Here is a 56,042-nt window from a genome sequence, read left to right as displayed (position 1 = left end):
CGCTCGGCGCGCAGCGGGTAGCGGTCGACGCGGCCGCCGGCGAGGATCGCCTGCATCTCGTAGTTGGGCCAGGCGGGGTCGGGGATGAGCACCGCGTCGCCGGGCGACACCATCGCGCGGATCACGGCATCGATGGCATGAACGGCGCCGTGGCTGATGAGCACCTTCGAGGCGGGCACCTCGAACCCGTAGCGGCGCTCGAGCGAGGCGGCGGCCGCGCTGCGCAGCAGCGGCGTTCCCGCGGCCTGCACGTAGGAGCTGCCGCGCCGCGCCGACTCGACGGCCGCCTCGACGATGTGCGCCGGGGTGGCGAAGTCGGGCTCCCCGATCTCGAGTCGCACGATCGGTCGGGAGTCGACGAGCACGAGGTCGACGATCTCGCGGATTCCGGAGTGCGGAAGCACGCCGGTAGCGGCGGTGGGGTGCGGCATGACGGCCCTTCGAAGCGATGCGGGCCTGTCGGGCGCCGATCTCGTATGTTTATCGTTGACGTGATTGTATCGTCCGTTTGTAAACTGAAAATGGCAATCGGGTTTCCTTTCGAAAAGTTTTCGAGCGATTGCCCTATGAATGGAGAACTCATGTCGACACGCATCGGGGCCTGGTCGCTCCTCGGGTCTCCGGCGGTCGCGGCGGTGATGGCCTCGGCCGAGCCGGACTGGCTCGTGCTCGACGCGCAGCACGGCCGGTTCGACGACGCGGCCGTCGTCGACACCCTCTCGCTGCTTGCCGGCGCCCCGACGCGCCCGCGCACGGTCGTGCGGGTCGCGGCCGGAGCTCCGTGGCTGATCGGGCGCGCGCTCGACGCGGGTGCCGACGGCGTCATCGTGCCGATGGTGCAGAACGCGGAGCAGGCGGCACTCGCCGCCTCCGCCTGTCGCTACCCTCCGCTCGGCTCGCGATCGTGGGGCCCCCTTGACGGCGCCCACGGCCGCACCCCCGCATCGGCCACTCAGGCCAACGAGCGCACCGAGTGCGCCGTGATGGTCGAGACCGCCGAGGCGGTCGCGGGTGTCGATGAGATCGCCGCCACGCCGGGGGTCGACATGATCTTCGTCGGCCCATTCGACTTGGCGCTCTCGCTCGGCACCGACGTGCCGTCGCTGCTGCGCGACAACTCGCCCGAGAACCCGCTCGACCGGATCGTCGCCGCCTGCCGTGCTCACGGCGTCGCCGCCGGCGCGTTCGCGGGCTCCAACGAGCTCGCTGCCCAGCTCGCGGCCCGCGGGTTCGACACCCTCGCGGTCGCCGTCGACACGATGCTGCTGCACGACGCGGTGGCCGCGCAGCTCCAGGGCGCGCCGCGCTGAGCAAGGCCGTGACGCCCCGGCGATCCCGGCCGGGGCGACGGGTCAGCGCTCGGTCGGGGTGAGGCTCGGCTCGGCGCCGCCGATGACCGCGGCGGGCGTGCGGGTGCGCACGATCTCGCCGATGCCGAGGAAGGTCTCGATGCGCTGCAGCCCGCGGATCGGCCAAATGCGGTCGAGCAGCAGGCGCTGCAGGTGCGCGTGATCGCGGATGCGGAACCGCGCCATCAGGTCGTAGCTGCCGGTGACGACGACGAGCTCGGTGAGCTCGTCAACGGCGCGCAGCTCGCCGATGATCTTCTGCACATCCGCATCGGTGGCGAGGGTCATCGGAATGTAGACGACGCTCGGATATCCGAGGGCCGCCCAGTCGAGCACGGTGGTGTAGCCGGTGATCAGTCCGCTGCGCTCCAGGCGTGCAATGCGCTCGCCCACGGCGGGCGAGGACATGCCGACCTCGCGGGCGAGCTGGCGCTGCGAGACGCGCGGGTCGGCCACGAGGAGCTGCAGCAGGCGGCGATCCACCTCGTCGAAATCGACCAGGTTGGCGGTCGGCAGAACCTCCGAGGTCATCGACGACATCGGCGACTGCCGGTCGACGTTGCGATCACGAGGGGTCATCGTCAACTCTTTCTCACGATATCGAACGGGTGCCACGAGCTTAGGGCGACCGCGGGCATCACGCGTTTGCCTTCAGGTCGTGATCGGTGGCGTTGATGTTCTCCGCGCCGGTCTCGGTGAGCAGGAACACGTCCTCGACGCGCACGCCGACGCGACCGGGGAGGAAGATGCTCGGCTCGATCGTGAACAGCATCCCCGGCTGCAGCGGCGTGGTGTCCTCGGCCGAGAGGAACGGCTCCTCGTGCACGTCGAGGCCGATGCAGTGGCCCACCCGGTGCCGGAAGCCGTCACCGTATCCGGCCTCGTCGATCACGCGACGTGCCGCCTCGTGCACCTGGCCACCGGTCGCCCCGGGCACGGCCGCCTGACGGGCCGCCTCCTGCGCGGCCATCACGATCTCATGCACCGTCACGTACTCCGCCGAGGGCTCCCCGATGTGGACGGTGCGCCCGAAGTCGCTGCAGTAGCCGCGGGTGATCGCGCCGAAGTCGAAGCTGACGCCGGTGCCCTCCGCGAGTGCATCCGTGCTGACGCGCACCGAGGCGTCGCGGCTGAGGGCGGGGCCCATGCCCCAGACGCCGGTGTCGAAGGAGGCGCCGAGCGAGCCGTGCTGCCGCATCCGCAGGTCGACCTCGGAGGCCAGTTCGATCTCGGTGATGCCCGCCACGACGTGCGGCGCGACCTCGGCCAGCACGGTGTCGACGATGCTCGCCGAGGCGCGCATCAAGGCGATCTCCTGTTCGTCCTTGATCGCCCGGATGCCGGCGAGCACGTCGTCGGCGATCACCAGATCGGCGTCGGGCCGGTGGCGGCGCAGCTCGATGCTGACCTGGGCCCAGGTGCGTCCGGTCACGGCGATGCGCTCGCTGGCCCCGGCCTCGTGCGTGCAGCTCTCGCCCGAGGGCGCGCTCGGCACGGCGACGCGACGGGCCCGGAAGTGGTCGTAGGCGCGCTGGAAGACGGCACGGCCGTCGTCGGTCTCGACCGCGGTGACGACCTCGCCGTCGACGCCGTCCGGCAGGTCGAACTCCTGGAAGTGCCGGGTCAGCACGAACAGCGGATCCTCGCCGGGGGCGAAGAACGCGCCGGAGATCCAGTGGTTCGTGTAGGCGATCGAGCCGAAGCTGGGCGCCCGGCGCGGAACCCCGGTGTAGTACTCGAAGTCCGCCTGGTCGGCCGGCAGGAAGAGCACGTCGATGCCGCGTTCGTCGAGCCGCTCCGACAGCACGCGGCGGCGGCGGCCGAAGTCGAACGGGGCGGTGGCAAGGTCGGTCATGGGCGGCTCTCCGGGGTGTCGGGGCGAAGGGAAGCGAGGGCGGGAAGCACGGCGCGACCGAGCAGGTCGATGCCTTCGCGCTCGTCGATGCCGTGCGGCGTGCCGAACTCGATGCGGTCGACCCCGGCCTCGATGAGGCCGGCGGCCTGCGCGGCGATGTCGTCCGGGGTGCCGGAGAACGCGAAGCGGTCGAGCACGTCGCGCGGAATCCACGCCCCGGCGGACGCGGCGTCACCCTGCGCGAGCGACTCGCGGACGCGCTCGAGCATGCCCTCGGGCAGGTCGACCGTCGGGTCGTAGGCGGCGATCACGTCGACGTACATCGCCACCTGGGCGCGAGCGGCGGCGCGGGCACGGTCTCCGTCGCGGTCGACGACGGTGACGGCGCCGAGCACGATGCCGACGTCGCCGGGGCGCCGCCCCGCGCGCTCGAGGCCGGGCGCCAGGCGCTGCCTCGTCACCTCGACCATCGCGGGGTTGGCGCTGCCGCCGATCTTGATCTCGTCGGCGGTCTCACCGGCCAGCGCGGCACCGCGCTCGCCCCAGGAGCCGACGAGGACCGACAGCGGGGCATCCGGGATGGTGGTGTGCAGCCCGACCCCGGGTGCGAGCGAGAAGGTGCGGCCGGCAACGCCGGAGGTGTCGCCGGACCACAGGGCGCGGATCACGGCGATCGCCTCGCGCAGCGCGCCGAGAGGTCGCTCGGGGCGCACCCCGAGGTCGTCGAGCCAGGTGCCGCGGGCGATGCCGAGGTAGGCGCGTCCCTCCGTCCGGGCGTGCAGCGCCACCGCCATGCCGGTGAGCTCGACCGGGTGGATCAGGAACGGGTTCCAGCAGGCGCAGCCGAGCCGGATCCGGTTCGTCTGCTCCGCCATCTCGAGCAGAGCCACGATCGAGGGCTGGAACCACAGATCCGAGAAGACGCTGACCCCGTCGAAGCCGAGCTCCTCCGCGTGCGCGGCGAGCTCGCCGTAGCGCCCGGGAGCCTTGTCGGTCTGCAGACCGAGCGAGATCTGCACGCTCATGTCAGGTCGTCCGCGCGCAGGTCCACTCGACGGGTGCGCTCGATGCGCATGATGAGCCGCTCCTCCGGATCCGGGCAGGCGACCTCGTTGTCCCGTTCGAGCCAGTCGCCCGCCGGAAGGTCGCGCTGCTTGGCGGGGATCAGCGGAAGCGCGGCCTGCAGCGCGTAGAGGCAGAAGTGCCCGCCCTCGGGGATGCGCAGGCGGCTGCTCTCGGTCACCTCGCACCAGTCGCCGGGTCGCATGCCGCACACCGAGCGGCCCTCGATCCGGTCGACGACGACGCGGATGTCCCACAGGCTCATGTCGCTCTCGGGCGCCGTGCCCTCGTCGGGCGCGCTCACGCGGCGGCCTCTCGCACCAGCACCCCGCGTCGGATGACGTGCTCCATCGTGCGCAGCGCGGCGGGAGCGGCGCTCGGGTCTTCGCGGGTGATGACCAGGTCGGCGTCGAACCCGACCTCGACCCGGCCGACGCTCTCGCCGAGTCCGAGCCAGGTCGCCGGGTTCATCGTCGCGGCGCGCAGAACGCCCCAGGCATCCAGACCCGCGTCGTGCATGTGCTCGAGCTCGCGCACGACGGCGGTCGTGCCCTCGAAGGGCCAGAACGGCGGCATGTCGCTGCCGAGCATGATCTCGACACCCGCGTCGAGCGCGTGGCGGAACGATTCCCGGTGGCGGATGGCGGCCTGGGCCGAGCGCTCACGCATCCAGTCGGGCACCCCCAGCTCTTCGAAGAAGGCGTCGGCGTGAGTGACGACGAGCGTCGGCACGAGTGCGGTGCCGTGCGCGGCCATCGCGCGCGCCACGTCGGCGGTGAGCTGGTAGCCGTGCTCGACGCAGTCGAGACCGAGCTCGACGGCGAGTTCGATGATGGAGGCGGGGCCGGCATGGGCGGTGACCTTGCGGCCCCAGTCATGCGCGGTGCGGATGGCGGCCGCCATCTCCTCGCGGGTCAGCTGCGGCGTCGAGATGCCCTCGTGCTCGCCGGCGATGCCGCCCGAGATCATCAGCTTGATGAGGTCGGCACCCGCTGCGACCTGGCTGCGGACGCCGCGGGTGAAGCCGACCGGGCCGTCGCACTCGATCGTGTCATCGCTGCCGTGGCCGTGCCCGCCGGTGCAGGCGAGGGCGCGGCCGGCGGTGCGGATGCTCGGTCCGAGCACGTGCCCGGCGTCGATCGCGCGGCGCAGCGCGAAGTCGAGTCCACCCTTCTCGGCGACGCAGCGCACCGTGGTGACGCCGTTGCGGAGGGTACGGGCGGCGCCGTCCGCCATGTACAGCGCGAGCTCGCCGGGGCCCATCGCCTCGACCGCCTCGCCGGCGCTCCCGGGCAGCGAGAGGCTGAAGTGGGTGTGCATGTTGATCAGGCCGGGCATCACGAAGGCGCCGTCGAGGTCGCGCACCGGCAGGTCTGCGATCGCGGCCTGGCCGGTGAGCGCGGCGTCGTCGGCGATCTCGCTGATCACGCCGTCGCGGATGAGGATCGTCTGGTCGGCGGTCAGCCGCGACTCGGCGACGTCGACGACGGTCGCGCCGCGCAGCACCAGGTCGGCGCGGGTCGGATACGACACCGCGACGCTCATCGCGGCACCCCGCTGTCGCGCAGCGCCTCGGCGGCGACGAAGTGACCGGCCCCCAGGTCGATGAGCTCGGCGCCCTCCGGGTCCTCGCTGCGCGAGGTGATGCGCTCCGACGGGGAGGCATCCGGCAGTGTCGCCGTGCGGCCGAGTCGCGGGATCGCGCCCATCAGCGTGCGGGTGTACGGGTGCGCGGGCGATCCCCACACCGCGTTGGTCGGGCCGAGCTCGACGATCCGGCCGAAGTACATGACGGCGATGCGATCGGCGATCATGCGCAGGCCCGAAAGGTCGTGCGAGATCATCAGCACCCCCGCGCCGCCGGCGGTCGCCGTCGTCGAGATGAGCTGCGAGACCTGCGCCCGCGTGGAGGCGTCGAGGGCCGAGACCGGCTCGTCGGCGACCACCAGCCGCGGCTGCACGGCCAGCGCACGGGCGATCGCGATGCGCTGTCGCTGGCCGCCCGAGAACTGGTGCGGGTAGCGCGTCGCGCTCGAGGCGGGCATGTCGACGGTGGCGAGCAGATCGTCGATCAGCTCGCGGCTGGAGGTGCGGCCCCCGGCGACGATCGCCTCGGCGAGCTGGCGCTGGATGCTGCGCCGCGGGTTCAACGAGGAGTACGGGTCCTGGAAGATCATCTGCACGACGCGATCGGCCCGCGGGCGGGCGCGGCGGCCCAGCGGCGGCAGCTCGCGGCCGTCGAGCGAGACCGAGCCGGAGGTGAGACGGTGCAGACCGACGATCGCGCGACCGAGCGAGCTCTTGCCGCAGCCGGACTCGCCGACCAGTCCGACGACTTCGCCCGCGCCGACGGTGAGCGAGACCCCGTCGACGGCGCGCACGGTCGGGCGGCCCGGCACGTGGTACTCGAGGACGGCATCGCGCACGTCGAGACGATCGGTCATCGGAGGTCCTCTCCTTCGCTCGCGGCGGCGCCGAAGTCGGCGGCGGGAGGCAGCGCCTCGACGAGCATTCGCGTGTACGGGTCCTGAGGGTCCGCGAGGACATCCCGGCAGTCGCCGGACTCGACGACCTTGCCGTTGCGCATCACGACGAGGCGGTCGGCGAGCACGTTCATCACCGCCAGGTCGTGCGTGATGAACAGGATCGCGGCATCGGTCTCGCTTCGGAGGTCGCTCAGCAGTCGCAGGATCCCGGCCTGCACGGTCACGTCGAGTGCGGTCGTGATCTCGTCGGCGACGATGATCTCGGGCTCGCAGGCGAGCGCCGCGGCGATTGCGATCCGCTGTCGCATGCCGCCCGAGAAGCGGTGCGGGTAGGAGCGCAGGGCACGTTCCGGGTCGGGGATGCGCACCAGCTCGAGCAGCTCCAGCGCGCGGGCGCGGGCCTGCTTCTTGGTGACCGAGCGGTGCACGAGCTGGTGCTCGGTGAGCTGGCGCTCGATCGTGAGCATGGGGTGCAGCGAGGTCATCGGGTCCTGGAAGACCATCGCCACCCGGTTGCCGCGCAGCCGCTGCAGCTGGGAGGCGCTCATGGCGAGCGTGTCCTCGCCGTCGACCAGCACCTCGCCGGTCGCCGTCGCGCCGTGCGGCAGGAACCCGAGGGTGGTGAGCGCGGTGAGCGTCTTGCCGCTGCCGCTCTCGCCGGCGAGTCCGAGGATCTCGCCCGTCGAGACCGTCAGATCGACGCCGTCGACGAGCTGTCGCCCGCCGAGCGTGATGTGCAGGTCGCGGATGTCCAGAAGAGTGCTCACGGTCACAGCTCCGCGTTCGTGACGGCCCGGTTCGAGCGGGGATCGAGGGCGTCGCGCAGGGCGTCGCCGAGGAAGTTGAAGGCGAGCACGACCGTGAAGATCGCCAAGCCCGGGAACAGGGCGACCCAGTAGTTGTAGAACGCCCGCGAGCCGTCGGCGACCATCGAGCCCCACTCCGGCGTCGGGGGAACCGCGCCGAGGCCGAGGAAGCTGAGGCCCGAGAGCAGCAGGATCGCGTTGCCGAGTTCGAGGGTGGCGACGACCAGGATCGGCCCGAGCACGTTCGGGGCGACGTCGCGCAGCAGGATACGGGCGGGCGAGGCGCCGAGCAGTCGCGCGGCGGCGATGTAGTTCTGGTCGCGGATGCCGAGCACGAGGGATCGGGTGACACGCGCGTAGGCGGGCCAGGACACCACGACGATCGCGGCGACCGCGTTGAGCAGCGACGGGCCGAGCGCGGCCGAGACGGCCATGGCGAGCACGATCGCGGGGAACGAGAAGAACAGGTCGACGATGCGCATCAGGAATCCGTCGAGCCAGCCGCCGACGTAGCCCGCCACGGCGCCGATGGTGGAGCCGATCGCGAGCGAGATCGCGACCAGGATGACCGCGACGGGGAGCGAGATGCGAGCTCCGGCGATCACTCGCGACAGGATGTCGCGGCCGACGCCATCGGTGCCGAACAGGTGCTCCGCCGAGGGAGCCTGGTAGCGCTCGAAGTCCTGCGCGAGCGCGTCGAACGGAGCGATCCACGGTCCGAAGATCACGATGACCGCCCAGAAGGCGATGACCACCATGCCGATGACGGCGAGCGGCCGACGCCAGGCGCGCGGCAGCGAGAGTCGGGGCCGCCACCAGGCGCGGCGGGCCTGATCGACGACGTCGCCGGGCGAGAGCTCGGGGGACGGGGGTGCGGGGTGAGTGCTCATGCGCGGCGGATCCTCGGGTCGACCGTGCCGTACAGCACGTCAATGACGAAGTTCACGATGATGTAGATCAACGCGACGAAGATGGTGACGCCGACGATGGCGTCGAGGTCGAGCGTCGTCGCCGAGCGGTAGGCGTAGGAGCCGATGCCCGGCCAGGCGAAGATCTGCTCGACGAGGACGGTGCCGGCCAGCAGCGAGGCGAAGGCGGTGCCGAGGATCGTCAGCACCGGCACGAGCGCGCCGCGCAGCACGTGGCCGAAGATGACCTGGCGGCGCGGAAGGCCCTTCGCCTCGGCGGCACGCACGTACTCCTGACTGAGCACGTCGAGCACGGAGGCGCGGGTGAAGCGCGTGAACAGCCCGACCATCGGAGCGGCGAGCACGACCGCCGGCAGGATCAAGTGGGTCATGGCCTGACCGGCGAGCGCGACGTCGCCGGCCGCGAGCGCGTCGAAGGTGTAGAAGCCGGTGATGGTGGGCGGCGGGACCTGGCCCGCATCCAGGCGCCCGGAGCTCGGGAGCCAGCGCAGGCTGGTCGCGAAGATGGAGGTCGCGATGAGCGCGAGCCAGAAGAGGGGGACCGAGACGCCGCCGAGGCTGACCGCGCGCAGCGTGTTGTCGATCCAGGTGTTGCTGCGCATCGCGGAGAGGATGCCGAGGCTGCCGCCGACGAGCACGGCGATGATGGTGGCGGTGAGGGCGAGCTCCGCGGAGGCGGGGCCGAACTGGGCGAGGTCGTCCAGCACCGCGTGACCGGTCTGCTGGGACGTGCCGAGGTCGCCCTGGAACATGTTGCCGACGTAGATGAGGAACTGCTGCCACAGCGGCTTGTCGAGGCCGAGTTCGGCGCGCAGACTCGCCACGAGCTCCGCGTTGGCCGCGGCCTGCTCGCCGAGTCGAGCGGTGAGCGGATCGCCGGGAAGAACGGCGGTCAAGAGGAACGCGACGACAACGGTGCCGATCACGAGGAAGACGCTCGCGCCGAGGCGCCGCGCGGTGAAGGCGAGCATGGCGCCTCCTCCCTTCGTCTGTGGCGGTGCAGCGGGGGCCGGGGAGACCGTGCCAGACGGACTCCCCGACCCCCGCGCCCAGGGGTGGTTACTTGCCGATCGCGGCGATGTCCAGGAGGAACACCGGGTCGAACGGAACGGCCCCGACGGCGGCGGTCGCAACGACCGACGCGGCAGGCTGGAACAACGGAATGATGACACCTTCCGCGTTCATCAGCTCCTGGTACTCGATGAACAGGCTCTCGCGAGTGTCAGCATCGGTGGTCGTCTCGATCTCCTCCATGAGGGTCTCGAGCTCCGAGTTGCTGCCTTCGCTCCAGCCGGCGCGAAGACCGACGATGCCGCCCGGGCCGAAGACCAGGTAGTCAGCCGAGTCCGGGTAGTCCGGGCTCCAGAGCCAGAGGCCCATCTCCTCGGTGCCGGCGCGGTAGTTCTCCAGGGTGGTCGAGACCGGGCCGGGGGCCAGGTTCACGGTGATGCCGACCTCGGCGAGCTGCGCGGCGACACGCTCGGCGACGGGGCCGAAGCTGATGCCGGAGACGGCGATGTCGCTCGGGTACTCGAGCGAGACGGTGACGTCGCCACCGAGGCGCTCGACGGCAGCGCTGGCGCGCTCCACGTCGCGCTCGACGGCCGACTCCGCGCCGAGGGCGCCGAGGTAGGTGTTCGGCACGACACCGTAGGCAAGGGCGGCGTCCTCACCGGCGAGCTCCAGCAGAGCGTCGCGGTCGAGTCCGTACCAGACGGCCTCGCGGAAGTCATCGCTCGAGGTGAGCTCCGAGATCTCCGAGTTCGCGTTGGCGAACAGGAAGAAGAACGTCGGCGAGCTCGAGGTCGAGACGATCAGGTCGGAGTTGCCTTCGATCGCGGAGAGCTGGTCGCTTCCGAGGTCGAGCGCGAGGTGAGCGGTTCCGGACTGGATGTCCATCAGCTGCGCCTCCGCGGCGGCGTTGCGCACCACGACGCGGTCGTAGGCGGGAGCCTCACCCCAGTACTCGGGGTTGGCGACCAGCACGACCTCGGTCGTCACGTCGAAGGACTCGATCGTGTACGGACCGCTTCCGGCCGAGGCCGAGTCGAGGTAGGCCTGCGCGGTGTCGGTGTCGACGGCGTCCTCGGCATCCGAGCCGCCGTTCTCGATGACGACGGCGCTGTTCACGATGCCGAGCGTGGCGCTCGTCAGGATCGCGGGCACCGCGGTGTTCGAGGCCTCCGAGGTCACGACGACGGTGCTCTCATCCGGCGCCTCGACGCTCAGGCCGGTCATCAGAAACGAGCCGTTGCCCTGGACGTTCTTGGCGCGGTTCAGCGAGAACACGACGTCGGCCGAGGTCAGCGGGGTGCCGTCCGAGAAGGTGACGCCGTCACGCAGCGTGAACGTGTAGACGGTCGCGTCGTCGTTCACCTCGTAGGACTCGGCGAGACTCGGCTGCGGGGTGGTGGAGTCGCCGTCCTCGAAGGTCAGCAGGCTGTCGTAGACCGCGTGCAGCACGATGTTGCCGGTGGTCTCGAACATGCGGGCGGGATCGGCGGTGACCAAGTCGAAGGACTTGTCGACCACCAGGGTCTCGGGCTGTGCGCTCGTGTCGTCGGACGACGTGCTGGCGCAGCCCGTGGCGACCAGCGCGACGGCGGCGACAAGCGCGCCGGCGCCGATCAGGCGGGAGCGGAACGAATTCACGGGGTGGATCCTTTCGTGTGCTGGATAGGGGTGGTGCAGGTTCAGGCGGCAGGAGCTGCCGGGGGCAGAACGTCTTCGTGGTTGTGCACGACGAGCCAGCGGCCGTCGCGACGCTCCCAGACACCGGTGTTGCGCACGCGCTCCGGCGGCGTCGACGGGTCCTCGAAGACGACCTCGAAGGTGTGCCGGCAGAGTGCGTAGTCGCCGGCGACGGTGATGAGCGGCTCGGAGGTGTCGATGCGGCTCACCCGCGTGGTCTCGGTGGGCACGGGTCGCGTGTCGCGGAGGGCGTCGAGACCGTCGCGACCGATCACGAGCGGCTCGTGCTCGGTGTCCCACAGAGTGACGTCGGGTGCGATGTGGCTGTTCGAGCGCTCGCGGTCGCCGCTGAGGTAGCAGTCGTACATGTCCTTCACGGCCGCCCAGATGGCGGCGGCGTCGGCCTCAGGGTCATGATGCATGGGAAATGGTCAACTCTCGTCAAGGGACTTGGTATCCGAACGATAGCCCGATCATCGCTTATGAAAAGTCAAAACCTGTTTCGGGAATGTAAACGTTCGCTAAGAACCCCTTTTCTCTTTACAATTGTGCAACGCTTCGACCTAACGCCGCCGGCCTGTGGCGACCCCGGCTCGGGCCACGCGGTCGCCGGTGCGTGGCTAGGCTCGACGCATGGACACGAGTGACATCGAAGGCGACCTGACCGAGGTTCTTTTCACCGAGGAAGAGATCCACGCCAAGATCGCCGAACTGAGTCGTCGGATCGAACTCGACTATGCGGGTAAGAAGCCGCTGCTGATCGGCGTGCTGAAGGGCGCCGTCATGGTCATGGCCGACCTCGCGCGCGAACTCAAGATCGACGTCGAGATGGACTGGATGGCCGTCAGCTCCTACGGCAACAGCACCGAGTCGAGTGGCGTCGTCCGCATCGTCAAAGACCTCGACACCGACCTCGCGGGTCGCGACGTGCTCATCGTCGAGGACATCGTCGACTCGGGCCTCACCCTCTCTTGGCTGCGGGCGAACCTCGAGAGCCGCAACCCGGCCTCGCTCGAGATCCTCGCGCTGCTGCGCAAGCCCGAGGCGGCCAAGGTCGAGATCGACGCCAAGTACGTCGGTTTCGAGATCCCGAACGCGTTCGTCATCGGCTACGGGCTCGACTTCGCCGAGCGCTACCGCAACCTCCGCGCGATCGGCGTGCTCGCCCCGCACGTGTACTCCTGACTGGGGTCAGCTTCCGGCGAACATCCAGCGCCCGCCCCGAAAGCGCGCGATAGCCTGACAGTCTGTATTCCTCGAAAGGGAGGCGACGGGCTTCGCCCGCTACACCATGGACCTCAAGCGCTTCTTTCGCGGGCCGATCATCTACATCCTCTTGGGGATCGGCGCGATCGCACTGGCCTTCTCCCTGCTCGGAAACACCGGCTTTCAGCAGATCACGACCCAGGAGGGCATGAAGCTCCTCCAGGGCTCGACGGTCGATGAGGTCAAGATCGTCGACGGCGAGCAGCGCGTCGACCTGACTCTCAGCACCGACTTCGACGGCAACGGCACCCTCGTGCAGTTCTATTACGTCGAGGCGCGCGCCGATGAGGTCGTCGCGGCGGTCAACGACCTGAGCGGCGCCGAGTACACCGACGAGGTTCCGCAGACCAACGTCTTCCTCAGCGCACTCGGCTTCATCCTCCCGTTCCTGCTCATCGGTCTGCTGTTCTGGTTCCTGTGGTCGGGCATGCAGGGCGGCGGCAACCGCGTCATGCAGTTCGGCAAGTCGAAGGCGAAGCTCGTCTCCAAGGAGACGCCGCAGGTCACCTTCGCCGACGTCGCCGGCGCCGAGGAGGCCGTGGAGGAGCTGCACGAGATCAAGGACTTCCTGCAGGACCCGTCGAAGTTCCAGGCGGTCGGCGCGCGCATCCCCAAGGGCGTGCTGCTCTACGGCCCTCCCGGAACCGGAAAGACCCTGCTCGCTCGCGCCGTCGCCGGTGAGGCGGGCGTGCCGTTCTACTCGATCTCGGGATCCGACTTCGTCGAGATGTTCGTCGGCGTCGGCGCGAGCCGCGTGCGCGACCTGTTCGAGCAGGCCAAGCAGAACAGCCCGGCGATCATCTTCGTCGACGAGATCGATGCCGTCGGTCGCCACCGCGGCGCCGGCATGGGCGGCGGCCACGACGAGCGCGAGCAGACCCTCAACCAGCTGCTGGTCGAGATGGACGGCTTCGACCCGAAGACCAACGTCATCCTGATCGCGGCGACCAACCGTCCCGACATCCTCGACCCGGCGCTGCTGCGCCCGGGCCGCTTCGACCGCCAGATCGGCGTCGACGCTCCCGACCTCAAGGGCCGCGAGAAGATCCTCACCGTCCACGCCGCCGGCAAGCCGATGGCGCAGGGCGTCGACCTCGAGGTGCTCGCGCGCAAGACCCCCGGCTTCACCGGTGCCGACCTCGCGAACGTGCTCAACGAGGCGGCCCTGCTGACCGCGCGCAGCAACGCGCAGCTGATCGACAACCGGGCGCTGGATGAGGCGGTCGACCGCGTGATGGCCGGTCCGCAGCGTCGCACCCGCGTCATGAAGGACAAGGAGAAGCTGATCACGGCGTATCACGAGGGCGGCCACGCCCTCGCCGCCGCCGCGATGCGTCACACCGACCCGGTGACCAAGGTCACCATCCTGCCGCGCGGTCGCGCCCTCGGCTACACGATGGTGCTGCCGCTGGAAGACAAGTACTCGGTCACCCGCAATGAGCTGCTCGACCAGCTCGCCTACGCGATGGGAGGCCGCGTCGCCGAGGAGATCGTGTTCCACGACCCCACCACCGGCGCCTCCAACGACATCGAGAAGGCGACCGGCATCGCCCGCAAGATGGTCACCGAGTACGGCATGAGCGCCGACATCGGCGCGGTCAAGCTCGGCGCCAGCAGCGGCGAGGTGTTCCTCGGTCGCGACATGGGCCACCAGCGCGACTACTCCGAGGAGATCGCCGAGAAGGTCGACCTCGAGGTGCGCAAGCTCATCGACCAGGCGCACGACGAGGCGTGGAAGGTGCTCAACGACAACCGCGACATCCTCGACAACCTCGCCAAGGAGCTGCTCGAGAAGGAGACGCTCGACCACAACCAGCTGGCCGAGATCTTCGCCGAGGTCAAGCGCCTCGACGAGCGTCCGCTGTGGCTGTCGAGCGCCGACCGCCCGCTGAGCGACCTCCCGCCGATCGAGGTGCCCGGAAAGGCCGCGATCGACGCGGACGCCGCCGATGGTGCGGTCGAGAGCACGCCGAAGCGCCGTGCGCCGAGGCCGCGCAAGAACCCCGGCATCGCGACGGCGTGAGGCCCGCGCCGATGCCGATTGATGGACCGCGCATCGAGGCTGCGGTGACAGAGCTCCTGTCGGCGATCGGCGAAGATCCGGCGCGTCCCGGCCTCGTCGGAACGCCCCGCCACGTCGCCGACGCGTTCGCCGAGTTCTTCGCCGGCGTCGGCGGCGACGCCGCCGCGCCGCTGCGTGACACCGTGGCGCTCGACGCGCAGCAGACGGGGGAGCTCGTCATGCTGCGCGACATCGCGTTCCGCTCGATCTGCGAGCATCACCTGCTGCCGTTCTCGGGTGTCGCGCATGTCGCCTACCTGCCGGTCGACCGGGCCGTCGGCCTGGGGCGCCTCGTCCAGTCGCTTGAGGTGCTCGCGGCCCGGCCGCAGCTGCAGGAGCGACTCGGCGACGAGCTGGCCGACACGATCGATGCTGCGCTGGCCCCGCGCGGGGTGCTGGTGGTGCTGGATGCGCGCCACGAGTGCGTGGCGGCCCGCGGCCCGCGTCAGTCGGGCTCCACCACCGTCACCGTCGCCGCGCGCGGCGAGCTCGCCGACCCGGCAGCGCACGCGGGCGTGCTCGCCCTCATCGGAGGGGGAGCCGCATGACCGTGATCATGGGCATTCTGAACGTCACACCCGATTCATTCAGCGACGGAGGCAAGTACGTCGACCCGGAGGCGGCTCTCGACCACGCGCTCGCGCTGCGTGACGCGGGGGCTGCCGTCGTCGATGTCGGCGGCGAGTCGACCCGACCCGGCAGCGAGCCTGTCGGTGCCGAGGAGGAGCAGCGTCGCGTGCTCCCCGTCATCGAGGCGCTCGTCGCGCGCGGTGTTCCGGTGAGCGTCGACACGCGTCGTGCCAGCACGGCCCGGGAGGCCGTCGAGGCCGGGGCCGTCATGGTCAATGACGTCTCGGGAGGGCTTGCCGACCCGGACATGCCGCGCACGATCGCCGAGACCGGCGTCGTCTATGTCGCGATGCACTCGCGCGGCCCCGCCGCGACGCCCGCCGAGTACCGCGACGTCGTGAGCGAGGTGCGCACCGAGCTGAAGGACCGCATCGCCGCCCTGATCGTGGCGGGGGTCGATCCCGAGCGCGTCGTCATCGACCCCGGGCTCGGATTCTCGAAGAACGCGGTGGAGAACTGGGCGCTGCTGCGCGCGCTGCCGGAGTTCGGCACGCTCGGCCACCGCATCCTCGTCGGAGCCTCGCGCAAACGGTTCCTCGGCGAGTTCTTCCCGGAGCAGGCCGCGGTCGAGCTGCGCGACGTTCCGACGGCGGTCGTGAGTGCGCTCGCCGCGCAGGCGGGCGCCTGGGCGGTGCGCGTGCACGATGTCGCGGGCACGCGGCTCGCGCTCGACGTCGTCGAATCCTGGAACGGCGCTCCGGCCACCCGCGTTCTGCGCGGCGGTCGCGTCGACGAGGCGGCGTCCGTCGAGTCGACGGATCGGCAGTCGGAGCAGGACGAGCTCGAGGCGGGGTCCGCGCAGACGGACTCGGAGCGCCTCGATTCCGCCGAGGGGTCGGAGGCGCAGGAGTGAGCGGCGACCGCATCCGACTGGAGGGCCTGCGGGCGCGCGCGCACCACGGCGTCTTCGCGCACGAGCGCGAGCAGGGCCAGGAGTTCGTCATCGATGTGACCGTCTGGCTGCCGCTCGGCGCCGCCGCCGCCCACGACGAGCTCGCGCAGACGGTCCACTACGGCGAGCTTGCCGAGGCGGTCGTCGCCGCCGTCGAACGCGATCCCGTCGACCTGATCGAGACCGTCGCGGAGCGCGTCGCCGACACGGCCCTCGCCTTCGAGCGGGTGCGCCGGGTCGAGGTCACCGTGCACAAGCCGGAAGCGCCGATCACGGTGCCGTTCGCCGACGTGAGCGTCACGATCGAGCGGGAGCGCGCGTGACCGCCGCGGGCCCTGCCGTCATCGCGCTCGGCAGCAACCTGGGGGATCGCGAGGCGATCTTCGCCGCGGCGCTGCGGGAGATCGCGGAGACGCCCGGCATCGAGCTCGAGGCGATCTCGAGCTTCCACGAGACACCCGCCCTGCGCCCGTGGGGCATCGACCCGAGCGCCCCCGCCTATCTCAACGCGGTCGCGCTGGTGTCGACGACGCTCGGCCCGGAGGAGCTGCTCGACCGCCTCAACGCGGTGGAGCGCGCGCACGGTCGCGTGCGCGACGAGCGCTGGGGCGATCGCACCCTCGACCTCGACATCGTCGCCATGGGGGAGCGCACGCAGCAGACGGAGCGCGTGACGCTGCCGCATCCGCGCGCGCACGAGCGCGACTTCGTGCTGCGGCCGTGGCTGGAGATCGCCCCGGATGCGGTGCTGCCCGGCCACGGCGCCGTGCGCGACCTGGTCGCCGCACTCGACGCGGGGGAGGGCCGCTCGTGAAGCGCACCGCGCCGGTAACCCTGCTCGTGCTCGCGCTCGTCGCCGGGGCGGGCGGCTACCTCGTGCAGCGGGCGCTCGCCGCGGCGAGCCTGGTCAAGATCCGGCCCGAGTACACGCTCTCGTTCTCGCTGGTCATCATCGCCGTGCTCGTCGTGCTGCTCGCGGTGCCGATCTGGCAGGCGACGCACGCCGAGGTGCGGCGCCCGGTCGATCCGTTCCGAGCCACCCGCGTGGTCGTGTTCGCGAAGGCGAGCGCCTACCTGGGGGCCGGCCTGCTCGGGGTGGGGGCCGGATTCCTCGTCGAGGTTCTCACTCGGACGGTCGCGCCGGAGCTGGACACGGTGCTGCGCGTCGTGGCCATGCTGCTGGCGAGCATCGCGCTCCTGGTGGCGGGCCTCGTGGCCGAGCATCTGTGCACCGTGCCGCCCGACAGTGACGATGATCGTGACGGGCCCGCACCCGCGCGATAGCGTGGGTTCGTGACTGACGCAACGCAGGACTCCCCGTCGACTCGACTCGAACCGGTGGCGGGTGAGTGGCAGCGTGTCTCGCCCAAGTACCTCGTCGTCGATCTGGTGGGAACCCTCATCGGCGGTGCGGTGCTGACCGTCGGCACCGGACTCCCCTGGTTCTTCTCGCAACTGCCCTGGCTCGCCGCGATCCCGATCACGGTCGGAGCGATCGCCCTGCTCACGGTCGCGTTCACCCCGCGTCGCGTGCGCTCGATCGGCTATCAGCTGCGCGATGACGACCTGCTGTTCCGTCGGGGTCTCATGTTTCAGCGCTTCGTCGCCGTGCCCTACGGCCGGATGCAGCTCGTCGACATCAACCGGGGTCCGCTCGACCGCGGGCTCGGCCTCGCCGAGCTGAAGCTGGTGACCGCGGCGGCATCGAGCAACATCACGATTCCGGGGCTGCCCGAGCCCGACGCCGAGGCGCTGCGCGATCACCTCGTCGCCGTCGCCGAGTCGCGTCGCGCCGGACTGTGAACGCGCGCGGTCGAGCCCGCGACGGGCGCGAAGACTTCCTCGACGGCGAGTGGCACCGGCTGCACCCGGCGACGCCGTTCCTTCGCGGCGGGGTGGCGCTCATCGCGATCTTCGCCTTCGTCATCGCGAACCTCCGCGAGCAGTTCTTCGAATCGATCATTCCGGGGATCGTCGGCGTCCCAGGGCGCGGCGATGACGACCCGATCGGCTTCGTCGTCGAGCAGGGCTATCTCGTGTTCGCCCTGCTCGGGGTGGCAGCGCTGCTCCTGGTGCTGATCGCCGGCTTCTATCTCTCCTGGCGCATGCACAGCTTCCGCATCACCGACGAGGTCGTCGAGGTCCGCAGCGGTGTCATCTTCCGCACCAACCGCAAGGGGCGCCTCGACCGCATCCAGGGCATCAACATCACCCGGCCGGTCATCGCCCGGCTGTTCGGCGCGGCGAAGCTCGAGGTGAATGTCGCCGGGCAGGACGCGAACGTGCAGCTGTACTACCTCGGCAGCGCGACCGCGGATGCGCTGCGCGCCGAGATCCTGCGCCTCGCCTCGGGCGTGCGCGGCGTCGCCATCGACGGCGTCGCGCCCGCGGCCGCGCCCCCTGCCGGACCGGAGGCCGAAAACGCGAACGCGAGTCTGCTCGACCGGCGGCTCGCCGAGTTGACCGCCCCGGAGCTGGATCCGCAGCTCGCGGAGCCCGAGTCGATCGTCGCGATGCCGATCGGCCGGGTGATCGGCTCCTCCGCCCTCAGCGGTGGCCTGGTGCTGTTCATCCTGCTGGCGATCCTCGCGGGGGTCGGCGCCGTGCTCGGCATCGTCGTCGGCGGGGACCTGTGGGTGCTGCCGGCGCTCGGGCCCGTGCTGCTCGGCTTCATCCCCGGCCTGATCGCCGTCGGCTCGTACTCGATCAGCCGGCTGGTGAAGTCGCTGCGGTTCACGGTCGCCTCCACCCCCGACGGCGTGCGAATCGGCTACGGGCTGCTGTCGACCACCAACGAGACGCTGCCGCCGGGGCGCATCCACTCGATCTCGATCTCTCAGCCCCTGCTGTGGCGCCCCTTCGACTGGTGGGAGGTCAAGGTCAACCGGGCCGGAACCTCGTCTGCGCAGGGCGCGGGCGGACGCCAGAACACCACGATCCTGCCCGTCGGACCGCGCTCCGATGCCTTCCGGGTGCTCCAACTGGTGCTGCCGAGCCTGGAGGCTCCGGAGGTCGCGTCCCGCGTCTCGGCGGGTCTCGACCGCGGAACTCCCGACGATGGTTACACCACGTCCCCCCGCCGCGCGGCGGTGCTGCGCTGGTTCTCGTGGCGCCGCAACGGCTTCGCGCTGCTTCCCGACGCGGTGCTCGTGCGACGCGGCGCGATCTGGCGCGAACTGGTGATCGTTCCCGCGGCCCGCATGCAGAGCGTCGCGGTCACCCAGGGCCCGCTCGCGCGTCGCCTGCGCCTGGCCGTCGTGCAGCCGCACACCGTCACCGGTCCGATCTCCGCCCGACTGGGCGCGATCGACCGTGAGGATGCGGCGCGGTTCTTCCGCGACGTCGCGGCGCTCGGCGTCGCGGCCGCCGAACGCGACCGCAGCCACCACTGGCGCGCCGCCGGGGACGGCGCGTGACCGCGTCGGCGCGTGACGGGCGTCTCGGCGTCGGCATCGTCGGGGCCGGGCGGGTCGGCCCCGTGCTGGGCGTCGCCCTCGGCGGGGCGGGCCACGCCCTGGTCGGGGTGAGCGCGGTCTCGGAGACCAGTCGCGACCGCGCCGAGGCGATGCTGCCCCGCGTGCCGGTGCTCACCGTCCCCGAGATCGTCGAACGCAGCGAGCTCGTGCTGCTGGCCGTGCCCGAGGGGGAGCTGCCCGATCTGGTGGCCGGTCTGGCCGCGGTCGGGGCGTGGCAGCCCGGGCAGCTCGTCGTGCACACCGCCCCCGGGCTCGGCATCGGAGTGCTCGCGCCCGCGCTGCAGGCGGGGGCGATTCCGCTCGCGATCCACCCGGCGATGGCCTTCACCGGCACCAGCCTCGACCTGATCCGGCTGCGGGAGTCCTGGTGCGCCGTCACCGCGCCCGCCCCGGTGCTTCCCATCGCCCAGGCGCTCGTCGTCGAGATGGGGGCCGAACCCGTGGTGATCGCCGAGAAGGATCGCGCCGCCTACGCGGAGGCGATCGCGACGGCGAGCGAGTTCTCGACGGCGATCGTCGGCCAGGCCGTCGGCATCCTGCGCGAGATCGGCATCGACAACCCGGGACGGGTGCTCGGCTCGGTGGTGCGCTCGAGCGTCGAGAACGCCCTGCAGGCGGCATCGGGCGACGACGAGCCCCGGTAGCATCGGGGATGCACGTCGGGCTGCCCCCGGCTCAGGGAGGTTCACCGTGACGAGGCCCGTCGTGATCGAGACGATCGCCGCGCTCCGCGACGCACTCGCCGGACGCGAGGTCGCGCTGGTGCCGACGATGGGCGCCCTGCACGAGGGGCACCTGGAGCTCGTCGCCGAAGCGACCCGGCAGGCCGAGACCGTCGTGGTCTCGATCTTCGTCAACCCGATGCAGTTCGGGCAGAGCGAAGACCTCACCCGGTACCCGCGCGACCTGGAGAGCGACCTCGACACGCTTGCGCCGCACGGTGTCGCCTACGTGTTCGCGCCGAGCGCGGAGGAGATGTACCCGGACGGCGCGACCACCACCCGCGTCACGGGCGGCAGCGTCGCGGGCATGTTCGAGGGCCGGTCGCGCCCCGGCCACTTCGACGGCGTGCTCACCGTCGTCGCCAAGCTCCTCGGCATCGTGCGCCCCGCCGTGGCGGTGTTCGGCCAGAAGGACGCGCAGCAGCTGTTCCTCGTTCAGCGAATGGTCGCCGACCTGAACATCGCCACCCGGATCGTGCCCGTCGAGACCGTGCGCGCCGACGACGGACTCGCGCTCTCCAGCCGCAACCGCTTCCTCAACGCCGAAGAGCGCCACGCGGCGAAGGCGCTGCCGCGCGCGCTCGAAGCCGCCTCCTCGGCCGGCGATCGGGGAATCGACGCGGTGCTGGCCGCATCCCAGTCGGTGCTCATGGATGAAGACCTCGTTAAGCTGGACTACCTGAAGGTCGTCGATCCGGCGACCTTCCTCCCCGTGGATGACAACTTCCGCGGCCCGGCGCGCGTGCTGATCGCCGCGCAGGTCGGGTCGACCCGGCTGATCGACAACGACGCCATCTACCTCAACTGACCGTGACGCTTCTCAGGAGATCTTTGTGACAGACGTGAGCCCTGCGGGGCCCGAGCCGGCTGCCGGCGCAGAAACTCCGGAGAACGGTGCCGAGGAGATCGCCGAGCAGAAGGCGGTCCGTCTGGCCAAGCGCGAGCGGATGCTCGCCGAGGGCGGTGAGGCCTACCCGGTCGTGCTGCCGATCACCCACACCATCGGCGAGGTGCGCGCGCAGTTCCCCGAGCTCGAGGCCGACACCTCGACCGGCGTGACGGTCGGCGTCGCCGGCCGCATCGTGCACCTGCGGAACACCGGCAAGCTGTGCTTCGCGGCGCTGCAGGCGGGCGACGGCAGTCGCATCCAGGCCATGGTCTCGCTCGCCGAGGTCGGCGAGGAGGCGCTGGCCAGCTGGAAGGAGCTCGTCGACCTGGGCGACCACGTCTTCGTCGCGGGTGAGGTGATCTCGAGCCGCCGCGGTGAGCTCAGCGTCATGGCGAGCGAGTGGAAGATGGCCGCGAAAGCGATCCTGCCGCTGCCGAACCTGCACTCCGAGCTCAGCGAAGAGACCCGCGTGCGTCGGCGCTATCTCGACCTCATCGCGCGCGAGCAGGCGCGCACCACGGTCATCGCCCGCGCCACCACGGTCCAGAGCCTGCGCCAGACGTTCGCGAGCCACGGCTTCCTCGAGGTCGAGACCCCGATGCTGCAGACGATCCACGGCGGCGCCGCGGCCCGCCCCTTCGTCACGCATTCGAACGCGTTCGACACCGAGCTGTTCCTGCGCATCGCGCCCGAGCTGTTCCTGAAGCGCGCCGTCGTCGGCGGGCTCGAGCGCGTGTTCGAGATCAACCGCAACTTCCGCAACGAGGGCGCCGACTCCACGCACAGCCCCGAGTTCGCGATGCTCGAGGCCTACCAGGCCTACGGCGACTATCAGCGGATGGCCGACCTGACGCAGGAGCTCATCCAGAACGCGGCCATCGCCGTCTCCGGCTCCACGACCGTGACCTGGGCCGATGGCACCGAGTTCGACCTCGGCGGCGAGTGGGAGCGGATGCCGATGTACGCCTCGCTCTCGGAGGCGGCCGGCGTCGAGATCACCCCGGAGACCCCGCTTGCCGAGCTCGCGGCGCTCGCCGAGAAGGTCGAGGTGGAGGTGAAGCTCCCCACTCACGGCAAGTATGTCGAGGAGCTGTGGGAGCACTTCGTGAAGGGCTCGCTCGAGCGCCCCACCTTCGTGATGGACTTCCCCGTCGACACCTCGCCGCTCGTGCGCGCGCACCGCGACACCCCGGGCGTCGTCGAGAAGTGGGACCTGTACGTGCGCGGCTTCGAGCTGGCCACCGGCTACTCCGAGCTCGTCGACCCGGTCATCCAGCGCGAGCGCTTCGTCGAGCAGGCCACCCAGGCCGCGCGCGGCGACGTCGAGGCGATGCGCCTGGACGAGGAGTTCCTGCGTGCTCTCGAGCACGGCATGCCGCCGACCATGGGCATGGGAATGGGGATCGACCGGCTGCTGATGGCGATCACCGGTCTCGGCATCCGCGAAACCATCCTGTTCCCGCTGGTCAAGTAGGGTTCCTCCATGAGCAACCTGCCCCCGCAGCCCGGCGGCGAGAAGCCGAAGATCACGTTCGGCCGCATCGCGATCTGGGTGATCGTCGCGGGCATCGGCCTGTACCTGATCATCACCGGCGTCGTCGGCATCATCGCCAAGGGCTGACGTGGACCGACGCACCTCCCGGTTCGTGATGTACGCGGGTCTCGTGGTGATCCTGGTCGTCATCGCCGTCGCCTCGGCTCTCGGTTTCGGCGCGTAGGCTGGAGCCATGCCGACCGAGTACTGGGCCAACGCGATCTACAGTGTGATCCCGACGCTGCTGTTCGGGCTCGTGTTCTGGTTCGTCTTTCGCGCCATCTTCCGCGCCGACCGCAGCGAGCGCGCCTTCGCCGCCAAGATCGAGGCCGAAGAGCGCGCCAAGTTCGAGGCGGAGCGCGCCGCGAAGCTCGACGACGAGCGCGCCGCGCAGGCCTGATTCGCCACCGCTCAGGCGGAGCCGCGCCACTTGATCTCGGTCGGCAGCATCGTGCCGATGCTCGCCGGGGTGGTGCCGTCGACCAGGTCGAGCACGACCGAGGCAGCTTCGCGCCCGAGCAGGTCGGCGGGCTGGCGGACGGTCGAGAGCTGGGGCTGGCAGCGCTGGGCCCAGTCGGAGTCATCGAACCCGACGATGCCCACGTCCTCGGGCACTCGTCGTCCGTGCTCGCGCAGCACGTCCATGGCGCCCGCGGCCATCGCGTCCGAGGCGGCGACGACGCCGTCGAGATCGGGGGCGCTGGCGATCAGCTCGCGCATGGCGGCGACGCCATCGGCGCGCGAGTAGAGGGGGACCTCGACGACGAGCTCGGGGTCGAAGCGGTCCCCGAGGGCGTCCTTGAACCCGGCGAGCCGTTCGCTTCCCGAGTCGCGGTCGAGCGCGGCGGCCAGCATCCCGATTCGCCGTCGGCCGGTGTCCATCAGGCGGCGGGTGATCTCGCGCGCCGCGCCGCGATTGTCGATGCCCACGTAGGGCAGGTCGGTCGCGGTCGCGGGATGCCCGACGAAGACCGCGGGAAGCCCGATCTGCGTGATCGCGGCGGTGATGGGGTCGTGTTCGCGCGCCGAGACGATCACCGCGCCGTCGACGAATCCGCCGCGCAGATACTCGGCGATCCGGCTGCTGTCGCGATCCGAGCCGATGATGAGGCAGACGAGCTGGTAGTCGGCTTCGGAGAGCCGTTCGTTGGTGCCGAGCAGGATCGCGCCGATGTTGGGGTCTTCGAGGAAGACCGAGTGCGGTTCGTGCACGATCAGCGCGATGGCGCGGGAGCGCTGGGTGACGAGATTGCGTGCGGCCGTGTTGCGCACGTAGCCGACCTTGGCGATGGCCTTCTCGATCGCCTCGCGGGCGGCGTCGGAGACGTAGGGCTCCCCATTGAGCACGCGGGAGACGGTGCCGCGAGACACATTGGCTTCGGCCGCGACGTCGAAGATCGTCGCGCGACGCGGTCGATCTCCGGGGGTGCTCATGCGCCCATGCTACTGGTCGCACAGCCCCGGTTTTCCGGGGCTGTGTTCGTGCACAGTCGGGCAAAGCTGTTGACACCTGTCGGCACGTGTGTCTAGTCTGTGCACGTTCCCAGAAAACCTCAGGGGATCGGCCGCCGCGGCTTCTGTGCACGTTCACAGAACGCCGGGCGATGGAGGACTGCCAAAGGAGGCACGCGTGACCACTCGCCCCGCTGCTCACGCATCCGCGTGGTCGCCGGACTCCCTTCTTCTGGGATGCGACTACAACCCGGAGCAGTGGTCCGACGAGGTGTGGGCCGAGGACATCGCGCTGATGCGCGCGGCCGGCGTCGGTCTCGTCGCCATCAACATCTTCGGCTGGGCGCAGCTCGAGCCACGCGAAGGCGAGTTCGACTTCCGCGACCTCGACACCATCATGGGGATGCTTCACGAGGCCGGCATCGCCGTCAACCTGGGCACCGGCACCGCCTCCGCGCCCGCGTGGCTCACCCGTCGACACCCCGAGATCCTGCCCGTCGTCGCCGACGGAACCACGCGCTGGCCCGGCGGGCGTCAGGCCTGGTGCCCGAGTTCACCTGCGTTCCGCACCGCCGCCTTCCGCCTCGTCGAACGCGTTGCCGCCCGGTACGGCGACCACCCGGCGCTGGCGCTCTGGCACGTGTCGAACGAACTCGGCTGCCACAACGCGCACTGCTACTGCGACGTGTCCGCCGCGGCCTTCCGGCGCTGGCTCCAAACCCGCTACGCGACGCTCGAGGCGCTCAACGACGCCTGGGGCACCGCGTTCTGGAGCCAGCGCTACGGCGACTGGGAGGAGATCCTCCCGCCGCGCATGACGCTGTCGGCGGGCAACCCTGCCCAACGGCTCGACTTCGCCCGCTTCAGCTCCGACGAGCTGCTCGACTACTACCGCGGCGAGGCCGACATTCTGCGCGCCGCCAGCGACCGGCCCGTCACCACTAACTTCATGGTCACCGCCCACATCCGCAGTCAGGACTACTGGCGCTGGGCCGACGAGATGGATGTCGTCGCCAACGACCACTACCTCGACCACCGGCTGCCGGATCCGACGATGGAGCTGTCATTCGCCGCCGACCTCACGCGGGGGCTGGCGAAGGGCGCGCCCTGGATGCTGATGGAGCAGGCGACGAGCGCCGTCAGCTGGCAGCCGTACAACGTGGCCAAGCGCCCCGGTGAGCTGCTGCGCAACTCGATGTCGCATGTCGCCCGCGGTGCCGACAGCATCTGCTTCTTCCAGTGGCGCGCTTCGCGCAAGGGCGCCGAGAAGTTCCACTCCGCGCTGCTGCCCCACGCGGGAACGGACTCCGCCGTCTGGCGCGAGACGCTCGAACTCGGCGAGACGCTCGGCAAGCTCGGCGAGCTCGCGGGAACGCGCGTCGAGTCGCAGGCGGCGCTCGTGTTCAGCTGGGAGTCGTGGTGGGCCGCCGAAGGCGACTCGCAGCCCTCCTCGGCGGTGCGCTACCTGGAGCAGGTGCACGCCGCGTACGCCGCGCTGCGCGCCGCCGGCGTCACCGTCGACATCGTCGAGCCGGGCGCCTCGCTCGACGGCTACGCCCTCGTCGTCGCCCCCTGCCTCTACCTCGTTGACGACGAGGCGGCGCAGGTCATCCGCGACTTCGCCGAGACGGGCGGAACGGTGCTGCTGACCTTCTTCTCCGGGATCGTCGACGAAGACGACGGCATCCGGCTGGACCCGAGCGGCGCGACACCGCCCGGGGCCTTCCCGCAGCTGATCGGGGCGTGGACGGAGCAGTTCTTCCCACTGCTGCCGGAGCAGGCCGTGCGGCTCAGCGACGGCGCGACCGCGTCGATCTGGACCGAGAAGGTTCGCGTGACGACGGCCGAGCCGATGGCGCAATTCGCCGACGGTCCCGTCGCAGGCTCCCCGGCGGTCACCCGCAATCGAGTCGGGGACGGCGCTGCGTGGTACCTGGCCACGGCCCTGAATGAGCCGGACTACGCCGCCCTGATGGCCCGGATCGTCGATGAAGCCGGTGTCGACCGCGTCGACGTGCCGGCGGGCGTCGAGGTCGTGACACGCTCCAACGGTGTCGCGCGCTACCGACTTGTCATCAATCACACCGACTCGGTCGTGACGCTGCCCGCGTCCGGCGTCGAGCTGCTCCGCGGTGACGCCCTCGCCGGCGACCTGGCCGTGCCCGCCGGCGAGGTGCGCGTGGTGCGCGAGCCTGTCGAAGGAGGAAGTGCCTCATGACCGCCATGACCGCCGTGCGACCCCGTCGCACCAGGACGGCGAAGTCGATGCGCGCGGCGATCGTGTTCTTCGTCGCCCCGTTCGGCATCCTGTTCTCGCTGTTCTACGTAATCCCCATCGGCTACGCGGTGTACCAGTCGCTGCTCACCGTGGAGCGCGAGGGAACCTTCGGCAAGGCCACGGAGGTGTTCGGCGGACTCACGCAGTACATCCGCGTCTTCCAGGATGAGGCGTTCTGGGCCTCGATCCTCCGCGTTCTCACCTTCGGCATCGTGCAGGTGCCCATCATGCTCGGGCTGGCGCTGCTCCTCGCGCTGCTCCTCGACTCCCCCTTGGTCGCCGGCAAACGGTTCTTCCGGCTCGCTTTCTTCGCTCCCTATGCGGTTCCGGGAGTCGTTGCGGCGATCATGTGGGGCTTCCTCTACTCGCCCAAGCTGTCGCCGTTCACGGCGATCACCAGCGAGATCGACTTCCTCGGCGCCGACCTGGTGCTGTGGGCGATCGCGAACGTCGTGACGTGGGTGTACGTCGGCTACAACATGCTGATCATCTATTCGGCGCTGCTGTCGATCCCGACGGAGATCTACGAGGCGGCCCGATTGGACGGGGCGTCGCAGGCGCGCATCGCCTGGTCGATCAAGATCCCGCTGGTGTTCCCGGCGATCACGCTCACGGCGATCTTCTCGATCATCGGCACCCTGCAGCTGCTGGCCGAGCCGCAGGTGTTCAAGAGCTTCACCTCGTCGGTCACCAGCACGTTCACCCCGAACCTCACGATCTACTCGACGGCGGCGATCCCCAACGTCAACCTGGCGGCTGCGTTCTCGGTCGTGCTCGCACTCTTCACCTTCGCCCTGTCCTTCGGGGTTCTGAAGCTCACCCAACGGAGGGCCAACTCATGAGCGCCGCCGCATCCACCCGCGCCCGTGGCCCGCGCGAGAGCCTGTTCTCTCGCGCCGGCGCCATGCTCATCATGGCGATCTGCACCTTCTACTTCCTGGTGCCGATCTGGTGGCTCTTCGTCGCCTCCACCAAAGACCGCAGCGACTTCACGTCGACCAACCCGCTCTGGTTCGGCGACTTCAATCTGTTCGAGAACGTGGCGGCGATCGCCGACTACCGTGGCGGCGTCTTCTTCCAGTGGATGCTCAACAGCGTTCTGTACGCGGGGGCCGGTGCCGCCTTCGCCACGCTGTTCGCCTCCATGGCGGGCTACGCGCTCGCGAAGTACCGGTTCCGCGGTCGCGAAGCGTTCTTCAACGTGGTGCTCGGCGGCGTGCTTGTCCCGGCCACCGCGCTCGCGCTGCCGCTGTTCCTGCTGTTCAGCCAGGTCGGGGCGACCAACACCTTCTGGTCTGTCTTCCTGCCGAGCCTGGTGAGCCCCTTCGGCGTCTACCTCGCGCGCATCTACGCCGCCTCCAGCGTTCCGGATGAGATCGTCGAAGCCGCCCGGATCGACGGGGCCGGGGAGGCGCGCACCTTCTTCACCGTCGCGACCCGGCTGATGGCGCCCGCGATGGTGACGATCTTCCTGTTCCAGTTCGTCACCATCTGGAACAACTTCTTCCTCCCGCTGATCATGCTGCGCGACGAGGGGCTGTTCCCGGTGACCCTCGGACTCTACGTCTGGAACAGCCAGGTCAGCCAGATTCCCGAGATCCGCGCCTTCGTCATCGTCGGCGCGCTGCTCTCGATCATTCCGCTCATCATCGCCTTCCTCGGTCTGCAGCGCTTCTGGCGCAGCGGGCTCGGGTCGGGAGGCCTGAAGTGAGCGGCATCGAGAACCCCCCGCGAGCGTGCTCGCCCGGGTCCCTTGCACCACCCACAACAGTCAGGAAGGAACACCACATGTCCCACCGCACTCGTGCCGTTGGAGGAGCGCTGCTGCTCGCTTCGACGCTCGCGCTCACGGCATGTTCGTCGGGCAGCACCGGAGGCAGTGACGCCACCGGTTGCGAGCCGGCTGGCGAAGATGTCACCCTCACCTTCACCACATGGCTCCCCGGCATGGAGGACGCCGTCGCGATCTGGAACGCCGAGAACCCCGACATCCAGGTCGAGGTGCAGACCGGGCCGAACGGCAACGGCGGCACCTACCAGAACTTCTTCAACCAGATCGAGGCGGGCAACGCGCCCGACCTGGGGCAGATCGAGTACGACGCGCTCCCGAACTTCCGCGTTCAGGATGGCGTGGTCAACATCGCCGACTGCGCCGGTGTGCTCGAGGCCGAAGACCAGTTCATCGACTGGACCTGGAGCCAGGTGACCTTCGGGGAGGAGAACGCGGTCTACGCGATCCCGCAGGACACCGGCCCCGAGGCGCTGTTCTACCGCGCCGACCTGTTCGAGGCGGCCGGCATCCCCGTTCCGACCACCTGGGATGAGTTCGCTGCCGCGGCCGCGCAGATCCGCGACGAAGGCGGCTACATCACCAACTTCTCGCAGAGCGACATCAACGCCTTCGCCGGCCTGGTCTGGCAGGCGGGCGGTCAGTGGTTCCAGAACGACGGAACCGAGTGGGAGGTCACGCTGGACTCCGCCGAGTCGACCATGGTCGCCGAGTACTGGCAGGGTCTGCTCGACGACGACCTCGTCGCCACGCTTCCTGCCTGGACCGACGAGTGGAACAACGGCTACAACTCGGGCGAGGTGTGGACCTGGGTCTCCGCCGTCTGGGGCGCCAACACGATCCTGAGCGGGGCTCCCGACACGGCCGGCAACTGGGCCGTCGCGCCGATGCCGCAGTGGGAGTCCGGTGCCGCCGCCGCGGGCAACTGGGGTGGCTCGTCCACCGCGGTGCTCACCGGCAGCGAGCACCCGTACGAGGCGGCGAAGTTCGCGCTCTGGCTGAACACCTCGGAGGAGGCGCTCACGAGCATGAACAAGACGGCGAACATCTACCCGGCCACGAAGACCGGCGGAGACCTGCCGGCCTTCTCGGAGGGGCTCGAGTTCTACGGCGGCCAGAACATCTACGACGTGTTCGCGGCGGCCGGTGCTCAGGTCAACCCCAACTTCACCTGGGGCCCGACCATGACCCAGACCTACACTGATGTGGCCGACGGCTTCTCGGCGGCGGTCTCGGGCTCCGGCACGCTCGTGGATGCGCTGACCGCGGGGCAGCAGAAGACGATCGACGCCATGAAGGCGGCGGCCATCCCGGTCAAAGAGTAGGTAGCGCATCAGCATCATCCATCTCCGCGCCGCGGGCACCAGCTTCGTGCTGGACGCCCGCGGCGCGGGCATGCCCGCGATCCTCCACTTCGGCGGCGACCTCGGCGCGCTGACCGAGCCGCAGTTGCTCGCGCTCGCCGAGGCGTCCGTGCGCGCGGTCTCTCCGAGCGCGGCGGACGATCCGATCCGTCTCGGTGTCGTCCCGCTGCTTGCCGACGGCTGGAGCGGGATCCCGGGTCTCGACGGTCGGCACGATCCGACCCCCGGCCAGGCGCTGCGGCGCCCCACGCTCCGACGGCATTCGATCGACGGCACCGCTGGCTCGGTGCGCGTGGTGCTCATCGATGACGCCGACCACGCCGCAGCGCTGCGCCTCGAGCTGCGCTACGAGCTCAGCGAGGCGGGGGTGCTCACGCTCGGCTCGCAGCTCACCAACCTCGGCGCCTCCGAGTTCGAGCTCTCGAGCCTCGCCGCGGTCATCCCGCTGCCGCCGAGTGCGCGCGAGCGCCTCGACTTCGCGGGGGCCTGGGCGGCTGAGCGCACGCCGCAGCGCGCTCGTATCGACGTCGGCACCTGGTTGCGCGAGTCCCGCCACGGGCGGGGCGGGCACGACGACGCGTTCCTCACCGTGGCGGGGACTCCGGGCTTCGGGTTCCGGCACGGCGAGGTGTGGGCCGCGCACCTGGCGTGGAGCGGCGACTCGCGCGTCTGGATCGACCGCTCGGCGCTCGGCATCACCGCGCTCGGCCTGGCCGAGCTGCTCGCGCCCGGCGAGGTGCGCCTCGCGCCGGGCGAGACCTACACCGCGCCGCAATCGCTGGTGGCATGGTCGGCGGACGGTCTCGACGGTGTGTCAGCCCGATTCCACCGCTGGTTCCGGGAGCTCCCGGCGCATCCGAGCACGCCGCGTCCGCTCACGCTCAACACGTGGGAGGCGGTCTACTTCGAGCATGATCTCGACCGGTTGATGGGCCTCGTCGATCTCGCCGCGGAGGTCGGGGTGGAGCGCTTCGTTCTCGACGACGGCTGGATGACCGGGCGCACCGACGACCGCCGCGCCCTGGGCGACTGGACCGTCGACCCCGACTCCTGGCCCGAGGGGCTCCACCCGCTCATCGCGCGCGTTCGCGGCGCGGGCATGCAGTTCGGTCTCTGGGTCGAGCCGGAGATGGTGTCGCTGGAGTCCCGGCTCGCACGCGAGCATCCCGAGTGGGTGCTGCGCGAGACCGCGCATCGCCTTCCGGTGTCGTGGCGGCACCAGTTCGTGCTCGACCTCGCTCAGGATGCGGCGCGCGAGCACGTGCGCGACGCGCTGTCGGCGCTGCTCGACGAGTACCCGATCGACTACCTCAAGTGGGACATGAACCGCGACCAGCTCGGCGGTTCGGTGCACCGACAGGTGCGGGCGACGTATCGGCTGATGGATGAGCTGCGCGAGCGCCATCCCGGAGTCGAGATCGAGTCGTGCTCCTCGGGCGGCGGGCGCATCGACGCCGGGGTGCTGGCGCGCACGCAGCGCGTCTGGCCCTCCGACACGAACGACGCGCACGACCGCCAGGCGATCATGCGGGCAACGAGTCTGCTCGTTCCGCCGGAGTACCTCGGTGCGCACGTGGGCTCGGCGCCCGCGCACGTCACGGGGCGGGCGCACTCGTTGGCCTTCCGGCTCGCCACCGCGCTGTTCGGACATGCCGGCATCGAGTGGGACCTCACGGCAACCGACACGGCCGAGCGGGCCGCCCTGTCGACGTGGGCGTCCGCCTATCGCGCGTTGCGCGGCCTCATCCACTCCGGTGCGGTGGTGCGCGGCGACGAACCCGATGGGGGCGAGACCGTGCTGGGGGTGGTGGCGCCCGACGCGCGCGACGCCGTGTTCTGGCTGAGCTCGCTCGAGCGCGCCGAGGCGTCGACGAGGGCGGCACGTCGACTGCCGGGGCTCGACCCGGCGCTCGAGTATCGGGTGGAGCCGGTCGACCTCGGGGCCGAGATCGCCTGGTACTGGGGTGACCCGCCCCCGTGGTGGGATGCCGGAGGTGTCACGCTTCCCGGCGCGGTGCTCGCCGAGCGCGGACTCGAACTGCCCATGCTGCGGCCCGACGAGACGGTGGTCGTCAGGATTCGCGCGGTCTGAGTCGCACGTTCGGCAGCTCGGGAGCCGGCAGCGCCGGGCCCGGGTAGCCATCGACGTGGCCGAAGAGGCCGTCCGGATCCGTGCCGTCGATCACCTCGCGGTGCCACTGCTCGCGAAAGGCGACCACCTCGTCGTGGGTGCGCCCGACGAAGTTCCACCACATCAGGATCGGCTCGTTCAGCGGTGCGCCGCCGAGCAGGATCGCACGCAGCGGCTCGGCCCCCGCGGTGATCGTGAGGGTGTCGGCTCCGCTCGGCGCAAAGCCGAGATGATGCCGTGCGATGGTGATGCCGCCGAGGGCGGCCGTGCCGGCATCCACCAGCAGACCGTGCTCGAAGGCGGGGTCGACGTCGAGCGTGACGCTGCCGCCGGCAGGCAGATCCAACTGCGCGCCGAGCAGCGGCGAGAAGGTGGTGACGGCCGAGCGGGAGCCGGCGAGCGTGCCGACGAACACGCGGAGCGTCGCCGCACCGACCGAGACCGGCGCGGGCGAGTCGTGCTCGAAGAACGGAGCGTGATGGCGATCGGCGTCGGGCAGCGCGACCCACAGCTGCACCCCGTGCAGGCCCGTCGCGCGCGCCGTCGACACCTCGGAGTGCTGGATGCCCGCCCCGGCCGTCATCAGGTTCACCTGGCCGGGCACGATCGTCGCGACGCTGCCGACCGAGTCGCGGTGCTCGATCTCGCCCTCGAACAGCCAGCTCACCGTCTGCAGGCCGGTGTGCGGGTGCGGCGGCACGTCCATGACGGCGGCGTGATCGAGCGGATGCGGTCCGTAGTGATCCGCGAAGCACCACGCCCCGATGAGCGAGCGGTGCTTCTGCGGCAGGGTGCGTCGCACCGTGATCGCGCGCGGCCCGCCGAGGGGAACTTCGCGCGGTTCGAGCACCTCGATCGCCGTCGCCGGTTCGGCGTCGCACACGAGCTCGGCCGGGTCGGCCTCCAGATTGCTCATGTGAGGGATGCTAGTGCGAGCGTCGGCGCTCCTGCTGGTCGCGCGTCACCGCACGACGAGCAGGTCGCCGACTTCGCACTCGAGGGCCTCGCAGATCGCGGTGAGGGTCGAGAAGCGGATCGCGCGGGCGCGGTCGTTCTTCAGCACCGAGAGGTTCACGAGGCTCACCCCCACCAGCTCGCTCAGCCGAGTGAGGGTCAGTCCGCGCTCGTCCAGCAGCTCGTCGAGTCGGCAGTGGATGCGCCCGGCGTCGTCGTCTTCGGCGGCGGCCATCAGATGAGTCCTTCGTTCTCACGCTGCAGGCGCTCGCCGATCTGGAACGCGGCGCCGATCGCACCGAGCGCGAGCACGGCGAACAACGGCGCCCAGTCGGCCTCGAAGATCACGCCGTCGTAGCTGTAGTCGCTGATCGCCGACAGAGTTCCGTTGACGGTCATGTTGCTGAGGATCGACCCGAGGAACCAGCCGACGAGCAGCACCACCGTTCCCGCCAGGATGATGCGGACGTTGCGACGGGTGAACGCGCGTCCTCGCGCGAGGTTCCAGCAGAGCAGGCACAGCAGCACGATGCCGGCGAGGATCGCGATCCCCGTGACGAGCGGCTGCGCGATCAGCGCGAACTGGGTCGCCGGGGCGAGCTCGGAGGCGGTCAGCACGGCCTGGTCGACGCTCACGGTGACCAGCGCGCCATCCGGTCCGATGGGCAGCTGGGCGGTTTCGTCGAGGAACGGCACCAGCACGGGCACGTCGCGTCCGGGGATGACCTCCACCAGCCGCGCGATCATGCCCCAGATCACGCCGACCGCCGCGATGGCGCCGAGAGCGATGGTGATGTACAGGGCGATCCGGTCGGATCGGCTCAGCGATGTGGGCGAGGCGTTCATGGTTCTCCTTATCGATCATCGATATTATCGTTCTTCGATAAGTTAGATCAGGGTGCCAGAAAGCGCAAGCCTCACGCCCACGGCGAACACGGGACTATTCGCCAATCCCCGTCGTTACTCTCGATGTATCGGCGCGGCCCTCGCACCCCGTGCCAGATGGAGATCGAGATGTTCGAGCGCTTTACCGACCGGGCCCGCCGGGTCGTCGTCCTCGCCCAAGAAGAGGCGAAGATGCTCAACCACAACTACATCGGCACCGAGCACATCCTGCTCGGCCTCATTCACGAGGGCGAAGGCGTTGCCGCCAAGGCCCTTGAGGAGCTCGGCATCTCGCTCGATGCCGTGCGCGAGCAGGTGCAGGACATCATCGGCCAGGGTCAGCAGCAGCCGACCGGGCACATCCCCTTCACCCCGCGCGCCAAGAAGGTGCTCGAGCTGAGCCTGCGCGAGGCGCTGCAGCTCGGCCACTCCTACATCGGCACCGAGCACATCCTGCTTGGCCTCATCCGCGAAGGCGAAGGCGTTGCGGCGCAGGTGCTCGTCAAGCTGGGTGCCGACCTGAACCGGGTGCGCCAGCAGGTCATCCAGCTGCTCTCCGGCTACCAGGGCAAGGAGCAGGTCGCCGTCGGCGGCAACGACCAGGCGCCCGACAAGGGCAGCCAGATCCTCGACCAGTTCGGCCGCAACCTCACGCAGGCCGCGCGCGACGGCAAGCTCGACCCGGTCATCGGGCGCGAGAAGGAGATGGAGCGGGTCATGCAGATCCTCTCCCGTCGCAGCAAGAACAACCCGGTGCTGATCGGTGAGCCCGGCGTCGGCAAGACGGCCGTCGTCGAAGGCCTCGCCCAGGCGATCGTGCGCGGCGACGTGCCCGAGACCCTCAAGGACAAGCAGCTCTACACGCTCGACCTCGGCTCGCTCATCGCCGGCAGCCGCTACCGCGGTGACTTCGAAGAGCGCCTCAAGAAGGTGACGAAGGAGATCCGCACCCGCGGCGACATCATCACCTTCATCGACGAGATCCACACACTGGTGGGAGCGGGTGCCGCCGAGGGCGCAATAGACGCCGCCTCGATCCTGAAGCCGCTGCTCGCCCGCGGCGAGCTGCAGACCATCGGCGCGACCACGCTGGATGAGTACCGCAAGCACTTCGAGAAGGATGCGGCCCTCGAGCGCCGCTTCCAGCCGGTGCAGGTGCACGAGCCCAACCTGCCGCACACCATCAACATCCTGAAGGGGCTGCGCGACAAGTACGAGGCCTTCCACAAGGTCTCGATCACCGATGGCGCGATCGTCGCCGCGGCGAACCTCGCCGACCGCTACGTCTCCGACCGCTTCCTTCCCGACAAGGCGATCGACCTGATCGACGAGGCGGGCGCGCGCCTGCGGCTGTCGATCCTGTCGGCCCCGCCGGAGCTGCGCGAGTTCGACGAGAAGATCGCCCTGGTGCGTCGCGAGAAGGAGACCGCGATCGAGGACCAGGACTTCGAGGCCGCTGCCAGCAAGCGCGACGAGGAGAAGAAGCTCCTCGGCGAGCGGCTGCGACTCGAGAAGCAGTGGCGCGCGGGAGATGTCGCCGCATCCGGAACCGTGGATGAGGGCGTCATCGCCGAGGTGCTCGCCAACGCCACCGGCATCCCCGTCTTCAAGCTCACCGAAGAGGAGAGCTCGCGCCTGATCTTTATGGAGAAGGCTCTGCACGAGCGCGTCATCGGTCAGGAAGAGGCCATCTCGGTGCTCGCCAAGACCATCCGCCGCACCCGTGCCGGACTCAAGGACCCGAAGCGTCCCTCGGGCTCGTTCATCTTCGCCGGCCCGACCGGCGTGGGTAAGACCGAGCTCGCCAAGGCGCTCGCCGAGTTCCTGTTCGACGACGAAGACGCGCTGATCTCGCTCGACATGAGCGAGTACGGCGAGAAGCACACCGTCTCGCGGCTGTTCGGTGCCCCTCCCGGGTTCGTCGGCTTCGAGGAGGGCGGCCAGCTCACCGAGAAGGTGCGCCGCAAGCCGTTCAGCGTGGTGCTGTTCGACGAGATCGAGAAGGCGCACCCGGACATCTTCAACTCGCTCCTCCAGATCCTGGAAGAGGGACGTCTGACGGATGGTCAGGGTCGCGTCGTCGACTTCAAGAACACGGTGATCATCATGACCACCAACCTCGGAACGAAGGACATCACGGGAGGCCCCGTCGGCTTCACCCTCGAGGGCAACGTCGAGAACTCGTACCGTGCCATGCGCGGCAAGGTCGTCGAGGAGCTCAAGAAGCACTTCAAGCCCGAGTTCCTCAACCGCGTCGACGAGACGATCGTATTCCCGCAGCTCTCGCAGGACGAGCTGCTGCAGATCGTGGGCCTCTTCGTCAAGCGTCTGAGCGAGCGTCTGCTCGACCGCGACATGACGATCGAGGTCGGCGAGGCTGCGCGCAAGCGTCTGATCGAGATCGGCTGGGACCCGACCCTGGGTGCTCGACCGCTGCGCCGCGCGGTGCAGCAGGAGATCGAGGATCGCCTGTCGGAGGAGATCCTGCACGGGCGCCTCAACGCGGGCGACCACGTGAAGGTCGACTTCACGCCGGGCACCGGCGCCGAGGACGGCGGCGGCGAGTTCACCTTCGAGACCGCGCGTCAGCCCGGTCGCGAAGAGCTCGACGAGAAGGTCCCCGCGATCACCGACTAGGACTCAGCACAGGGCCCGCGTCACGCCGTTCGGCGGAGCGCGGGCCTTGCGCGTGACTCCCGACGGGAGCGAGTGCCGCACGCGGCACGCGCTCCCGTCTTTTCGTACGCGCCCGCGCATCCGCCGCCCGCGCAGCCGCGCAGCCGCCCCGCACCGCGTGACCCGCGCGCCCACCGCGTGCCGCGCGCCTCACTCGATTGCGCGCGGGATGCATCCCCGCCGCACCCGCACCGCGAGCCCACCCGCACCGCGTGACCCGCGCGCCCACCGCGTGCCGCGCGCGATACTCCCCAGCGCGCGGGATGCATCCCCGCCGCAACACCACAGGGGGTAGCTTGTGGGGGTGGAGGCGTGTTCGATTCCGGCGCCGGATCCGGGGCTCCCGGATCCGCCGATCCTCGCGCGCATCCGCGAGTCCGTCATCGGCGACGACCAGCTGATGCACGGCCCGTTCGGCCCGCGCCGCGTGACCTACGCCGACTACACCGCGAGCGGGCGCAGCCTCGGATTCATCGAGGACTTCATCCGCGACGAGGTGATGCCGCGCTACGCCAACACCCACACCGAGTCGAGCGGCACCGGCCTGCAGACCACGCGCCTGCGCGAAGACGCGCGCGCCGAGATCCACGCGGCCGTCGGCGGCGACGACGACACCGCGGTCATCTTCGCGGGCAGCGGCTGCACGGGCGCGATCGACAAGCTCATCGGAATCCTCGAGCTTCGCCTGCCCGCCGACCTCGACGAGCGCTACGGGATGCGCGACCTGATCCCCGCACACGAGCGCCCGGTCGTCTTCGTCGGCCCCTTCGAGCACCACTCCAACGAACTGCCCTGGCGTGAGTCGATCGCCGACGTCGTGACGATCCACGAGGATGCCGACGGCCACGTCGACCTCGACCACCTCGCCGCCGAGCTGGAGCGCTTCGCCGACCGTCCCCTCAAGATCGGCTCGTTCAGCGCGGCGAGCAACGTCACCGGGGTGCTCACCGAGACGCACACGATCACGCGCCTGCTGCACGCGCACGGCGCGCTCGCCTTCTGGGATTTCGCGGCCGCCGCCCCTTACGTCGACATCGAGATGAACCCGCGCGACGGCGACCCGGCCGCCCGCAAGGACGCGATCTTCCTTTCACCGCACAAGTTCATCGGCGGCCCCGGCACGCCCGGCGTGCTCATCGTGAGTCGCCGCCTGCTGACCAACAGTGTGCCGACCGTCGTCGGCGGCGGGACCGTCATGTACGTGAACCCGGAGGGCCACCGCTACCTGGATGACGTCACCCATCGCGAGGAGGCCGGCACCCCCGCGATCCTTGAGTCGATCCGCGCGGGACTCGTCTTCGGGCTCAAGCGCGAGGTCGGCGTCGACGTCATCGCGGCGCGCGAGCGCGACTTCCTCAGTCGGGCGATCTCGGTGTGGCAGCGGCATCCGCAGATCCAGGTGCTCGGCTCGCCGACCGCCGAGCGTCTCTCGATCGTGTCGTTCGTGGTGCGCCGGCCCGACGGGCGCTACCTGCACCACAACGCGGTCGTCGCGATCCTGAACGACCTGTTCGGAATCCAGGGCCGAGGCGGCTGCTCGTGCGCGGGGCCGTACGGGCATCGCCTGCTGGGCATCGACCTGGAGCGCTCGCACGCCTTCGAACGCGAGATCGCCCGCGGATGCGAAGGCATCAAACCCGGGTGGGTGCGCGTGAACTTCAACTACTTCCTCGAGGAGGAGGTCTTCCGCTACATCGTCGAGGCGATCACGCTGGTCGCCGATCACGGGCACAAGCTCCTGCCGCGCTACCGCTTCGACGCCGCGACCGGGCTGTGGCGGCATCGCGACGGCGCGGTCGAACCGCCGCTGCGCCTCTCGATGCTCCGCTACGACGAGCAGGGCGTGCTGCGCTACCCGCACAACGTCGACCGCGCGCCGGTGTCGGTGCTCGCCGAGCACATCGCCGAAGCGCGGGCGCTGTTCGAGAGCCTGCCGGGCGAACCGGAACGGGCCACGCGCGAGAGCCTCGGCGACGACTTCGAGGAGCTGCTCTGGTTCGAGCTCCCGGCGGAGTCCGTCTCGAGCGGGTGAACTCCGCGGCGCAGTAGAGTCGGGCGTTGTGAACGACATGCTGGTGCGACGCGCGCGAACGGCCGATGTGCCCGCGATCGACGCCCTGATCGCGCCGCTGGTGGAGAAGCGGATCCTGCTCGGCAAGGATCGCGTCGTGTTCTACGAGGCGGTGCAGGAGTTCCGGGTTGCCGAGGTCGATGGCCAGCTGGTGGGCTGCGGCGCCCTGCACGTCATGTGGGAGGACCTGGGTGAGGTGCGCACGCTCGCCGTCGATGACGCGTGGCGGCACCGCCGCGTCGGGCATGCCCTGCTTGACCAGTTGGAGACGGATGCGCGCGAGCTCGGCCTCTCGAGACTGTTCTGCCTCACCTTCGAGACCGAGTTCTTCGGGCGGCACGGCTTCGAGGAGATCTCTGAGGGGATCGTGTCTCCGGATGTCTACGCCGAGCTGGTGCGCTCACCCGATGAGGGCGTGGCGGAGTTCCTCGACCTGGCGCGGGTGAAGCCGAACACGCTGGGCAATACCCGGATGCTCAAGCGGTTGTAGGGCCTGGGTTTCGATACACCGCTTCGCGGCACTCAACCCGCTGTGCGGTTTCGATACGCCGCTTTGCGGCACTCGACCCGCTGCGCGCGGGGTTTCGATACGCCGCGTGGCGGCTCCTCAACCCGCTGGTGCGGCGGGTCGACCCGGGCTAGTCGGCGTCGAGCTCGCTCGCGACGAGCGCGGCGAAGCTCTCGGCGACCGCCTCGGCGTCGTCGCCCTCGACGGTGATCGTGACCTCGTCGCCGTGGTTCACGCCCATCGCCAGGAGGGTCAGGATGCTCGCCGCGTTCGCCTTCTTGCCCGCGGGCGTGGTGAGCGTGATGGTGTGTCCGCTCTCGCCGGCGGCCTTCGCGAGCGCGGAGGCGGGGCGGGCGTGCAGGCCGACGCTGGAGCCGAACTCGACGGTGCGCTGCGCTTCTGACATGGGTTCTCCTTGCGATTCGGAACTAGGCGGTACGGGATTCGGCCTGCAGGGCCGCACGGATGACGTCGGTGCCGGCGGCTTCGACCTCGGCGACGAGTTCGAGGTTGACGCCTTCGTCGGTGATGATCGTGTCGACGGCCGCGAGCGGCGCGATGCGGCTGAACTCCTCGCGTCCGAACTTGCGGTGGTCGGCGAGCACGACGGTGCGCCGCGCGGCGCGGATCATCGCCGACTTCACGGCCGATTCGGCGAGGTTGCTGGTGGTGAGGCCGCGTTCGGGGGTGATGCCATTGACGCTCAGGAACGCGACGTCGACGGCGACCATGCCGATCATCTGGTGCGTCCAGGTGCCGACGGCCGAGAGCGAGTCGCCGCGGAGCATGCCGCCCAGGAAGTGGAGTTCGACGTCGCGGCGATCGGTCAGGGCCATCGCGACGGGGAGCGAGTGGGTCACGACGGTCAGTCGACGATCGCGCGGCAGGATCTCGGCGAGGCGGATGGTGGTCGTGCCCGCGTCGATGAGGATCGATCCGGAGTCGGGAACCTCGGCAAGGGCCGCGTACGCAATCGCCGTCTTCTCGGCGGCCTGAACGGTCTCGCGCTCCGGCACCGTGTGGCTCAGGCTGGCCCGTTCGATGGGAACGGCGCCGCCGTGCGCGCGGCGCACGAGTCCGCGCCGTTCGAGGCTGGTGAGGTCGCGGCGGATGGTCTCCGGTGTCACCTGCAGCTGCTCGGCGAGGTCGCGCACATCAACGCGTCCTCGACTCTGTGCGAGTTCGAGGATCGCCTGGTGCCGCTCCGGTGCATACATCGGGTTCACTTTCTCACGGCGCCCGTCCCAACACAAACAAAAGTTTGATTTTCTGCTTTTCTTTTTGGAATTGTTTGTTTGAGCCGAGCAATCCGTGTAATGTCACCGGAAAGGCCCCCACCGCCCGGATCGATGAAGGAGTCATCCATGCCAGAACTGCACGGCATCGGCATTGGTCGGCGCGTGGCCGTCGGCCCCGTCCTGCGCATGGCCGCCCCGCTCGAGGCTCCGACCTCAGAGCCGCTTGAGGGCGACGCCGCGGACGCGATCGCCGCCGTCGATGCAGCTGTGGCGAAGGTGGCCGACGACCTGGTGTTCCGCGGCTCCGTCGCAGGCGGCGATGCGCGCGACGTGCTCGAGGCGCAGGCCCTGATGGCGAAGGACCCGGCGCTGCGCGACCTGGTCGTTGCCCGCATTGAGTCCGGCACCAACGCCGAGCGTGCGGTCTTTGAGGCCTTCGACGAGTTCAAGCAGATGCTCATCGGCCTCGGCGGCTACCTGGGCGAGCGCGCCGCCGACCTCGGCGACGTCGCCCAGCGGATCATCGCGGGACTTCGCGGTGTGGCAGCCCCCGGCGTTCCCGAGTCGACGACGCCCTACATCTTGGTGGCCGAAGACCTCGCGCCCGCCGACACCGTGCTGCTCGATCTCGACATCGTGCTCGGCCTGATCACCCGCGAAGGCGGACCGACCTCGCACACCGCGATCCTCGCCCGGGCGCGCTCGATCCCGGCGATCGTCGGCGTCACGGGGGCCGAGGCCCTCACCGACGGGCAGCAGGTCGTGCTCGATGCCGCCGCGGGCATCGTCACCGTGGAGCCGGATCCGGAGACCTTGGATACGGCGGCGATTCGCATTCGGGAGCTCGCGGCGCTCGCGACGGCGCCGATCACCCCCGGGGCGCTCGCCGACGGCACTCCCGTGCCGCTGCTGGCCAACCTCGGCTCGTCGAAGGATGCCGCGGCCGCGGTCGAGCTCGGCGCTGAGGGCGTCGGCCTGTTCCGCACTGAGTTCCTCTTCCTCGACTCGACCGAGCGTCCCAGCGTCGAAACCCAGACCGAGCAGTACCGCGACATGCTGAGCCACTTCCGCGGCAAGAAGGTCGTCGTGCGCTGCCTGGATGCGGGCGCCGACAAGCCGCTGCCGTACCTGACTGCCGACAACGAGGAGAACCCCGCCCTCGGCCTCCGCGGTCTGCGCGCCCTGCGCGAGCACGAGGAGATCCTGCGCGATCAGCTCACGGCGCTCGTGAACGCTGAGGCGGCCGTGGCCGCCGACGGCGAGGCCGCCGATCTCTGGGTCATGGCGCCGATGGTTGCCGACGCCGAGGAGACGGAGTACTTCGTCGCGCTCGCGCGCGAGTTGGGGCTCATGACGGTCGGCGTCATGGCCGAGGTTCCGTCGCTCGCGCTCCAGGCCGACTCGGTGCTCGCGGAGTGCGACTTCGTCAGCATCGGAACGAACGATCTGACTCAGTACACGATGGCTGCCGACCGCATGCTCGGCAGCGTCGCCCACTACCAGGACCCCTGGCACCCTGCGGTGCTCCGGCTGGTGAAGATGCTCGCCGACGCGGGCGTCGCTGCCGGCCGTCCCGTCGGCGTGTGCGGCGAGGCCGCCGCCGACCCGCAGCTCGCCGTCGTCCTCGTCGGGCTCGGTGTCACGAGCCTGTCCATGACTCCCGCCGCCCTCGCCGAGGTGCGTGCGGAGCTTGCGCTGCGCACTTCCGAAGATGCGCGGCGCTTGGCGGAGGCGGCCCTGGCCGCCCCGAGTGCCGCAGCGGCTCGCGCCGCTGCCACGGTCGTTTCGGCGACCTGAAAGAGACCCATCCCCTCGAGTTAGCCACCACCCAATACAAGGAGAGACCCACCATGACAACGACGTCAGCAGCACCTGCCGCCACCGGCGGCGGTGCACGAGTGCGCGTGCAGCGTTTCGGCACGTTCCTCTCGGGCATGATCATGCCCAACATCGCGGCCTTCATCGCCTGGGGCCTCATCACCGCCATGTTCATCCCCACCGGATGGTTCGGCGCCGAAGGCCCCGTTGAGGCCTGGCGCTGGGGCGGCTCCGTCATGTTCGGTGGTGGCGAGGGTGCAGATGGCACGGTCTACAGCGGCCTCGTCGGTCCGATGATCGTCTACATGCTGCCGCTGCTGATCGCCTACACCGGCGGAAAGATGGTCTACGGCACGCGCGGTGGTGTCATCGGCGCGGTCGTCGCGATGGGTGTCATTCTCGGCGCCGAAGGCACCGTGATGTTCCTCGGTGCGATGATCGTCGGACCGCTGTCGGCCCTCATCCTGAAGCAGGTCGACAAGATCTGGGACGGCAAGGTCAAGCCCGGCTTCGAGATGTTGATCGACAACTTCGCGTCCGGAATCCTCGGATTCCTGCTCGCACTTGCCGCGTTCCTCGGCCTGGCGCCGATCGTCAAGTGGTTCGCCGAGCTCCTCGGCGGTGCGGTCGGCTGGCTGATCGACACCGGACTCATCCCGCTCGCCTCGATCATCGTCGAGCCGGCGAAGGTGCTGTTCCTGAACAACGCCATCAACCACGGTGTGTTCACCCCGCTGGGTGTCGAGCAGGTCACCGAGCAGGGCAAGAGCCTGCTGTTCCTGGTCGAGGCGAACCCCGGCCCGGGTGCCGGTCTGCTGCTGGCGATCACGCTGTTCGGTGTCGGCGCCGCGCGTGCCACCGCACCGGGTGCGTTCATCATCCAGTTCCTGGGTGGAATCCACGAGGTGTACTTCCCGTACGTGCTGGCCAAGCCGATGCTCATCCTCGCGATGATCGCCGGTGGTGCCACGGGCGTGCTCACCAACGTGATCTTCCAGTCCGGTCTTCGCGCTCCGGCGTCGCCCGGGTCGATCTTCGCGGTGCTGATCCAGACCGAGCCTGGCAGCTATGTCGGCGTGATCCTCTCGGTCATCCTGTCGGCGAGCGTCACCTTCGTGGTGGCGATGCTGATCCTGCTGGCGAGCCGCAAGCGCGACCTCGCCAACGAGGACGAGGCGTTCAGTGCGGCGATCGCGCAGACGGAAGCCAACAAGGGCAAGAAGTCCGACGTGCTGAGCGGTCTGACCGCGAAGAGCGGCGGGGTTCACAACGTCGTGTTCGCGTGCGACGCTGGCATGGGATCGAGCGCCATGGGTGCCTCGGTTCTGCGTCAGAAGCTCAAGAAGGCGGGCGTCGAGAACGTCACGGTCACCAACAAGGCGATCGCGAACCTCGACGGCACGGAGGATCTGATCATCACGCAGGCAGAACTCACCGACCGTGCGAAGCACGTCAACCCGTCGGCCGTGCACGTTTCGGTTGACAACTTCATGAACAGCCCGAAGTACGACGAAGTTGCTGAGATGCTCAGCAACAAGCCGGTTTCGAGCTAGGCACACCGAGAAAGGTTCCCCATGTCACGTCAGATCCTGTCGATCGACCAGATTCGCACCGAGGGCAAGGCCACCACCAAGCTCGAGGCGATCCGGGAGGCGCACGAGATCCTTGCGGGAGTCGGCGCGGTCAGCGCTGCCTACCTGCCCGCGATGATCGAGCGCGAGAAGACAGTGTCGACGTACATGGGGAACCTTCTCGCCATTCCCCACGGCACCAACGAGGCGAAGGACGAGATCCTCGAATCCGCGCTGTCGTTCGTGCGCTACGCCGAGCCGATCGACTGGGACGGCAACCCCGTCCGGTTCGTCGTCGGCGTGGCGGGCAAGGGCAACGAGCACCTCGACATCCTCGGTCGCATCGCGATCGTGTTCTCGGACGAGGACGAGGTGACGGCGCTGGAGAACGCGGCGTCGCCCGCCGAGGTGATGGACATCCTCTCTGAGGTCAACGCGTGACCAGCGGCACCGCCGTCCACTTCGGGGCCGGCAACATCGGTCGCGGCTTCGTGGGGCTGCTGCTCCACGAGGCCGGCTTCCGGCTGGTCTTCGCCGACGTCGCCAGCGAGCTCATCGCGAGTATCAATGCGGCGGGGTCCTATCGCGTGCTCGAGGTCGGGCCGGGCGCACGCGACCACGACGTGACCGGCGTCTCGGGCATCGACAGTGGCGCGGATGCCGAGGCGCTGTTCGACGAGATCTCGCGCGCGACGGTCGTCACCACCGCCGTCGGCCCCAACATCCTGCGCTTCGTCGCTCCCGCGATCGCCGAGGGCATCGCGCGTCGCGCCGACGACGCCCCACCGCTTGTCGTGATGGCGTGCGAGAACGCCATCAACGCGACCGACCGGCTGCGCGAGGAGATCGTCGCGGCCCGCCCGGACGTCGCCCTCGACGGCCGTGCCGTCTTCGCCAACACGGCGGTCGACCGCATCGTGCCCGGACAGCCCGAGGGGCAGGGTCTCGACGTCACCGTCGAGGCGTACTGCGAGTGGGTCATCGAGCAGCCGCCGCTGGCGGGGGCCGACCTCGACATCCCCGGCGCCACCTTCGTCGACGAGCTCGGGCCGTACATCGAGCGCAAGCTCTTCACCGTCAACACCGGCCACGCCACGATCGCCTACCACGGCGCGCAGGCGGGGGCCGAGACGATCGCCGAGGCGATCGCCCTCCCGGCCGTCGAGTCCGAGGTTCGGGCGGTGCTCGGCGAGACCGCCGCACTGCTCGTCGCCAAGCACGGCATCGACGCCGAGGTACAGGCCGCCTACGTCGACAAGAACGTGGTGCGCTTCACCAACCCGCACCTGCCCGACACGGTGCTGCGCGTCGGCCGCGAGCCGCTGCGCAAGCTCTCGCGGCACGAGCGCTTCATCGGCCCAGCGGCCGAGATCGCCGAGAACGGCGGCGAGCCCGCCGCGCTGGTGCGCGCCATCGGGGCGGCCCTCGCGTTCCGCTCCGACGACGACCCGCAGGCGGTCGAGCTCGCGCAGCGCCTCGACGCGGTGGCCTCCGGGAGCGAGACGCCGGAGGCGTTCGTCGAGAGCGTTACCGGCATCGGCGACAGGCATCCGCTCTTCCCCGCGCTCGTCGCGCTGGTTCGCGCGTAGCTCCGCGGACCGCCGCGGCCGCGGTGTGCTGTGCGGCACTGTTCGTCGACGCGCTCGCGGGTGCGGCGCAAGCTCGGGTGCTCGGTGTTCCTGCTCGCCGGATGCCGGGATGACGCATCACGGTCGACGTCGCGAGCGGCACTCGAAGTCGAGCATCCCTTTCGGGCCTCCCGCGTAAAATCGAACAAGCAGGGGGTCGAGATCGCGAGGGGCGGTTCGGGATCTCGACCACCAAGGGGATGAATTGCCGTGAAGATCGATCCGTGGACCGCGTTGCGCGGGCCCTTGTGGGCGTGGGCGCAGTGGCGCGCGCAGAGCCTCGTCGATGTCCCGCGGCCGCGAGATTCGCCGCGCGCACACACTCCGGGACCCGACGCCGTCGACGTGCTGATGGTCGGCTCCGGCGCCGCGAGCGGCTGGGGCGTGCTGACGCACGAGCTCGGGCTGATCGGCGCATTCTGCCGCGCCGTCGCGCAACGCCGACAGGGCGGCGTCACCGTCGCGGGAGTCGTCAACCCGTCGATGCGGATGCGCGACGCGACGGCAGTGCTGCAGGAGCAGGCGCTCGATGCCTTCGAGATCGTGTGCCTCGTGCTCGGAGTCAACGACGTTCTGGCGGTGACGTCGCGCGCGGCCTGGACCCGCGAGCTCGCCCGGGCGCTCGACGAGATCGACCGCCGCCGCGCCGACGACACGCAGGTGCTGGTGGCCGGCATCCAGCCGATTCAGGCCATCCCCGCCTTCGCCGGCCGAGTGGGCCGTCTCATCGAGCGTCGGGCACGGCAGCTGAACGAGCTCACGCGCGCGGAATGCGAGCGCCGACCCGGTGTTGCCTTCGTCGAGCTGCCGCCGACCCCGGGTGATATCGAGAACGTGTACGGCGACTCGGCTCGCTACGCGTTCTGGGCCGAGGTGCTGGCCGGGCACGTCGCGCATCGCGTGCTCACGTCCGCGCCGGTTCGCGAGCGGCGGGTGCACCCCGACCAGCGCGCGCAGGCGCTCGAGCGGGTCGGAATCGCCGGCAGCGATCCTGAGGAGCGCTTCGACCGGATCGTCCGCGCCGCCCGTTCGGTGTTCCAGACCTCCCACGCGGCCTTCACCGTGGTCGGAGTCGACCGTCAGTGGTACAAGTCGCTCGCCGGTTCGGAGCTCGACGCGAACAGCCTCGAGGACTCGTTCTGCTACCGCCTGGTCGAAGACGGCGGCCCGCTCATCGTTCCGGATGCGTCGTCTGATCCGCGCTTCGCGAGCAACGCCTTCGTTGTCGGGAGCCTGGGGCTGCGGTTCTACGCGGGGTACCCGGTGCGGGCCTCGTCCGGTGAGCCGATCGGCGCGGTCTGCGTCTTCGACTCGACGCCGCGAGACACCGAGACGATCGATGTGGCGAGCCTTCGGGAGTTCGCGCTCATGGTCGAGGCCGAGATCGCCGACCACCGCCTCGCGTCGGTTTCCGGCCGTCCCGCGCGGCACACGGAGTGGCCGCGGCGACGGCGTTAACCTGTCCGCATGTCGACGCTCCGTCATCCGGTCGGCCCGCAGCCGCCTTCGGTGTACTGGCGACGGCGCGCGGTCCTCGGACTCGGCCTGCTCGCCGTCATCGTGGTCGTCGTGCTGATCTTCGTCCGTCCGGGCGCGGGGGAGCCCGCCAGCAGCCCGGCTCCGACCGACACGAGTGCGCCCGCGGCCACGGACGCGGCGACCGCCGACCCGTCGGCTGACCCGAGCGAGATCGCGGCGTGCGATCCGTCGATGGTGCGGTTGACGGCGATCACCGACGCATCCAGCTACGGCAACTCCGAGCAGCCGATGCTCTCGATGGAGATCGAGAACGTGGGCGCCGCGGCGTGCAGCTTCGACGTCGGCACCGGTGCGCAGGAGTATGTGATCACGAGCGGCAGCGAGCAGATCTGGACCTCGGCGGACTGCCAGGAGGATCCGACCGAGTCGGTCATCGCGCTCCAGCCGTCGGAGACGCTCGCGACGACGCCGTTCGCGTGGGACCGCACGCGGTCATCGGCGGACACCTGCTCGGGCACGCGCCCGGAGGTCATCGCCGGCGGTGCGAGCTACCACCTCACCGTGAAGCTCGGCGAGGCCGAGTCGGCCGAGACGAAGCAGTTCCTCCTCAACTAGCGGGGTCTCGATACGCCGACGGCGTCGGCTACTCGACCGGCAGGAACCTGAGCGGGTTGAGTAGGCGCTTCGCGCCGTATCGAAACCGCGTCGCCGCGCGGGGTGGGTCTCGATATGGGCGCTGCGCGCCCTACTCGACCGGCGGGAGATCCGAGCGGGTTGAGTAGGCCGAAGGCCGTATCGAAACCCCAGTGCCCCCGCTCACGGCTGTTTCTCAGGAAGCCGAACGATCTCGCATAGACCCCGACCGTACTTTTCGGGTCATGCATCCCGCGCAGTCTGCGCGGTCGAGAGGAGATCATGAACTTCCGCAGCGCCTTTGCGCACCTTCGCCGACGCCGGTGGATCGTCATCGGCGCATCCGCCGGTGCCGCGCTCGCCGCGACCGCCATCGTCGTCGTGACGCTGGTCGTCCCCGCGACCGCGTCCTCGAGCGACGAGACCATCACCACGACGGCGATCGCCAGTCTGGAGACTCTCGACAAGAGCATCTCCACCTCGGGCACCCTCACCCCGCTCGTCAACGAGGAGGTGTCGTTCGCCGTCTCCGGCACGGTCACCAAGGTCTCCGTCGCGGAGGGCGACATCGTGGAGGAGGGCGACGCCCTCGCCACCGTCGACACGATCAGCCTCGATGCGGCGCTGCTGCAAGCGAAGGCCGATCTGGCGAGCGCGGAGGCGAAGCTCTCCGACAGCTACGACGAGAGCGACGGCAGCACCGCCGATCTGGCGCAGATCGCGGCGAACGCGGCCGCGGTCGAGGTTGCCGAGGCGGCCGTCGCAGATGCCGAAGACGCGGTCGATGACGCGACGCTCACCGCTCCGGCGGCGGGCGTCATCACCTCCGTCGGGGTCGAGGTCGGTGACGCGGTGGGCTCCGCCGGGGGCGGCGCGACCACCGCGGCGTTCACGATCGTCGGGACGGATGCCTGGGCGGTCGACGTGACCGTCGGCGAGTCGGACGTCACGCTCATCGAGGTCGGCGACCAGGTCGAGCTGGCGACCGACGACGGTGTCGCCTTCTTCGGCGTCGTGAGCGAGGTCGGCATGCTGCCCTCGACCGACACGGGTGCCGCCGCCTATCCGGTCAGCATCGACGTCACCGGCACCGCCGAGGGCCTCTTCGATGGCATCTCGGTGACGGCGGAGATCATCTACGAGCGGCGCACCGACGTGCTGACCGTCGCGAGCGCCGCGGTCACCACCGACGGCGAGACGAGCACCGTCACGGTGATCACGGCCGACGGCGAGCAGGTCGTCACCCCGGTGGAGGTCGGCGAAACGGTCGGCACCCTCACCGAGATCGTCTCCGGCATCTCCGAAGGCGACGAGGTGCTTGTCGCCACCTTCACCCCGGGCGAGGGCAACGCGGGCACCACCGAGGGCGTCACTGGCGACTTCGGCCCGGGCGCCGGCGGCACCGGCACCGCGGGCGAGCGTCCCGACTTCGGCGGACAGGCGCCGGGCCAGTGAGCGCGGACGTCCACGACACCTCGGGTCCCGTCATCAGCCTCGACCAGGTGCGCAAGATGTACCGCACTGGCACGGTCGAGTTCGAGGCGCTGCGCGGCATCGATCTCACGATCGAACGCGGCGAGTACCTCGCGATCATGGGTCCCTCCGGCTCGGGCAAGTCGACGCTGATGAACATCCTCGGATGCCTCGACACCCTCACCGCCGGCTCCTACCGCCTGGCGGGCACCGACGTGCGCGACCTCGACGAGGCCGAGCTGGCACGCATCCGCAATCGTGAGATCGGATTCGTGTTCCAGGGCTTCAACCTGCTGCCGTCGCTCTCGGCCTGGCGCAACGTCGAGCTGCCGCTCGTCTACGCCGGCGTCGAACGCGATGAGCGGCGCGAGCGCGCCGAACGGGCACTTGAGCGGGTCGGTCTCGGTTCGCGGCTGAACAACAAGCCGGGCGAGCTCTCGGGCGGTCAGCAGCAGCGCGTCGCCGTCGCCCGCGCCCTCGTCGGCGAGCCGACGATGATCCTCGCGGATGAGCCGACCGGAAACCTCGACTCGGTCTCGACCGAGGACGTGCTCTCGCTGTTCGACGAGCTGCACGAGGCGGGTCGCACGATCGTGCTGATCACCCACGAGGAAGAGGTCGCCGAGCGCTCGCGTCGTGTGGTGCGGGTGCGTGACGGGCTCATCCAGTCGGACGTGGAGGTCGCGGCATGAACTGGAGCGAAACCCTGTCGACCGCGTGGTCGGCCGTGCGGGCGCACCTGCTGCGTTCCATGCTCACGGTGCTCGGCATCCTCATCGGCATCGCCGCGGTCATCCTCACCGTGGGGCTGGGCCTCGGGACGCAGAAGGATGTCAGCGAGTCGATCAGCTCGCTCGGCAGCAACCTGCTGATCGTCTCGCCCGGCTCGTCCACCGACGCCGCGGGCGCCCGAGGCGGATTCGGAACCGCGACGACCCTCACCGCCTCGGATGCCGAAGCCCTCGACTCCGAGATCAGCGCCCCCGACATCTCGGGTGTCGCCGCCGAGAAGGCGAGCTCGTTCTCGCTCGAGGCGAACGACACGAACTGGACGACGACCGTGACGGGCACGACCGAGTCGTGGCTCGAGGTCCGCTCCCGTGAGCTGGCCGTCGGCGAGTTCCTCACCGATGAAGACGTGGCCGCGACCGCGAACGTGGTGGTGCTCGGCTCGGAGACCGCCGACGAGCTGTTCGGCACCACCAGCGTGGTGGGTCAGACGGTCGAGATCGACGGCACCTCCTTCGAGGTGATCGGCGTGCTGGAATCCGCGGGTTCCGACAGCTCCACCAACCTCGACGACCTCGCGATCGTGCCGCTGTCGACCGCCTCCGATGTGCTGTCGGGCGGACCGACCGCGACCGCCCTCACGACGATCTATCTGCAGGCCGAGTCGGCCGAGCAACTGTCGGCCGCGTACCAGGAGGCCGAGACGATCCTGCTGAACCTGCACGGCATCACCTCGGCCGACGACGCGGACTTCGACCTGTCGAGCCAGGACGCGCTCGTCAGCACAGCGACGGCGATCTACCAGACCCTGACGATTCTGCTCACCGGCATCGCGGCGCTGTCGCTGCTGGTCGGCGGCATCGGGGTGATGAACATCCAGCTCGTGTCGGTGACCGAGCGCACCCGCGAGATCGGACTGCGCAAGGCGCTCGGGGCTCCGCCGTGGGCGATCCGCCGTCAGTTCCTGGTGGAGGCCGGCATTCTCGGCCTCACCGGCGGCGTGCTCGGCGCCGGACTCGGCGCGCTCGCCACGATCACCCTCCCCGGAGTGATCGGCAGCTCAATCGTGCTGTCTCCCACCGCCGTCGTGATGGCGATCGGCGTCTCCATCGCGATCGGTCTGGTCTTCGGCGTCTACCCGGCGACCCGAGCCGCCCGCCTCGCCCCCATCGATGCACTTCGCACCGAATGAACCCCGTGACATCTCAAAGGACACCCACCATGACATCCCCCCTTCGCCGCCGCGTCGCACTTCCGGTCTTCACCGTGTTCGCGCTCGGCACCACCCTGGCGCTCGCCGGATGCGCCACCACCGAGACCGTCGAAGAGACGGTCGAGGCAGCGGACACCACCGCCGCGCAGGCGGCACCGGAGCGGGCGGCCTCCGGCGTCACCGGTGAGATCGCGTACGTCGCCGACGGCCTGATGCAGGTGCAGGACACCGAGTCGCAGACTGCGGTCTCGTACACCGACGACACCACGATCACCGCACAGGCCACGGGTTCACTCTCGGATCTGGAGGTCGGGGACTGCGTCTTCGTGACGACGGACGCCGACGACACCACCCTCGCCACGATGGTGACGGTGACCGCTGCGGTCGACGGCGAGTGCGGCATCGCCGGGCTCGCGGCCGGCGGGGGAGCACCCGCCGACGGCGCAGCTCCCGGGGGCGACGCGCCCGCCGACGGCGCGGCTCCGGAGGGCGAGCCCCCGGCGGACGCCCCCGAGGGGGCCGGCGAGGGCGGAGCGCCGACCGGGTTCGCCGCGGTGACCGCGGGAACCGTCACGGCGGTCGACTTGAGCGGCTTCACCGTCGAGGCGACCGGCCCGGACGACGCGACCACGTCGACGACGCTGAGCGTGACGGAGGCGACGAGCATCGTGGTGACGGTCGACGCCGACACGTCGGCGCTGGTTGTCGGCCAGTGCGTCACCGCGCAGGGCGAGGCCGACACCTCGGGCGGCTACGCGGCGACCGCGCTCGTGGTGAGCGAGCCGGGCGACGAGGGCTGCAACACGCGAACGACGGCCGCGGGTGGCCAGCAGCGTCCCGATGCGGGAGGTGACCGGTGAGCCCCCTGGCACCGCGGGACGCGCTCGGGCGAGCGCGCACCTGGTGGCAGGAGTCGGTCGTCCCGCGTCTGAAGGGCGTGACATGGAGCCGACGCCGCACCGTGATCGCGGGCGCCGCCGGACTCGCGATCGTCGTCGGCGGGGCGAGTGTCGCCTGGGCCGGCGGCTCCGACCCGAGCAGCTACCGCACGGCGACCGCCGCCACCGGCGCGATCGAGGAGGAGCTCGACCTGATCGGAACGATCGAGTCGGCGAACCGCCGCGACGCGAGCTTCGGCGTCGGCGGCGAGGTCGCCAGCGTGAACGTCTCGCTCGGCGACACCGTCGAGGCCGGAGACGTGCTGGCCACGCTCGACACGACCGACTTGGAGGAGGCCGTCGAGGCCGCCGAGGAGCGGGTCGCCTCGGCCGAGGAGGCGCTCGCGAGCGACCTCGAGGCGCAGTCCAGCGCCACCGACGAGGACGAGGAGGACACCTCGAGCGAGACGTCGACCGGCTCTGAGCCGGCCGGCGCGGGCGACAGCTCGGCGGATCCGGCGGTCGACGCTGCGGTTCGCGACGTCCAGAGCGCTCAGGAGCAGCTGCTTGCCCTGATCGAGGCGGCCTCGGAGTCGCTGACCGCCGCCGACGACACCGCGACCGACGCGACCGAGCTGTGCCAGCCGTTCCTCGATGCCGAGCTCGAGGGCACGGACGAGGCCGACGCCGAGTCGGAGGCGGACGCGGTGTCGGGCGAGGAGTCCGCGTTCGCGACCACCGGCGACGAGACGGAGGGCACCGATGAGGAGTCGGAGCCGCTCACGCTGGAGGCGGTGCAGGAGCTTCTGGTGACCTGCCAGGAGGCGATCACCGGCGTTGCCGACGCGCAGGCCGTGACACAGGCCGCGCAGGAGGCCGTCGCGGCGGCGATGACCGAGCTGGATGCGGCGATCACCGCGCTTCAGGAGGCGGTGGCGGCGAGCACGAGCAGCGCGCCGAGCGACTCGTCGTCGGGATCGTCCACGACCAGCACCTCGTCGGGCTCCGCGTCGGCTGGCGGAACCGCCTCGGTGCCGAGCGCCGCCGACATCGTGGCCGACTATGCCGCGATCGAAGTGGCGGAGGCGAACGTGCTGATCGCCGAGCAGTCGCTGGCGGCGGCCGAGCTGACGGCCCCGATCGACGGCACCGTGGCGCTGGTCGCCTTCGAGGTCGGCGACACCGTCGACGCCAGTTCGTCGACGGCCGTCATCACGATCCTCGGCGACGACGGCTACCTCATCGAGACGACCGTCACTCTCGCCGAGGTGCAGAAGGTCGAGGTCGGCCAGGTGGCCGAGGTGACCGTCTCGAGTTCGGGTGAGCAGTACCCCGCGACGGTCAGCTCGGTCGGTTTCGTCAACGTGGCGACCGACTCGGCGACGCCGTCGTACTCGATCACCATCTCGATCGACGCGGGCGACGCGGTGCTGCTGAACGGCGCTGCGGCGCAGGTCGCGGTGTCGGTGGCGACCGCGGATGGCGTGGTCGTCATCCCGATCTCGGCGCTGCATCGCTCGGATGCCGGCGACACGGTCTCGGTGCTCGACGGCGGCGAGCTCGTCACCGTGCCGGTCGAGGTGGGAGCCCTCGGCACCGACTTGGTCGAGATCACCTCCGGCATCGCCGTCGGCGACGAGGTGGTGATCGCCGACCTCACCGCCGCGACCGAGGAGGCGACGACCGAGACGACGGGACTGAGTGACCTCGGGGGGACGACCGAGGAGACGGGCACGGAGTTCGGCGGCACGCCGCCGACCGACGGCGGCCCGCCTGCGGGAGCCGGCGGGCGCTGAGCCCGCCGCGCGGCCCACTCGACCGGGAGCTGAGACCCGGACGGGTGGGCCGTTCCTGCGGGTTGAGTAGCCCGAAGGGCGTATCGAAACCCCACCGACCCCGCCGGTTGAGTAGGCCGAAGGGCGTATCGAAACCGCGATGTCGCGCGGGGGCTGGTCTCGATACGGGCGCTTGGCGCCCTACTCGACCGGCAGCCCAGCGGGTTGAGTGTCGCGTCAGCGACGTATCGAAACCCCCTAGAACTCCGGAACCCCCGCCGGCGTCGCCACATCCGCCGCCGCGAACGCCCGCCGCAGCGCCTCCCGCAGCGGCCCGGCCTCCTGGTCGAGCACCGTCGAGTACCCCAGCCGCCGTGCCTCGCTGGCGCGCTGCTTCGCCGCCGCGACCGGCCGGATCTCGCCGGCGAGGCTGATCTCGCCGACCGCCGCGAGGGTCTGCGGGAGCGCGACGTCTTTCACCGCGCTGGCGATGGCGAGAGCGATGGCGAGGTCGGCGGCCGGTTCGACGAGCCGGATTCCGCCGACCGTCGACACGTACACATCTATCTGGCCGAGCCGCAGCCCGCAGCGTCGTTCGAGCACCGCGAGCAGCATCGCCACCCGTGACGAGTCGACGCCGCCGACGACGCGGCGCGGCTGGGGGGCCTGGGTTCCGACGACGAGCGCCTGCACCTCGACCGGCAGCGCCCGCCGCCCCTCGAGGGCGATGGTGACGCACGTGCCGCTCACCGGAGCGCCCCCGCGGGAGAGGAACAGGCCCGAAGGGTCGGGCACCTCGGCGATGCCGTCGCCGGTCATCTCGAAGCATCCGACCTCGTCGGTGGGGCCGAACCGGTTCTTCAGCGCCCGCACGAAGCGCAACGAGGTCTGGCGGTCGCCCTCGAAGCTGCACACCACGTCCACGAGGTGCTCCAGCAGTCGAGGGCCGGCGATCGAGCCGTCTTTGGTGACGTGGCCGACGAGCAGCACCGGCAGTCCGCGCTCCTTGGCGACGCGGATCAGCGTGCCCGCGACCTCGCGCACCTGCGCGGGCTGACCGGGCGCGCCGTCGCTCATCGCGCTGGACACGGTCTGCACGCTGTCGACGATCAGCAGTTCGGGCTTCACCGCGTCGACCTGGCCGAGGATGGTGGCGAGGTCGGTCTCGGCGGCGAGGAACAGCTCGTCGTGCAGGGCGCCGGTGCGCTCGGCGCGCAGGCGCACCTGGGCGGTGGATTCCTCCGCGCTCGCGTAGAGCACGCGGCGACCGGTGGCGGCGGCGCGCGCGGCCGCCTCGAGCAGCAGGGTCGACTTGCCGACGCCCGGCTCGCCCGAGAGCAGGATCGCGGCGCCGGGCACGATGCCCCCGCCGAGCACGCGGTCGAGCTCGGCGATGCCGGTGCCCCAGCGCGGCACGGCGTTCGTGTCGAGCTCGGTGATCGGGCGGGCGACGCGGGCCGCGCTCACGCTCGCCGCGGCGACGGCGCTGCGGGGCGCATCCGCTTCGGCGACGGTGCCCCAGGCCTGGCATTCGGGGCACTGGCCGTACCATTTGGCGCCCGTCCAGCCGCAGTCGGTGCAGCGGTACGCGGCGGATGCGGGGCGAGCCATGCGGACAGCCTAGGCGCGGCCGCCGACGCCGCCCGCGCGCCGCCTCCGCCATCGCTCGTTCGCCGGTCCGTCGACGCCGCCCCCCGCGCCCCCCGCGCCCCCCGCGTGACGAAATGCAGGAGATCCTGCGCGCGTGGGGCCAGCTGCCGGGGCTGAGCTGCGCCCGCATCCCCATTTCTCCTGCATTTCGTCAACGGGGCAGCGGACGCGGCGGCGGATGCGCGGGTGGCCCCGGGACGGCGGATGTGCGGCGCGGATCAGCCGGCGGCGAGCACCCCGTCGAGCTTGTCGTAGGACTCCACCATTCCGACCTCCATGCCGCTGTCGATCATGCCGTCGCGCGCTTCGAGGCTGGGGAATGTCGACTGCCCTTCGATCCGGGTGCGGCCGTTGCCGAGGTCGATGAATCGGTTGGTCTCGATGGTGACGACGTCGGGAAAGCCTTCGAATTCGAAGGTCTGAATCGTGAGGTCGTTCTCGCGCACCACGTGATAGACGCCATTGAAGCCGTACTCCTCGCCGTCGTTCTTGTGCTGGTAGCGGTAGCCGCCACCGGTGACGAAGTCGTAGCGGTCGATGACCATCTCGTAGCCTTCCGGCGCAAGCCACTGCTTCGCGAGCTCGGGGTCTTGGTGCGCGCGGAACACCGCCGCAACGGGGGCGTCGAACTCGCGCTCGAACATGACGAAGGGCAGGCCTTCGGGCGCGTTGACGGTCAGTGCGTTGCTCATGGCTTCTCTCCTGGTGTTTCGGTCGTGTCGGCGTTGGAGGTGTCGGTCAGCTGCGCCAGGACCCCGTCGAGTGCGCGGTACTGGCGTTCGGTGTCGAGGCGGTAGCGGTCGATCCACGCCGTGAGGCGCTCGAGGGCCGCGGGGTCGAGGTGCACGGGGCGCCGTTGGGCATCCCGTGTCCTCGTCACGAGCCCGGCCTGCTCGAGAACAGCGATGTGCTTCGAGACGGCCTGCACCGTGATGGCGAAGGGCTCGGCGAGTTCGTTGACCGTGGCCGGCCCGCGACTCAGCCGCGCGATGATGCTGCGCCTGACCGGATCGGCCAGGGCCATGAAGGCCCGGTCGAGCTGGTCGTTCGCCTCGCTGTCGCCCATCATCTCCTTATTCAACTGTTCGGTTGAATACGAGGTTAGACGGCTTCAATGGATGCGTCAAGCACGATTCGGCATGACCGTCACCCTGCGTTAGGATGGTCGGCGGTACCGTGTCCGAGCGGCCGAAGGTGCAA

Annotated in this window: 55 protein-coding genes and 1 tRNA gene (2 of these 56 running past the window's edge); 35 read left to right on the top strand and 21 right to left on the bottom strand. The window is 70.1% G+C overall.

Annotated elements, in window-relative coordinates:
* Window positions 1–431: the beginning of an aminotransferase class I/II-fold pyridoxal phosphate-dependent enzyme gene (locus ACR3ZA_RS07325; RefSeq protein ID WP_473661340.1), read on the bottom strand. 748 nt of this gene lie to the left of the window's left edge; only the first 431 of its 1,179 coding nucleotides appear in the window; its start codon is at window positions 429–431; the stop codon falls past the left edge of the window.
* A 150-nt stretch (window positions 432–581) separates the two neighbouring features.
* Between ACR3ZA_RS07325 and ACR3ZA_RS07320 the strand changes: the two genes are divergently transcribed.
* On the top strand, window positions 582–1,310 hold the full coding sequence (locus ACR3ZA_RS07320; protein ID WP_473661339.1) for an aldolase/citrate lyase family protein: 729 nt from the start codon (window positions 582–584) through the stop codon (window positions 1,308–1,310).
* A 42-nt stretch (window positions 1,311–1,352) separates the two neighbouring features.
* Here ACR3ZA_RS07320 and ACR3ZA_RS07315 read toward each other — a convergent pair whose 3' ends face one another.
* The 11 genes from ACR3ZA_RS07315 to ACR3ZA_RS07265 form a co-directional block, all read right to left on the bottom strand.
* Complete coding sequence (locus ACR3ZA_RS07315; RefSeq protein WP_473661338.1) at window positions 1,353–1,928, bottom strand: winged helix-turn-helix transcriptional regulator; 576 nt, start codon at window positions 1,926–1,928, stop codon at window positions 1,353–1,355.
* 58 nt (window positions 1,929–1,986) lie between these two features.
* Entirely contained in the window at window positions 1,987–3,204 is a 1,218-nt protein-coding gene (locus ACR3ZA_RS07310; protein ID WP_473661337.1) for a M24 family metallopeptidase, read from the bottom strand.
* Window positions 3,201–4,229 (bottom strand): LLM class flavin-dependent oxidoreductase, encoded by a 1,029-nt coding sequence (locus ACR3ZA_RS07305; protein ID WP_473661336.1) that lies wholly within the window; start codon window positions 4,227–4,229, stop codon window positions 3,201–3,203. The genes ACR3ZA_RS07310 and ACR3ZA_RS07305 overlap by 4 nt, the downstream gene beginning before the upstream one ends.
* The gene (locus tag ACR3ZA_RS07300; RefSeq protein WP_473661335.1) at window positions 4,226–4,570 is read right to left on the bottom strand and encodes a TIGR04076 family protein; all 345 of its coding nucleotides are present in this window, start codon (window positions 4,568–4,570) and stop codon (window positions 4,226–4,228) included. The genes ACR3ZA_RS07305 and ACR3ZA_RS07300 overlap by 4 nt, the downstream gene beginning before the upstream one ends.
* Window positions 4,567–5,811: an amidohydrolase family protein gene (locus tag ACR3ZA_RS07295; protein WP_473661334.1), complete on the bottom strand. Its 1,245-nt coding sequence runs from the start codon at window positions 5,809–5,811 to the stop codon at window positions 4,567–4,569. The genes ACR3ZA_RS07300 and ACR3ZA_RS07295 overlap by 4 nt, the downstream gene beginning before the upstream one ends.
* The gene (locus ACR3ZA_RS07290; protein WP_473661333.1) at window positions 5,808–6,710 is read right to left on the bottom strand and encodes an ATP-binding cassette domain-containing protein; all 903 of its coding nucleotides are present in this window, start codon (window positions 6,708–6,710) and stop codon (window positions 5,808–5,810) included. Before ACR3ZA_RS07290 ends, ACR3ZA_RS07295 begins: the two co-directional genes overlap by 4 nt.
* Complete coding sequence (locus ACR3ZA_RS07285) at window positions 6,707–7,519, bottom strand: ATP-binding cassette domain-containing protein (RefSeq protein WP_473661332.1); 813 nt, start codon at window positions 7,517–7,519, stop codon at window positions 6,707–6,709. The genes ACR3ZA_RS07290 and ACR3ZA_RS07285 overlap by 4 nt, the downstream gene beginning before the upstream one ends.
* A 2-nt stretch (window positions 7,520–7,521) precedes the next feature.
* On the bottom strand, window positions 7,522–8,448 hold the full coding sequence (locus ACR3ZA_RS07280) for an ABC transporter permease subunit (protein ID WP_473661331.1): 927 nt from the start codon (window positions 8,446–8,448) through the stop codon (window positions 7,522–7,524).
* A complete protein-coding gene (locus ACR3ZA_RS07275) occupies window positions 8,445–9,458 on the bottom strand; it encodes an ABC transporter permease subunit (RefSeq protein ID WP_473661330.1) in 1,014 nt (337 codons plus the stop codon). Before ACR3ZA_RS07275 ends, ACR3ZA_RS07280 begins: the two co-directional genes overlap by 4 nt.
* A gap of 88 nt (window positions 9,459–9,546) precedes the next feature.
* Window positions 9,547–11,139 (bottom strand): ABC transporter substrate-binding protein, encoded by a 1,593-nt coding sequence (locus tag ACR3ZA_RS07270; RefSeq protein WP_473661329.1) that lies wholly within the window; start codon window positions 11,137–11,139, stop codon window positions 9,547–9,549.
* Between the two features lie 41 nt (window positions 11,140–11,180).
* Window positions 11,181–11,600, bottom strand: a complete 420-nt coding sequence (locus ACR3ZA_RS07265; RefSeq protein WP_473661328.1) for a nuclear transport factor 2 family protein — start codon at window positions 11,598–11,600, stop codon at window positions 11,181–11,183.
* Between the two features lie 211 nt (window positions 11,601–11,811).
* Between ACR3ZA_RS07265 and hpt the strand changes: the two genes are divergently transcribed.
* From hpt to ACR3ZA_RS07195, 14 genes are all read left to right on the top strand, one after another.
* Window positions 11,812–12,363, top strand: a complete 552-nt coding sequence (hpt, locus tag ACR3ZA_RS07260) for a hypoxanthine phosphoribosyltransferase (RefSeq protein ID WP_473552360.1) — start codon at window positions 11,812–11,814, stop codon at window positions 12,361–12,363.
* A gap of 106 nt (window positions 12,364–12,469) precedes the next feature.
* The gene (ftsH, locus tag ACR3ZA_RS07255; RefSeq protein WP_473661327.1) at window positions 12,470–14,467 is read left to right on the top strand and encodes an ATP-dependent zinc metalloprotease FtsH; all 1,998 of its coding nucleotides are present in this window, start codon (window positions 12,470–12,472) and stop codon (window positions 14,465–14,467) included.
* An 11-nt stretch (window positions 14,468–14,478) separates the two neighbouring features.
* Window positions 14,479–15,054 (top strand): GTP cyclohydrolase I FolE, encoded by a 576-nt coding sequence (gene folE / locus ACR3ZA_RS07250; protein WP_473661326.1) that lies wholly within the window; start codon window positions 14,479–14,481, stop codon window positions 15,052–15,054.
* Window positions 15,051–15,989 carry a dihydropteroate synthase gene (folP, locus tag ACR3ZA_RS07245; RefSeq protein ID WP_473661325.1) on the top strand — a complete coding sequence of 313 codons (939 nt, stop codon included), beginning with the start codon at window positions 15,051–15,053 and terminating at the stop codon, window positions 15,987–15,989. The genes folE and folP overlap by 4 nt, the downstream gene beginning before the upstream one ends.
* Entirely contained in the window at window positions 15,986–16,351 is a 366-nt protein-coding gene (folB, locus tag ACR3ZA_RS07240) for a dihydroneopterin aldolase (RefSeq protein WP_473661324.1), read from the top strand. Before folP ends, folB begins: the two co-directional genes overlap by 4 nt.
* Window positions 16,348–16,842, top strand: coding sequence for a 2-amino-4-hydroxy-6-hydroxymethyldihydropteridine diphosphokinase (gene folK, locus ACR3ZA_RS07235; protein ID WP_473661323.1), 495 nt, complete (start codon window positions 16,348–16,350; stop codon window positions 16,840–16,842). Before folB ends, folK begins: the two co-directional genes overlap by 4 nt.
* Complete coding sequence (locus ACR3ZA_RS07230; RefSeq protein ID WP_473661322.1) at window positions 16,839–17,312, top strand: DUF3180 family protein; 474 nt, start codon at window positions 16,839–16,841, stop codon at window positions 17,310–17,312. Before folK ends, ACR3ZA_RS07230 begins: the two co-directional genes overlap by 4 nt.
* A gap of 9 nt (window positions 17,313–17,321) precedes the next feature.
* Window positions 17,322–17,831 carry a PH domain-containing protein gene (locus ACR3ZA_RS07225; protein WP_473661321.1) on the top strand — a complete coding sequence of 170 codons (510 nt, stop codon included), beginning with the start codon at window positions 17,322–17,324 and terminating at the stop codon, window positions 17,829–17,831.
* A complete protein-coding gene (locus tag ACR3ZA_RS07220; RefSeq protein WP_473661320.1) occupies window positions 17,828–19,444 on the top strand; it encodes a PH domain-containing protein in 1,617 nt (538 codons plus the stop codon). The genes ACR3ZA_RS07225 and ACR3ZA_RS07220 overlap by 4 nt, the downstream gene beginning before the upstream one ends.
* Window positions 19,441–20,148 (top strand): DUF2520 domain-containing protein, encoded by a 708-nt coding sequence (locus tag ACR3ZA_RS07215; protein WP_473661319.1) that lies wholly within the window; start codon window positions 19,441–19,443, stop codon window positions 20,146–20,148. The genes ACR3ZA_RS07220 and ACR3ZA_RS07215 overlap by 4 nt, the downstream gene beginning before the upstream one ends.
* 46 nt (window positions 20,149–20,194) lie before the next feature.
* A complete protein-coding gene (gene panC, locus ACR3ZA_RS07210) occupies window positions 20,195–21,034 on the top strand; it encodes a pantoate--beta-alanine ligase (RefSeq protein WP_473661318.1) in 840 nt (279 codons plus the stop codon).
* Window positions 21,035–21,059: 25 nt separating this feature from the next.
* Entirely contained in the window at window positions 21,060–22,589 is a 1,530-nt protein-coding gene (gene lysS / locus ACR3ZA_RS07205; protein WP_473661317.1) for a lysine--tRNA ligase, read from the top strand.
* A 9-nt stretch (window positions 22,590–22,598) separates the two neighbouring features.
* Window positions 22,599–22,736, top strand: coding sequence for a hypothetical protein (locus ACR3ZA_RS07200; protein ID WP_473661316.1), 138 nt, complete (start codon window positions 22,599–22,601; stop codon window positions 22,734–22,736).
* A 106-nt stretch (window positions 22,737–22,842) separates the two neighbouring features.
* A complete protein-coding gene (locus tag ACR3ZA_RS07195; RefSeq protein ID WP_473661315.1) occupies window positions 22,843–23,049 on the top strand; it encodes a hypothetical protein in 207 nt (68 codons plus the stop codon).
* A gap of 11 nt (window positions 23,050–23,060) precedes the next feature.
* Here the strand turns inward: ACR3ZA_RS07195 and ACR3ZA_RS07190 are convergent, their stop codons facing one another.
* Window positions 23,061–24,083 carry a substrate-binding domain-containing protein gene (locus ACR3ZA_RS07190; RefSeq protein WP_473661314.1) on the bottom strand — a complete coding sequence of 341 codons (1,023 nt, stop codon included), beginning with the start codon at window positions 24,081–24,083 and terminating at the stop codon, window positions 23,061–23,063.
* A 196-nt stretch (window positions 24,084–24,279) separates the two neighbouring features.
* Between ACR3ZA_RS07190 and ACR3ZA_RS07185 the strand changes: the two genes are divergently transcribed.
* The 5 genes from ACR3ZA_RS07185 to ACR3ZA_RS07165 all read left to right on the top strand — a co-directional run bounded on the left by ACR3ZA_RS07185 (window position 24,280) and on the right by ACR3ZA_RS07165 (window position 31,624).
* Entirely contained in the window at window positions 24,280–26,319 is a 2,040-nt protein-coding gene (locus ACR3ZA_RS07185) for a beta-galactosidase (RefSeq protein WP_473661313.1), read from the top strand.
* Window positions 26,316–27,221 carry an ABC transporter permease subunit gene (locus ACR3ZA_RS07180; protein WP_473661312.1) on the top strand — a complete coding sequence of 302 codons (906 nt, stop codon included), beginning with the start codon at window positions 26,316–26,318 and terminating at the stop codon, window positions 27,219–27,221. The genes ACR3ZA_RS07185 and ACR3ZA_RS07180 overlap by 4 nt, the downstream gene beginning before the upstream one ends.
* A complete protein-coding gene (locus ACR3ZA_RS07175) occupies window positions 27,218–28,090 on the top strand; it encodes an ABC transporter permease subunit (protein WP_473661311.1) in 873 nt (290 codons plus the stop codon). The genes ACR3ZA_RS07180 and ACR3ZA_RS07175 overlap by 4 nt, the downstream gene beginning before the upstream one ends.
* A 77-nt stretch (window positions 28,091–28,167) precedes the next feature.
* Window positions 28,168–29,493, top strand: coding sequence for an extracellular solute-binding protein (locus tag ACR3ZA_RS07170; RefSeq protein ID WP_473661310.1), 1,326 nt, complete (start codon window positions 28,168–28,170; stop codon window positions 29,491–29,493).
* A 70-nt stretch (window positions 29,494–29,563) separates the two neighbouring features.
* Window positions 29,564–31,624, top strand: coding sequence for an alpha-galactosidase (locus ACR3ZA_RS07165; RefSeq protein WP_473661309.1), 2,061 nt, complete (start codon window positions 29,564–29,566; stop codon window positions 31,622–31,624).
* Here ACR3ZA_RS07165 and ACR3ZA_RS07160 read toward each other — a convergent pair.
* Genes ACR3ZA_RS07160 through ACR3ZA_RS07150 form a run of 3 tightly spaced genes read right to left on the bottom strand, consistent with a single transcriptional unit; the run spans window position 31,605 to window position 33,463 of the window.
* Complete coding sequence (locus ACR3ZA_RS07160) at window positions 31,605–32,579, bottom strand: pirin family protein (RefSeq protein WP_473661308.1); 975 nt, start codon at window positions 32,577–32,579, stop codon at window positions 31,605–31,607. The genes ACR3ZA_RS07165 and ACR3ZA_RS07160 overlap by 20 nt on opposite strands.
* A 45-nt stretch (window positions 32,580–32,624) precedes the next feature.
* Window positions 32,625–32,852 (bottom strand): helix-turn-helix domain-containing protein, encoded by a 228-nt coding sequence (locus ACR3ZA_RS07155; RefSeq protein ID WP_473661307.1) that lies wholly within the window; start codon window positions 32,850–32,852, stop codon window positions 32,625–32,627.
* On the bottom strand, window positions 32,852–33,463 hold the full coding sequence (locus tag ACR3ZA_RS07150) for a hypothetical protein (protein ID WP_473661306.1): 612 nt from the start codon (window positions 33,461–33,463) through the stop codon (window positions 32,852–32,854). Before ACR3ZA_RS07150 ends, ACR3ZA_RS07155 begins: the two co-directional genes overlap by 1 nt.
* 168 nt (window positions 33,464–33,631) lie before the next feature.
* Between ACR3ZA_RS07150 and ACR3ZA_RS07145 the strand changes: the two genes are divergently transcribed.
* The 3 genes from ACR3ZA_RS07145 (at window position 33,632) to ACR3ZA_RS07135 (ending at window position 38,739) form a co-directional block, all read left to right on the top strand.
* Entirely contained in the window at window positions 33,632–36,139 is a 2,508-nt protein-coding gene (locus ACR3ZA_RS07145) for an AAA family ATPase (RefSeq protein WP_473661305.1), read from the top strand.
* A 343-nt stretch (window positions 36,140–36,482) separates the two neighbouring features.
* The gene (locus tag ACR3ZA_RS07140) at window positions 36,483–38,210 is read left to right on the top strand and encodes an aminotransferase class V-fold PLP-dependent enzyme (RefSeq protein ID WP_473661304.1); all 1,728 of its coding nucleotides are present in this window, start codon (window positions 36,483–36,485) and stop codon (window positions 38,208–38,210) included.
* Between the two features lie 37 nt (window positions 38,211–38,247).
* Window positions 38,248–38,739 (top strand): amino-acid N-acetyltransferase, encoded by a 492-nt coding sequence (locus ACR3ZA_RS07135; protein WP_473662295.1) that lies wholly within the window; start codon window positions 38,248–38,250, stop codon window positions 38,737–38,739.
* A 148-nt stretch (window positions 38,740–38,887) separates the two neighbouring features.
* Here ACR3ZA_RS07135 and ACR3ZA_RS07130 read toward each other — a convergent pair whose 3' ends face one another.
* Window positions 38,888–39,163: an HPr family phosphocarrier protein gene (locus ACR3ZA_RS07130; protein WP_473552306.1), complete on the bottom strand. Its 276-nt coding sequence runs from the start codon at window positions 39,161–39,163 to the stop codon at window positions 38,888–38,890.
* 22 nt (window positions 39,164–39,185) lie between these two features.
* Complete coding sequence (locus ACR3ZA_RS07125; RefSeq protein ID WP_473661303.1) at window positions 39,186–39,974, bottom strand: DeoR family transcriptional regulator; 789 nt, start codon at window positions 39,972–39,974, stop codon at window positions 39,186–39,188.
* A gap of 147 nt (window positions 39,975–40,121) precedes the next feature.
* Between ACR3ZA_RS07125 and ptsP the strand changes: the two genes are divergently transcribed.
* The 11 genes from ptsP to ACR3ZA_RS07070 all read left to right on the top strand — a co-directional run bounded on the left by ptsP (window position 40,122) and on the right by ACR3ZA_RS07070 (window position 53,213).
* Entirely contained in the window at window positions 40,122–41,792 is a 1,671-nt protein-coding gene (gene ptsP, locus ACR3ZA_RS07120) for a phosphoenolpyruvate--protein phosphotransferase (RefSeq protein WP_473661302.1), read from the top strand.
* 53 nt (window positions 41,793–41,845) lie between these two features.
* Window positions 41,846–43,366, top strand: a complete 1,521-nt coding sequence (locus tag ACR3ZA_RS07115; protein ID WP_473661301.1) for a PTS transporter subunit EIIC — start codon at window positions 41,846–41,848, stop codon at window positions 43,364–43,366.
* Window positions 43,367–43,387: 21 nt separating this feature from the next.
* Complete coding sequence (locus ACR3ZA_RS07110; protein WP_473661300.1) at window positions 43,388–43,825, top strand: PTS sugar transporter subunit IIA; 438 nt, start codon at window positions 43,388–43,390, stop codon at window positions 43,823–43,825.
* Window positions 43,822–44,973 (top strand): mannitol-1-phosphate 5-dehydrogenase, encoded by a 1,152-nt coding sequence (locus ACR3ZA_RS07105; protein WP_473661299.1) that lies wholly within the window; start codon window positions 43,822–43,824, stop codon window positions 44,971–44,973. Before ACR3ZA_RS07110 ends, ACR3ZA_RS07105 begins: the two co-directional genes overlap by 4 nt.
* Before the next feature lie 249 nt (window positions 44,974–45,222).
* Window positions 45,223–46,470: a GAF domain-containing protein gene (locus tag ACR3ZA_RS07100; RefSeq protein WP_473661298.1), complete on the top strand. Its 1,248-nt coding sequence runs from the start codon at window positions 45,223–45,225 to the stop codon at window positions 46,468–46,470.
* 9 nt (window positions 46,471–46,479) lie between these two features.
* Window positions 46,480–47,106 carry a hypothetical protein gene (locus ACR3ZA_RS07095; RefSeq protein WP_473661297.1) on the top strand — a complete coding sequence of 209 codons (627 nt, stop codon included), beginning with the start codon at window positions 46,480–46,482 and terminating at the stop codon, window positions 47,104–47,106.
* Between the two features lie 300 nt (window positions 47,107–47,406).
* Entirely contained in the window at window positions 47,407–48,579 is a 1,173-nt protein-coding gene (locus tag ACR3ZA_RS07090; RefSeq protein ID WP_473661296.1) for an efflux RND transporter periplasmic adaptor subunit, read from the top strand.
* Window positions 48,576–49,289, top strand: a complete 714-nt coding sequence (locus ACR3ZA_RS07085) for an ATP-binding cassette domain-containing protein (RefSeq protein WP_473661295.1) — start codon at window positions 48,576–48,578, stop codon at window positions 49,287–49,289. Before ACR3ZA_RS07090 ends, ACR3ZA_RS07085 begins: the two co-directional genes overlap by 4 nt.
* Complete coding sequence (locus ACR3ZA_RS07080) at window positions 49,286–50,518, top strand: ABC transporter permease (RefSeq protein ID WP_473661294.1); 1,233 nt, start codon at window positions 49,286–49,288, stop codon at window positions 50,516–50,518. The genes ACR3ZA_RS07085 and ACR3ZA_RS07080 overlap by 4 nt, the downstream gene beginning before the upstream one ends.
* A gap of 29 nt (window positions 50,519–50,547) precedes the next feature.
* Window positions 50,548–51,399 (top strand): hypothetical protein, encoded by an 852-nt coding sequence (locus ACR3ZA_RS07075; RefSeq protein ID WP_473661293.1) that lies wholly within the window; start codon window positions 50,548–50,550, stop codon window positions 51,397–51,399.
* On the top strand, window positions 51,396–53,213 hold the full coding sequence (locus ACR3ZA_RS07070; protein WP_473661292.1) for an efflux RND transporter periplasmic adaptor subunit: 1,818 nt from the start codon (window positions 51,396–51,398) through the stop codon (window positions 53,211–53,213). The genes ACR3ZA_RS07075 and ACR3ZA_RS07070 overlap by 4 nt, the downstream gene beginning before the upstream one ends.
* Window positions 53,214–53,450: 237 nt before the next feature.
* On the opposite strand, the gene radA is transcribed toward ACR3ZA_RS07070, so the two are convergent.
* The 3 genes from radA to ACR3ZA_RS07055 form a co-directional block, all read right to left on the bottom strand.
* Window positions 53,451–54,803, bottom strand: a complete 1,353-nt coding sequence (radA, locus tag ACR3ZA_RS07065) for a DNA repair protein RadA (protein ID WP_473661291.1) — start codon at window positions 54,801–54,803, stop codon at window positions 53,451–53,453.
* A 257-nt stretch (window positions 54,804–55,060) separates the two neighbouring features.
* Window positions 55,061–55,534, bottom strand: coding sequence for an SRPBCC domain-containing protein (locus ACR3ZA_RS07060; RefSeq protein ID WP_473661290.1), 474 nt, complete (start codon window positions 55,532–55,534; stop codon window positions 55,061–55,063).
* The gene (locus tag ACR3ZA_RS07055) at window positions 55,531–55,911 is read right to left on the bottom strand and encodes a metalloregulator ArsR/SmtB family transcription factor (RefSeq protein ID WP_473661289.1); all 381 of its coding nucleotides are present in this window, start codon (window positions 55,909–55,911) and stop codon (window positions 55,531–55,533) included. The genes ACR3ZA_RS07060 and ACR3ZA_RS07055 overlap by 4 nt, the downstream gene beginning before the upstream one ends.
* 101 nt (window positions 55,912–56,012) lie before the next feature.
* On the opposite strand from ACR3ZA_RS07055, the gene ACR3ZA_RS07050 reads away from it, so the two are divergent.
* Window positions 56,013–56,042: transfer RNA gene (locus ACR3ZA_RS07050), tRNA-Ser, on the top strand (it continues 61 nt past the right edge of the window).

Source organism: Herbiconiux sp. J20-20 (assembly GCF_057365085.1).
This window is presented reverse-complemented; position numbering and strand designations above follow the sequence as displayed.

Excerpts from the sequence above, each read along its gene's own strand:
- ACR3ZA_RS07320 (WP_473661339.1), top strand. The coding sequence starts at position 582 with ATGTCGACACGCATCGGGGCCTGGTCGCTCCTCGGGTCTCCGGCGGTC.
- ACR3ZA_RS07315 (WP_473661338.1), bottom strand. The coding sequence starts at position 1,928 with ATGACCCCTCGTGATCGCAACGTCGACCGGCAGTCGCCGATGTCGTCG.
- ACR3ZA_RS07310 (WP_473661337.1), bottom strand. The coding sequence starts at position 3,204 with ATGACCGACCTTGCCACCGCCCCGTTCGACTTCGGCCGCCGCCGCCGC.
- ACR3ZA_RS07305 (WP_473661336.1), bottom strand. The coding sequence starts at position 4,229 with ATGAGCGTGCAGATCTCGCTCGGTCTGCAGACCGACAAGGCTCCCGGG.
- ACR3ZA_RS07295 (WP_473661334.1), bottom strand. The coding sequence starts at position 5,811 with ATGAGCGTCGCGGTGTCGTATCCGACCCGCGCCGACCTGGTGCTGCGC.
- ACR3ZA_RS07290 (WP_473661333.1), bottom strand. The coding sequence starts at position 6,710 with ATGACCGATCGTCTCGACGTGCGCGATGCCGTCCTCGAGTACCACGTG.
- ACR3ZA_RS07280 (WP_473661331.1), bottom strand. The coding sequence starts at position 8,448 with ATGAGCACTCACCCCGCACCCCCGTCCCCCGAGCTCTCGCCCGGCGAC.
- ACR3ZA_RS07275 (WP_473661330.1), bottom strand. The coding sequence starts at position 9,458 with ATGCTCGCCTTCACCGCGCGGCGCCTCGGCGCGAGCGTCTTCCTCGTG.
- ACR3ZA_RS07265 (WP_473661328.1), bottom strand. The coding sequence starts at position 11,600 with ATGCATCATGACCCTGAGGCCGACGCCGCCGCCATCTGGGCGGCCGTG.
- hpt (WP_473552360.1), top strand. The coding sequence starts at position 11,812 with ATGGACACGAGTGACATCGAAGGCGACCTGACCGAGGTTCTTTTCACC.
- ftsH (WP_473661327.1), top strand. The coding sequence starts at position 12,470 with ATGGACCTCAAGCGCTTCTTTCGCGGGCCGATCATCTACATCCTCTTG.
- folE (WP_473661326.1), top strand. The coding sequence starts at position 14,479 with ATGCCGATTGATGGACCGCGCATCGAGGCTGCGGTGACAGAGCTCCTG.
- folP (WP_473661325.1), top strand. The coding sequence starts at position 15,051 with ATGACCGTGATCATGGGCATTCTGAACGTCACACCCGATTCATTCAGC.
- ACR3ZA_RS07200 (WP_473661316.1), top strand. The coding sequence starts at position 22,599 with ATGAGCAACCTGCCCCCGCAGCCCGGCGGCGAGAAGCCGAAGATCACG.
- ACR3ZA_RS07195 (WP_473661315.1), top strand. The coding sequence starts at position 22,843 with ATGCCGACCGAGTACTGGGCCAACGCGATCTACAGTGTGATCCCGACG.
- ACR3ZA_RS07190 (WP_473661314.1), bottom strand. The coding sequence starts at position 24,083 with ATGAGCACCCCCGGAGATCGACCGCGTCGCGCGACGATCTTCGACGTC.
- ACR3ZA_RS07180 (WP_473661312.1), top strand. The coding sequence starts at position 26,316 with ATGACCGCCATGACCGCCGTGCGACCCCGTCGCACCAGGACGGCGAAG.
- ACR3ZA_RS07175 (WP_473661311.1), top strand. The coding sequence starts at position 27,218 with ATGAGCGCCGCCGCATCCACCCGCGCCCGTGGCCCGCGCGAGAGCCTG.
- ACR3ZA_RS07170 (WP_473661310.1), top strand. The coding sequence starts at position 28,168 with ATGTCCCACCGCACTCGTGCCGTTGGAGGAGCGCTGCTGCTCGCTTCG.
- ACR3ZA_RS07165 (WP_473661309.1), top strand. The coding sequence starts at position 29,564 with ATGCCCGCGATCCTCCACTTCGGCGGCGACCTCGGCGCGCTGACCGAG.
- ACR3ZA_RS07160 (WP_473661308.1), bottom strand. The coding sequence starts at position 32,579 with ATGAGCAATCTGGAGGCCGACCCGGCCGAGCTCGTGTGCGACGCCGAA.
- ACR3ZA_RS07155 (WP_473661307.1), bottom strand. The coding sequence starts at position 32,852 with ATGGCCGCCGCCGAAGACGACGACGCCGGGCGCATCCACTGCCGACTC.
- ACR3ZA_RS07150 (WP_473661306.1), bottom strand. The coding sequence starts at position 33,463 with ATGAACGCCTCGCCCACATCGCTGAGCCGATCCGACCGGATCGCCCTG.
- ACR3ZA_RS07145 (WP_473661305.1), top strand. The coding sequence starts at position 33,632 with ATGTTCGAGCGCTTTACCGACCGGGCCCGCCGGGTCGTCGTCCTCGCC.
- ACR3ZA_RS07135 (WP_473662295.1), top strand. The coding sequence starts at position 38,248 with ATGCTGGTGCGACGCGCGCGAACGGCCGATGTGCCCGCGATCGACGCC.
- ACR3ZA_RS07130 (WP_473552306.1), bottom strand. The coding sequence starts at position 39,163 with ATGTCAGAAGCGCAGCGCACCGTCGAGTTCGGCTCCAGCGTCGGCCTG.
- ACR3ZA_RS07125 (WP_473661303.1), bottom strand. The coding sequence starts at position 39,974 with ATGTATGCACCGGAGCGGCACCAGGCGATCCTCGAACTCGCACAGAGT.
- ptsP (WP_473661302.1), top strand. The coding sequence starts at position 40,122 with ATGCCAGAACTGCACGGCATCGGCATTGGTCGGCGCGTGGCCGTCGGC.
- ACR3ZA_RS07115 (WP_473661301.1), top strand. The coding sequence starts at position 41,846 with ATGACAACGACGTCAGCAGCACCTGCCGCCACCGGCGGCGGTGCACGA.
- ACR3ZA_RS07110 (WP_473661300.1), top strand. The coding sequence starts at position 43,388 with ATGTCACGTCAGATCCTGTCGATCGACCAGATTCGCACCGAGGGCAAG.
- ACR3ZA_RS07095 (WP_473661297.1), top strand. The coding sequence starts at position 46,480 with ATGTCGACGCTCCGTCATCCGGTCGGCCCGCAGCCGCCTTCGGTGTAC.
- ACR3ZA_RS07090 (WP_473661296.1), top strand. The coding sequence starts at position 47,407 with ATGAACTTCCGCAGCGCCTTTGCGCACCTTCGCCGACGCCGGTGGATC.
- ACR3ZA_RS07080 (WP_473661294.1), top strand. The coding sequence starts at position 49,286 with ATGAACTGGAGCGAAACCCTGTCGACCGCGTGGTCGGCCGTGCGGGCG.
- ACR3ZA_RS07075 (WP_473661293.1), top strand. The coding sequence starts at position 50,548 with ATGACATCCCCCCTTCGCCGCCGCGTCGCACTTCCGGTCTTCACCGTG.
- radA (WP_473661291.1), bottom strand. The coding sequence starts at position 54,803 with ATGGCTCGCCCCGCATCCGCCGCGTACCGCTGCACCGACTGCGGCTGG.
- ACR3ZA_RS07060 (WP_473661290.1), bottom strand. The coding sequence starts at position 55,534 with ATGAGCAACGCACTGACCGTCAACGCGCCCGAAGGCCTGCCCTTCGTC.
- ACR3ZA_RS07055 (WP_473661289.1), bottom strand. The coding sequence starts at position 55,911 with ATGATGGGCGACAGCGAGGCGAACGACCAGCTCGACCGGGCCTTCATG.